At 70.0% G+C, this 54,779-nt stretch carries 57 protein-coding genes and 1 pseudogene (2 of these 58 only partly in view); 25 read left to right on the forward strand and 33 right to left on the reverse strand.

The features are described 5' to 3' along the window. Positions 1–1,665, reverse strand: partial view of a bifunctional proline dehydrogenase/L-glutamate gamma-semialdehyde dehydrogenase gene (locus ASF68_RS10630; RefSeq protein ID WP_157580304.1) — the beginning only. Its footprint begins 1,809 nt before the window's first position; the window shows 1,665 of its 3,474 coding nt (coding positions 1–1,665); its start codon is at positions 1,663–1,665; the stop codon falls past the left edge of the window. Between the two features lie 88 nt (positions 1,666–1,753). On the opposite strand from ASF68_RS10630, the gene ASF68_RS10635 reads away from it, so the two are divergent. Together ASF68_RS10635 and ASF68_RS10640 are read left to right on the forward strand one after the other, a co-directional pair. Continuing rightward, positions 1,754–2,647 (forward strand): LysR substrate-binding domain-containing protein, encoded by an 894-nt coding sequence (locus ASF68_RS10635; RefSeq protein WP_056011797.1) that lies wholly within the window; start codon positions 1,754–1,756, stop codon positions 2,645–2,647. A 121-nt stretch (positions 2,648–2,768) separates the two neighbouring features. After that, on the forward strand, positions 2,769–3,638 hold the full coding sequence (locus ASF68_RS10640; RefSeq protein WP_056010009.1) for an aldo/keto reductase: 870 nt from the start codon (positions 2,769–2,771) through the stop codon (positions 3,636–3,638). Between the two features lie 37 nt (positions 3,639–3,675). Here the strand turns inward: ASF68_RS10640 and ASF68_RS10645 are convergent, their stop codons facing one another. Beyond that, a complete protein-coding gene (locus ASF68_RS10645) occupies positions 3,676–4,425 on the reverse strand; it encodes an IclR family transcriptional regulator (RefSeq protein ID WP_056010012.1) in 750 nt (249 codons plus the stop codon). A 196-nt stretch (positions 4,426–4,621) separates the two neighbouring features. On the opposite strand from ASF68_RS10645, the gene ASF68_RS10650 reads away from it, so the two are divergent. The 3 genes from ASF68_RS10650 to ASF68_RS10660 are packed head-to-tail and all read left to right on the forward strand — an operon-like array spanning position 4,622 to position 7,214. Beyond that, complete coding sequence (locus ASF68_RS10650) at positions 4,622–5,347, forward strand: CoA transferase subunit A (protein WP_056010014.1); 726 nt, start codon at positions 4,622–4,624, stop codon at positions 5,345–5,347. Positions 5,348–5,352: 5 nt separating this feature from the next. Further along, entirely contained in the window at positions 5,353–6,045 is a 693-nt protein-coding gene (locus ASF68_RS10655; protein WP_056010016.1) for a CoA transferase subunit B, read from the forward strand. Then, positions 6,042–7,214: an acetyl-CoA C-acyltransferase gene (locus tag ASF68_RS10660; protein ID WP_056010017.1), complete on the forward strand. Its 1,173-nt coding sequence runs from the start codon at positions 6,042–6,044 to the stop codon at positions 7,212–7,214. Before ASF68_RS10655 ends, ASF68_RS10660 begins: the two co-directional genes overlap by 4 nt. Before the next feature lie 27 nt (positions 7,215–7,241). On the opposite strand, the gene ASF68_RS10665 is transcribed toward ASF68_RS10660, so the two are convergent. Next, on the reverse strand, positions 7,242–7,811 hold the full coding sequence (locus ASF68_RS10665) for a dihydrofolate reductase family protein (protein ID WP_056010019.1): 570 nt from the start codon (positions 7,809–7,811) through the stop codon (positions 7,242–7,244). A 152-nt stretch (positions 7,812–7,963) separates the two neighbouring features. On the opposite strand from ASF68_RS10665, the gene ASF68_RS10670 reads away from it, so the two are divergent. Together ASF68_RS10670 and ASF68_RS10675 are read left to right on the forward strand one after the other, a co-directional pair. Further along, positions 7,964–8,305, forward strand: a complete 342-nt coding sequence (locus ASF68_RS10670; protein ID WP_056010021.1) for a helix-turn-helix transcriptional regulator — start codon at positions 7,964–7,966, stop codon at positions 8,303–8,305. Next, the gene (locus ASF68_RS10675; protein ID WP_056010023.1) at positions 8,295–9,515 is read left to right on the forward strand and encodes a type II toxin-antitoxin system HipA family toxin; all 1,221 of its coding nucleotides are present in this window, start codon (positions 8,295–8,297) and stop codon (positions 9,513–9,515) included. The genes ASF68_RS10670 and ASF68_RS10675 overlap by 11 nt, the downstream gene beginning before the upstream one ends. 26 nt (positions 9,516–9,541) lie before the next feature. Here the strand turns inward: ASF68_RS10675 and ASF68_RS10680 are convergent, their stop codons facing one another. Continuing rightward, positions 9,542–10,957, reverse strand: a complete 1,416-nt coding sequence (locus ASF68_RS10680; protein ID WP_056010025.1) for a glycoside hydrolase family 30 beta sandwich domain-containing protein — start codon at positions 10,955–10,957, stop codon at positions 9,542–9,544. A gap of 168 nt (positions 10,958–11,125) precedes the next feature. On the opposite strand from ASF68_RS10680, the gene ASF68_RS10685 reads away from it, so the two are divergent. Then, entirely contained in the window at positions 11,126–11,827 is a 702-nt protein-coding gene (locus tag ASF68_RS10685; RefSeq protein ID WP_056010027.1) for an NUDIX domain-containing protein, read from the forward strand. 33 nt (positions 11,828–11,860) lie between these two features. On the opposite strand, the gene ASF68_RS10690 is transcribed toward ASF68_RS10685, so the two are convergent. From ASF68_RS10690 to ASF68_RS10700, 3 genes are read right to left on the reverse strand one after another with little or no spacing between them, the layout of a single operon-like run. Beyond that, a complete protein-coding gene (locus ASF68_RS10690; protein ID WP_056010029.1) occupies positions 11,861–13,189 on the reverse strand; it encodes a M20/M25/M40 family metallo-hydrolase in 1,329 nt (442 codons plus the stop codon). Further along, the gene (locus ASF68_RS10695; protein ID WP_056010031.1) at positions 13,186–13,986 is read right to left on the reverse strand and encodes a carbon-nitrogen hydrolase family protein; all 801 of its coding nucleotides are present in this window, start codon (positions 13,984–13,986) and stop codon (positions 13,186–13,188) included. The genes ASF68_RS10690 and ASF68_RS10695 overlap by 4 nt, the downstream gene beginning before the upstream one ends. A 58-nt stretch (positions 13,987–14,044) precedes the next feature. Next, a complete protein-coding gene (locus ASF68_RS10700) occupies positions 14,045–15,010 on the reverse strand; it encodes a DMT family transporter (protein ID WP_082498575.1) in 966 nt (321 codons plus the stop codon). Positions 15,011–15,080: 70 nt separating this feature from the next. Here ASF68_RS10700 and ASF68_RS10705 point away from each other — a divergent pair, with 70 nt between their 5' ends. The 3 genes from ASF68_RS10705 to ASF68_RS10715 all read left to right on the forward strand — a co-directional run bounded on the left by ASF68_RS10705 (position 15,081) and on the right by ASF68_RS10715 (position 18,343). Then, positions 15,081–16,145 carry a phosphotransferase family protein gene (locus tag ASF68_RS10705; RefSeq protein WP_056010033.1) on the forward strand — a complete coding sequence of 355 codons (1,065 nt, stop codon included), beginning with the start codon at positions 15,081–15,083 and terminating at the stop codon, positions 16,143–16,145. 119 nt (positions 16,146–16,264) lie between these two features. Further along, positions 16,265–17,953: an ABC-F family ATP-binding cassette domain-containing protein gene (locus tag ASF68_RS10710; RefSeq protein ID WP_056010035.1), complete on the forward strand. Its 1,689-nt coding sequence runs from the start codon at positions 16,265–16,267 to the stop codon at positions 17,951–17,953. 27 nt (positions 17,954–17,980) lie between these two features. Then, positions 17,981–18,343, forward strand: a complete 363-nt coding sequence (locus tag ASF68_RS10715) for a hypothetical protein (protein ID WP_157580306.1) — start codon at positions 17,981–17,983, stop codon at positions 18,341–18,343. Between the two features lie 18 nt (positions 18,344–18,361). On the opposite strand, the gene ASF68_RS10720 is transcribed toward ASF68_RS10715, so the two are convergent. From ASF68_RS10720 to ASF68_RS10735, 4 genes are all read right to left on the reverse strand, one after another. Further along, entirely contained in the window at positions 18,362–19,315 is a 954-nt protein-coding gene (locus tag ASF68_RS10720) for a helix-turn-helix transcriptional regulator (RefSeq protein WP_056010038.1), read from the reverse strand. Between the two features lie 76 nt (positions 19,316–19,391). Next, complete coding sequence (locus tag ASF68_RS10725; protein WP_056010040.1) at positions 19,392–19,763, reverse strand: hypothetical protein; 372 nt, start codon at positions 19,761–19,763, stop codon at positions 19,392–19,394. 88 nt (positions 19,764–19,851) lie between these two features. Next, on the reverse strand, positions 19,852–20,184 hold the full coding sequence (locus tag ASF68_RS10730; RefSeq protein WP_056010042.1) for a hypothetical protein: 333 nt from the start codon (positions 20,182–20,184) through the stop codon (positions 19,852–19,854). Positions 20,185–20,325: 141 nt separating this feature from the next. Further along, positions 20,326–21,876, reverse strand: a complete 1,551-nt coding sequence (locus tag ASF68_RS10735; protein ID WP_056010044.1) for a deoxyguanosinetriphosphate triphosphohydrolase family protein — start codon at positions 21,874–21,876, stop codon at positions 20,326–20,328. Positions 21,877–21,915: 39 nt separating this feature from the next. Between ASF68_RS10735 and ASF68_RS10740 the strand changes: the two genes are divergently transcribed. The 3 genes from ASF68_RS10740 to ASF68_RS10750 are packed head-to-tail and all read left to right on the forward strand — an operon-like array spanning position 21,916 to position 24,754. Further along, positions 21,916–22,497: a uracil-DNA glycosylase family protein gene (locus ASF68_RS10740; protein ID WP_056010046.1), complete on the forward strand. Its 582-nt coding sequence runs from the start codon at positions 21,916–21,918 to the stop codon at positions 22,495–22,497. Between the two features lie 59 nt (positions 22,498–22,556). Further along, positions 22,557–23,021, forward strand: coding sequence for a hypothetical protein (locus ASF68_RS10745; protein ID WP_056010048.1), 465 nt, complete (start codon positions 22,557–22,559; stop codon positions 23,019–23,021). Positions 23,022–23,056: 35 nt separating this feature from the next. After that, positions 23,057–24,754: an endo-1,4-beta-xylanase gene (locus ASF68_RS10750; RefSeq protein WP_056010050.1), complete on the forward strand. Its 1,698-nt coding sequence runs from the start codon at positions 23,057–23,059 to the stop codon at positions 24,752–24,754. A gap of 70 nt (positions 24,755–24,824) precedes the next feature. On the opposite strand, the gene ASF68_RS10755 is transcribed toward ASF68_RS10750, so the two are convergent. Then, the gene (locus ASF68_RS10755; protein WP_056010052.1) at positions 24,825–25,184 is read right to left on the reverse strand and encodes a VOC family protein; all 360 of its coding nucleotides are present in this window, start codon (positions 25,182–25,184) and stop codon (positions 24,825–24,827) included. Between the two features lie 44 nt (positions 25,185–25,228). Between ASF68_RS10755 and ASF68_RS10760 the strand changes: the two genes are divergently transcribed. Further along, positions 25,229–25,441 carry a hypothetical protein gene (locus ASF68_RS10760; protein ID WP_056010053.1) on the forward strand — a complete coding sequence of 71 codons (213 nt, stop codon included), beginning with the start codon at positions 25,229–25,231 and terminating at the stop codon, positions 25,439–25,441. Here the strand turns inward: ASF68_RS10760 and ASF68_RS10765 are convergent. Beyond that, the gene (locus ASF68_RS10765) at positions 25,438–26,310 is read right to left on the reverse strand and encodes an alpha/beta fold hydrolase (RefSeq protein ID WP_056010055.1); all 873 of its coding nucleotides are present in this window, start codon (positions 26,308–26,310) and stop codon (positions 25,438–25,440) included. The two genes, ASF68_RS10760 and ASF68_RS10765, sit on opposite strands and share 4 nt — an antisense overlap. Before the next feature lie 83 nt (positions 26,311–26,393). Between ASF68_RS10765 and ASF68_RS10770 the strand changes: the two genes are divergently transcribed. The 3 genes and pseudogenes from ASF68_RS10770 (at position 26,394) to ASF68_RS19210 (ending at position 27,745) form a co-directional block, all read left to right on the forward strand. Next, positions 26,394–26,891, forward strand: coding sequence for a CGNR zinc finger domain-containing protein (locus ASF68_RS10770; protein ID WP_056010057.1), 498 nt, complete (start codon positions 26,394–26,396; stop codon positions 26,889–26,891). 89 nt (positions 26,892–26,980) lie between these two features. Continuing rightward, positions 26,981–27,085 (forward strand): annotated as a pseudogene (locus tag ASF68_RS19205) (MerR family transcriptional regulator); the annotation flags it as partial. A gap of 192 nt (positions 27,086–27,277) precedes the next feature. Next, positions 27,278–27,745, forward strand: a complete 468-nt coding sequence (locus ASF68_RS19210; protein WP_235526827.1) for a GyrI-like domain-containing protein — start codon at positions 27,278–27,280, stop codon at positions 27,743–27,745. On the opposite strand, the gene ASF68_RS10780 is transcribed toward ASF68_RS19210, so the two are convergent. From ASF68_RS10780 to ASF68_RS10790, 3 genes are all read right to left on the reverse strand, one after another. Continuing rightward, positions 27,688–28,002 (reverse strand): hypothetical protein, encoded by a 315-nt coding sequence (locus tag ASF68_RS10780; protein WP_056010061.1) that lies wholly within the window; start codon positions 28,000–28,002, stop codon positions 27,688–27,690. The genes ASF68_RS19210 and ASF68_RS10780 overlap by 58 nt on opposite strands. Positions 28,003–28,064: 62 nt before the next feature. Then, positions 28,065–28,517 (reverse strand): NUDIX domain-containing protein, encoded by a 453-nt coding sequence (locus tag ASF68_RS10785; RefSeq protein WP_056010063.1) that lies wholly within the window; start codon positions 28,515–28,517, stop codon positions 28,065–28,067. 132 nt (positions 28,518–28,649) lie between these two features. Beyond that, positions 28,650–29,285 (reverse strand): TetR/AcrR family transcriptional regulator, encoded by a 636-nt coding sequence (locus tag ASF68_RS10790; RefSeq protein ID WP_082498576.1) that lies wholly within the window; start codon positions 29,283–29,285, stop codon positions 28,650–28,652. Positions 29,286–29,351: 66 nt separating this feature from the next. Between ASF68_RS10790 and ASF68_RS10795 the strand changes: the two genes are divergently transcribed. Next, the gene (locus ASF68_RS10795; RefSeq protein ID WP_056010065.1) at positions 29,352–30,059 is read left to right on the forward strand and encodes an NAD(P)H-binding protein; all 708 of its coding nucleotides are present in this window, start codon (positions 29,352–29,354) and stop codon (positions 30,057–30,059) included. Here ASF68_RS10795 and ASF68_RS10800 read toward each other — a convergent pair. Next, complete coding sequence (locus ASF68_RS10800) at positions 30,047–31,036, reverse strand: aldo/keto reductase (protein ID WP_056010067.1); 990 nt, start codon at positions 31,034–31,036, stop codon at positions 30,047–30,049. The genes ASF68_RS10795 and ASF68_RS10800 overlap by 13 nt on opposite strands. A 145-nt stretch (positions 31,037–31,181) precedes the next feature. Between ASF68_RS10800 and ASF68_RS10805 the strand changes: the two genes are divergently transcribed. Together ASF68_RS10805 and ASF68_RS10810 are read left to right on the forward strand one after the other, a co-directional pair. Further along, on the forward strand, positions 31,182–31,835 hold the full coding sequence (locus tag ASF68_RS10805) for a GNAT family N-acetyltransferase (RefSeq protein WP_056010069.1): 654 nt from the start codon (positions 31,182–31,184) through the stop codon (positions 31,833–31,835). A 128-nt stretch (positions 31,836–31,963) separates the two neighbouring features. Beyond that, positions 31,964–32,746: a glucose 1-dehydrogenase gene (locus ASF68_RS10810; RefSeq protein ID WP_056010071.1), complete on the forward strand. Its 783-nt coding sequence runs from the start codon at positions 31,964–31,966 to the stop codon at positions 32,744–32,746. A 10-nt stretch (positions 32,747–32,756) separates the two neighbouring features. On the opposite strand, the gene ctlX is transcribed toward ASF68_RS10810, so the two are convergent. Together ctlX and ASF68_RS10820 are read right to left on the reverse strand one after the other, a co-directional pair. Continuing rightward, on the reverse strand, positions 32,757–33,734 hold the full coding sequence (gene ctlX / locus ASF68_RS10815; protein WP_056010073.1) for a citrulline utilization hydrolase CtlX: 978 nt from the start codon (positions 33,732–33,734) through the stop codon (positions 32,757–32,759). Between the two features lie 7 nt (positions 33,735–33,741). Continuing rightward, entirely contained in the window at positions 33,742–34,770 is a 1,029-nt protein-coding gene (locus ASF68_RS10820; protein WP_056010075.1) for an ornithine cyclodeaminase, read from the reverse strand. Between the two features lie 162 nt (positions 34,771–34,932). On the opposite strand from ASF68_RS10820, the gene ASF68_RS10825 reads away from it, so the two are divergent. Further along, on the forward strand, positions 34,933–35,364 hold the full coding sequence (locus tag ASF68_RS10825; protein ID WP_056010076.1) for an Lrp/AsnC family transcriptional regulator: 432 nt from the start codon (positions 34,933–34,935) through the stop codon (positions 35,362–35,364). A 2-nt stretch (positions 35,365–35,366) separates the two neighbouring features. Here the strand turns inward: ASF68_RS10825 and ASF68_RS10830 are convergent, their stop codons facing one another. The 9 genes from ASF68_RS10830 to ASF68_RS10870 all read right to left on the reverse strand — a co-directional run bounded on the left by ASF68_RS10830 (position 35,367) and on the right by ASF68_RS10870 (position 47,860). Then, entirely contained in the window at positions 35,367–37,931 is a 2,565-nt protein-coding gene (locus ASF68_RS10830; RefSeq protein ID WP_056010078.1) for a polynucleotide kinase-phosphatase, read from the reverse strand. After that, positions 37,928–39,331, reverse strand: a complete 1,404-nt coding sequence (locus tag ASF68_RS10835; RefSeq protein WP_056010080.1) for a 3' terminal RNA ribose 2'-O-methyltransferase Hen1 — start codon at positions 39,329–39,331, stop codon at positions 37,928–37,930. Before ASF68_RS10835 ends, ASF68_RS10830 begins: the two co-directional genes overlap by 4 nt. An 82-nt stretch (positions 39,332–39,413) precedes the next feature. Then, positions 39,414–40,025, reverse strand: coding sequence for a DUF624 domain-containing protein (locus tag ASF68_RS10840; RefSeq protein ID WP_056010081.1), 612 nt, complete (start codon positions 40,023–40,025; stop codon positions 39,414–39,416). Positions 40,026–40,030: 5 nt separating this feature from the next. Continuing rightward, a complete protein-coding gene (locus ASF68_RS10845; protein WP_056010083.1) occupies positions 40,031–41,998 on the reverse strand; it encodes a heparinase II/III family protein in 1,968 nt (655 codons plus the stop codon). Then, complete coding sequence (locus tag ASF68_RS10850; protein ID WP_056010085.1) at positions 41,995–43,809, reverse strand: heparinase II/III family protein; 1,815 nt, start codon at positions 43,807–43,809, stop codon at positions 41,995–41,997. Before ASF68_RS10850 ends, ASF68_RS10845 begins: the two co-directional genes overlap by 4 nt. Further along, positions 43,806–44,570 (reverse strand): 3-oxoacyl-ACP reductase FabG, encoded by a 765-nt coding sequence (gene fabG / locus ASF68_RS10855; protein ID WP_056010087.1) that lies wholly within the window; start codon positions 44,568–44,570, stop codon positions 43,806–43,808. The genes ASF68_RS10850 and fabG overlap by 4 nt, the downstream gene beginning before the upstream one ends. Positions 44,571–44,628: 58 nt before the next feature. Beyond that, entirely contained in the window at positions 44,629–45,573 is a 945-nt protein-coding gene (locus tag ASF68_RS10860) for a carbohydrate ABC transporter permease (RefSeq protein ID WP_082455997.1), read from the reverse strand. Next, positions 45,570–46,520, reverse strand: a complete 951-nt coding sequence (locus ASF68_RS10865) for a carbohydrate ABC transporter permease (protein ID WP_079706135.1) — start codon at positions 46,518–46,520, stop codon at positions 45,570–45,572. Before ASF68_RS10865 ends, ASF68_RS10860 begins: the two co-directional genes overlap by 4 nt. A 2-nt stretch (positions 46,521–46,522) precedes the next feature. After that, positions 46,523–47,860, reverse strand: coding sequence for an extracellular solute-binding protein (locus ASF68_RS10870; RefSeq protein WP_056010088.1), 1,338 nt, complete (start codon positions 47,858–47,860; stop codon positions 46,523–46,525). A 286-nt stretch (positions 47,861–48,146) separates the two neighbouring features. Here ASF68_RS10870 and ASF68_RS10875 point away from each other — a divergent pair, with 286 nt between their 5' ends. Continuing rightward, positions 48,147–49,211 (forward strand): LacI family DNA-binding transcriptional regulator, encoded by a 1,065-nt coding sequence (locus ASF68_RS10875; protein WP_056010090.1) that lies wholly within the window; start codon positions 48,147–48,149, stop codon positions 49,209–49,211. Here ASF68_RS10875 and ASF68_RS10880 read toward each other — a convergent pair whose 3' ends face one another. Continuing rightward, positions 49,212–49,691: a hypothetical protein gene (locus tag ASF68_RS10880; protein WP_056010092.1), complete on the reverse strand. Its 480-nt coding sequence runs from the start codon at positions 49,689–49,691 to the stop codon at positions 49,212–49,214. It lies immediately after the preceding gene. A 77-nt stretch (positions 49,692–49,768) separates the two neighbouring features. Between ASF68_RS10880 and ASF68_RS10885 the strand changes: the two genes are divergently transcribed. Together ASF68_RS10885 and ASF68_RS10890 are read left to right on the forward strand one after the other, a co-directional pair. Then, positions 49,769–50,650, forward strand: a complete 882-nt coding sequence (locus ASF68_RS10885) for an endonuclease/exonuclease/phosphatase family protein (protein ID WP_056010094.1) — start codon at positions 49,769–49,771, stop codon at positions 50,648–50,650. 37 nt (positions 50,651–50,687) lie between these two features. Continuing rightward, a complete protein-coding gene (locus tag ASF68_RS10890) occupies positions 50,688–51,089 on the forward strand; it encodes a RidA family protein (RefSeq protein ID WP_056010096.1) in 402 nt (133 codons plus the stop codon). 24 nt (positions 51,090–51,113) lie between these two features. Here the strand turns inward: ASF68_RS10890 and ASF68_RS10895 are convergent, their stop codons facing one another. The 4 genes in view from ASF68_RS10895 to ASF68_RS10910 are tightly spaced (at most 54 nt apart) and all read right to left on the reverse strand, a layout consistent with a single transcriptional unit that may run on beyond the window. Then, positions 51,114–51,845, reverse strand: coding sequence for a YoaK family protein (locus ASF68_RS10895; RefSeq protein ID WP_056010099.1), 732 nt, complete (start codon positions 51,843–51,845; stop codon positions 51,114–51,116). 47 nt (positions 51,846–51,892) lie between these two features. Then, positions 51,893–52,861 carry an acetylxylan esterase gene (locus ASF68_RS10900; RefSeq protein WP_056010102.1) on the reverse strand — a complete coding sequence of 323 codons (969 nt, stop codon included), beginning with the start codon at positions 52,859–52,861 and terminating at the stop codon, positions 51,893–51,895. A gap of 42 nt (positions 52,862–52,903) precedes the next feature. Next, on the reverse strand, positions 52,904–53,686 hold the full coding sequence (locus ASF68_RS10905; protein WP_056010105.1) for an IclR family transcriptional regulator: 783 nt from the start codon (positions 53,684–53,686) through the stop codon (positions 52,904–52,906). A 54-nt stretch (positions 53,687–53,740) separates the two neighbouring features. After that, positions 53,741–54,779: the 3' portion of an FAD-dependent oxidoreductase gene (locus tag ASF68_RS10910; protein WP_369796447.1), read on the reverse strand. 1,319 nt of this gene lie beyond the right edge of the window; only the last 1,039 of its 2,358 coding nucleotides appear in the window; its start codon lies beyond the right edge, outside the window; the stop codon is at positions 53,741–53,743.

Below are 54,779 nucleotides of genomic sequence, written 5' to 3' on the forward strand. Positions count from 1 at the left end.
GAGCACGTCGCCGGCGCGGTGGAGGATGACCGCGCGCTCGGCTCCGGAGAGCGATCCCCACGCGTCGCCGGCGGCCGTCGCACCGTCGATGACGGCGTCGAGGGCCTCAGTGCTGTCGAGGATGGAGGCTGCGACGGTGTCGTTGCCGAGCCGCGAGTCGGCGACGCGAGTGAGGATGTCGCGTCCCCACACCCGGTTGGCGGGGAGCGAGGGGTCGGTGTCGGGGGTGTTCTCGAACGCGTCGACAGGCGACGATGCGGCGGGCTTCGTGCGGTCCTGCTGGCGGTTGGGCGCGGGGACGGTGGTGTCGAGCTCGGCGAGGGAGGCGAGGAAGCGCTCCTGCTCGCGGGCGAAGAGGGTCTCGTTCTCGCTCAGCTCGAACACGGCGGACATGAAGTTGTCCTGGCTCGCGCCCTCCTCCAGGCGGCGGATCAGGTAGGCGATCGCGACGTCGAACTCCTGCGGGTGCACGACGGGCGTGTAGAGCAGCAGTTCGCCGACGTCGCGCTTCACGGCCTCGGCCTGGCCCTGCGCCATGCCGAGGAGCATCTCGAACTCGACCCCGCGCTCGACGCCACGCTGCTTCGCGAGCAACCAGGCGAACGCGATGTCGAACAGGTTGTGGCCGGCGACACCGATGCGCACGTTGTCGATGCGGTCGGGGTGCAGGGCGTACTCGACGACGCGCTTGTAGTTGGTGTCGGAGTCCTGCTTCGTCGACCAGGTGGCGAGCGGCCAGTCGTGGAGGGAGGCCTCGACCTGCTCCATCGGCAGGTTGGCGCCCTTGACGATGCGCACCTTGATGCCCGCGCCGCCCGCGGCCCGGCGACCGGCCGACCACTCCTGCAGGCGGATCATCGCCGACAGGGCGTCGGGCAGGTAGGCCTGGAGCACGATGCCGGCCTCGAGGTCGTGGAACTGCGGGAGGTCGAGGAGCTTCGTGAAGACCGCGATGGTGAGGTCGAGGTCCTTGTACTCCTCCATGTCGAGGTTGATGAACTTGTTCGGGCTGGCCTTGGCGGCACGCTCGAAGAGGGGTGTGAGGCTCGTGACGACGTGGTCGACGGCTTCGTCGAACGCCCACACCGAGTGGGGGCTGACCGTGGAGGAGACCTTGATGGACACGTAGTCGACGTCGGGGCGGGCGAGGAGCTTGTGGGTGCCCTCGAGGCGACGCGCCGCCTCACCGGTGCCGAGGACGGCCTCGCCGAGCAGGTTGACGTTCAGGCGGGTGCCGGGGGTCTTGATCTTCGCGATCGCCGGGCCGAGCTTCTTGTCCGTCGCGTCGACGACGAGGTGGCCGACCATGTTGCGGAGCACCTTGCGGGAGATGGGGATGACGACGCCCGGGAGGATCGGGGCGAACGCGCCACCGCACCGGACGGCCGCCTTGAGGTACCAGGGCAGGAACGCGGGCACCTTCGGCGCGATGGTCTGCAGGGTGCGGGCGGCGACGCGGAGGTCCTCGGGGCGGACGACGCCGTCGACGAACCCGACGGTGAACTCGAGACCGGTCGGGTCCTTCAGCACACCGGCGAGCTGCTGGGCGGACGCGTCGGCGGGGATCGTCGAGGCGGTCTGGAGCCAGCGGCGGACGAGGGCGATGGCCTCGGTTGCGAGGGCGTCGCGGTCGAGCTGCTGCGTCGATGCAAGAGTGTCGGTCATGGTGCCAGTATCAGTGGCAGGACGCATAAGATACAGCGAAGGTTCTCGAACGATACACATCGGCTGAGCCGATGGATTGGAGTCCGCCGTGCTGGACGTCCGCCGCCTCCGACTCCTCCGCGAACTGCGGATCCGAGGCACCATCGCCGAAGTGGCCGCAGCCCTGAACTTCAGCCCGTCGTCGGTGTCGCAGCAGTTGTCCGTCCTGGAGCAGGAGACGGGCGTCGAACTGCTCCGCAAGGTCGGTCGCCGCGTGCAGCTCACGCCCCAGGCCGAGATCCTCGTCGGACACACCGACGCCCTCCTCGACACCCTCGAGCGGGCGGAGGCCGACCTCGGCGCGTCGCTCACGACCGTGTCGGGCACCATCCGCGTGGCCGTGTTCCAATCGGCGGCGCTCGCCCTCATGCCGGTGGCCCTCAGCTCGATGCGGCGGGACCACCCACAGGTGCGGGTCGAGATGGTGCAGCACGAACCCGAGACGGCTCTCGCGGAGACCTGGGCGCGCGACTTCGACGTGGTCGTCGCGGAACAGTACCCCGCGCACGCCGCCCCGCGACACCCCGGACTCGACCGCCGGCAGCTCGCGACCGACCCGATCCGCCTCGCCTGCCCACCGGTCGCGAACGAGATCCACCCGGTGCTGCGCATCGAGGACGCCGCCGACCTGCCCTGGGTGATGGAGCCGCACGGTGCCGCCTCGCGCCACTTCGCGGAGCAGTTGTGCCGTCGCGCCGGGTTCGAGCCCGACGTCCGCTACCAGACCGCCGACCTGCAGGCGCAGATCCGGCTCATCGAGTCGGGCAACGCCGTCGCCCTGATCCCCGACCTCCAATGGGCCGGGCGCGACGCGAGCTGCCGCCTCGTCGACCTGCCCGACCTCCCCGAGCGCACCATCTTCACCTCGGCGCGCGAATCGGGCGTCGCGAGGCCGGCGATCGTCGCCTTCCGCGAGGCCCTCGAGGCTGCGGCGAGGAGCTGAGCCCTTCGACAGGCTCGGGGACCGGACAGAGACCGCGGAGGAACCCGGCACGCAAGGGGGGTGCAACTCCCAGCGTGCAGTGCTTCGCTGGAACTCCCGCATTCTCCGAAGGAGCACACGCATGACCGACACCACCGCTCGTCCCGCAACCGCCGCCGGCACCTTCGACCTGGGCGGCGACCTCACGGTCAACCGCCTCGGCTACGGCACGATGCAGCTCACCGGCGAGGGCGTCTGGGGCGAACCCGACGACCGCGACGGCGCCATCCGCCTCATCAAGCGAGCCGCCGAGCTCGGCGTGAACTTCTTCGACAGCGCCGACGCGTACGGCCCGGACGTCACCGACACCCTCCTCCGCGAGGCGCTGCACCCCTACGACGACATCGTCATCGCCACGAAGGTCGGCCAGACGCGCCAGGGGCCCGGCGAGTGGACGCCCACCGGCGTCCCCGCGTACCTCCGCCAGCAGGTCGAGCTCGGCCTCCGTCGCCTCGCCGTCGACCGCATCGACCTGCTGCAGCTGCACCGCATCGACCCGACCGTGCCGTTCGAGGACCAGATCGGCGAACTCCGCAAGCTCCAGGACGAGGGCAAGATCCGCCACATCGGGCTCAGCCAGGTGAGCGTGGCCGAGGTCGAGGCCGCACAAAAGATCGCCCCGATCGCGTCCGTCCAGAACCTCTACAACCTGACGGACCGCTCCTCTGAGGACCTCCTCGACTGGTCGACCGAGCACGGCGTGGCCTTCATCCCGTGGTTCCCGCTGGCCACCGGCGCCCTGAGCAAGCAGGACGGCCCGCTCACGCAGCTCGCCGAGCGTCATGACGCGACGCCTTCGCAGCTCGCGCTGGCCTGGCTGCTGAAGCGTTCGCCTGTGATGCTCCCGATCCCCGGCACCTCCAGTGTCGAGCACCTGGAGGACAACCTGCAGGGCGCGACCATCGAGCTGACCGACGACGAGTTCGAGGAGCTCTCCGCCGTCTCGGAGTAGCGCTCCCACCACCCTTCGACAGGCTCAGGGACCGGGGTCAGCGGAGCCGCTTCGACAGCTCGTGCGCCTGTTCGAGGAGCAGCCCGCCGAGGAACGCCTGGCGCTCAGGCCGGAACCGGGATTCGATCCCGGTGAGACTGAGCGCCCAGGCGGGCTTCCCGGCGGCGTCGAAGACCGCGGCGCCCATGCCCCAACTCCCCTCGAGGATGAGTGCCGGGTTCACCGCGTACCCGCGCTCCCGCGTCTCCTGGATGCGCTCCCGGACCCGCTCGGCGGCATGGGCTTCGCCCCACCGCTCGACGAGGTCGGCGCGCGCGAGGTAGTCGTCGATCTCCGCGACAGTCGAGAACGCGAGGATCGCGAGCCCCGCCGAGGCAACGCCCAGCGGGAACCGGACCCCCTCCGTGAGCACGAAGGAGCGGACCGGGAAGCTGCCCTCCTCGCGCAGCAGGCACACGGTCTCGAAGCCGCGGCGCACCGACAGGAACGCACTCTCCCCGCTCTCGTGGGCGAGGATGCGGACGCTCTCGCGGGCGAGTTCGGCCACGTCGTAGCGTTCCGCGGCGAGCGAGCCGAGGAGGAACAGTTCGGGTCCGAGGTGCCAGCGGGCCGCCCGGGCGTCGTGGTCGAGGAACCCTTCGGCCGCGAGCGAGGCGAGCAGGCGGTGCGCCGTCGGCCTCGTCAGGCCGGCGGCCGCAGCCACGGCCGAGGACGACGCCCCGCCGGGATGCTCGGACACGATCTTCAGGATGCGGCTCACGCGCGAAACGACCTGCGCACCGCGCATCGCCTCAGCCACCTCGCACCACCGGATTGTCCACATGGTGAGCCTACGCCGCAGTCGGGACCACGTCATGAGCGAATGCGGGATCGGGCCCCACGCCACCTTTGACAGCGTAGGACGGCTGTGAGTGACTACCAGAGAGACGAACGGCCACCACCACCATGTGGGCAGGCCGGTCCGCCATCCACGAAGGAGTGACATGACGAAACGTTGGTCGAGCGCCGCCGAAGCGCTGCACGAGGTCGTCCAGGACGGCGCCACCATCGCCGTCGGCGGGTTCGGCCTGAGCGGCAACCCGAGCGACCTCATCGAAGCGCTCCGGGACACCGGCGCCACCGACCTCACGATCGTCTCCAACAACATGGGCGTCGACGGCAAGGGCCTCGGCATCCTGCTGGAGAACCGTCAGGTGCGGAAGGTCGTCGCCTCGTACGTCGGCGAGAACAAGCTCTTCGCCAAGCAGTTCCTCGACGGCGAGCTGGAGGTCGAGTTCACCCCGCAGGGCACCCTCGCCGAACGGCTGCGCGCGGGCGGCGCGGGGATCGCCGGGTTCTACACGAAGACCGGTGTCGGCACCCCCGTCGCGGAGGGCAAGCCGACGGAGGTGTTCGACGGTGAGACCTACGTGCTCGAACGGGGCATCGTCGCCGACGTGGCACTCGTGCACGCCTTCCGGGCCGATCGCGAGGGCAACCTCGTCTTCCGGCACACGGCGCGGAACTTCAACCCCATCGTCGCGACCGCCGGCCGCCTGACGATCGCGGAGGCGGAGGAGGTGCTCGAGGACGGCTACCTCGACCCGAACACCGTCGTCACCCCCGGCATCTACATCCAGCGCCTCGTGACGGCGACCCCACGGGTGAAGGACATCGAACAACGGACCGTGCGACCCGCCGTCGCGGCGAACGAAGCAGCGAGGAGCTGATCATCATGTGGACGAGAGACGACATGGCCGCGATCGCGGCGACCGAACTCCACGACGGCGAGTACGTCAACCTCGGCATCGGCATCCCGACGCTCGTCGCGAACCACGTCCCGCCCGGGGTGCACGTCACCCTGCAGAGCGAGAACGGCCTGCTCGGCATGGGTCCGTTCCCGATCGAGGGCGAGGAGGACGCCGACCTCATCAACGCCGGGAAGCAGACCGTCACACTCCTGGACGGCGGCAGCTACTTCGACTCGGCGACCTCGTTCGGCATGATCCGCGGCGGACACGTGCAGCTGGCGATCCTCGGAGCGCTGCAGGTCTCCGGCGCCGGCGACCTCGCGAACTGGACCATCCCGGGCAAGCTCGTCAAGGGCATGGGCGGCGCGATGGACCTCGTCGCCGGGACGCCGCGGGTCGTCGTCGTGACCGAGCACGTCGCGAAGGACGGCAGTCCGAAGATCGTCGCGGCGTGCGACCTGCCCCTGACCGGCGTCGGCGTCGTCGACCGGATCATCAGCGACCGTGCCGTGTTCGATATCGTCGAGGGGGCGCTCGTGCTGCGAGCGTTCGCCCCCGACACGAGCGTCGACGAACTGCGCTCGCTGACGGGTGCGGAGTTCACCGTCGAGCTCGATCCGACCACCACCGGCGGCGTGCCGACCGCACCCGCCACGCCTCAGGAGGCACACGCATGAGCACCGTCATCGTCGGGTACGCCCGCACCCCGTTCGTGAAGTTCAACGGGGCGTTCGCCTCCGTCCCCGCGACCGAGCTCGGCGCCCACGCCATCCGTGCCGCGCTGTCCCGTGCGGGTGTCGACGCCGCCGAGGTGCAGCAGGTCATCGGCGGGCAGGTCCTCCAGGGCGCCGCGGGCCAGAACCCCGCACGGCAGTCCGCCGTCGGTGCGGACATCCCCTTCACCGTTCCCGCCATCACCGTCAACGCCGTGTGCCTCTCCGGCATGGAGGCGATCGTCACGGGCACGCGCCTCATCGACGCCGGCGAGGTCGACGTCGTCGTCGCCCTCGGCCAGGAGTCCATGAGCCTCGCCCCACACGCCTGGTCGGGGTCGCGCGCCGGCAAGCGGTACGGCGCCATCGAGCTCATCGATACCCTCGACCACGACGGGTTGACCGACGCCTTCGAGCACCGCTCCATGGGGTCGTCGACGGAGGAGCGCAACGGCTCGCTCGGCATCGCGCGCGCCGAGCAGGACGCGTGGGCGGCGGGGTCGCACCAGCGCTTGGCGGCCGCCGCGGACATCCAGGCCGAGGAGATCGAACCGTTCTCCGTGCCTGGCCGGAAGGGTCCGACGGTCGTGAGCGCCGATGACGGACTCCGTGCCGACACCACCGCCGAATCGCTCGCTGGACTCCGGCCGGCGTTCGGTGGTGAAGGCACCATCACCGCGGGCAACTCCTCGCAGATCACCGACGGTGCCGCCGCGGTCGTCCTCATGAGCGAGGAGGCGGCCGCCGCCCGCGGGCTCACCCCGATCGCCCGGGTCGTCGCGCACGCGCTCGTCGCCGGTCCCGACGTGGGGCTGCACGCCCAGCCGTCCAACGCGATCCTCGCGGCCCTCGCCAAGACCTCGCTCACAGCGAAGGACCTCGCCGCGGTGGAGATCAACGAGGCGTTCGCCGCGGTGTCGGTGCACTCCACGTCGGAGCTCGGCGTGGACCCGGCGATCGTGAACGCGAACGGCGGCGCGATCGCCCTCGGTCACCCGATCGGGGCGTCCGGCACGCGGATCGTCGGTCACCTCGCCCGCCGTCTCGCGGCCGTCGGGCCGGGTGCCGTGGGTGCGGCCGGCATCTGCGGCGGTGGCGGCCAGGGTTCCGCGATCGTCCTCGAGGCCGTCTAGCCGGAGCGTGCGGCCGGCTCGGTCTCCTCAGACGGGTTCGCCGGTGACGGTGTAGCGGAGGTGGACGACACCGGCCGCGAACCGGCGCTCGTCGACGAGCTCCAGACGCCGCCGGAGGTTGGCCGGCAGCGCATGCAGGCCGCCGCCGACGATCACCGGCGTGAGGAAGAGCTGCACCTCGTCGACGAGCCCGGCGGCCATCGCCTCCGCCGCGAGGTTGGGGCCGCCGACGCTGAGGTCGCGGTCCGACTCCGCCTTCCAGCGACGCACGGCCTCGGGGTCGAACGACCGCTCGAGGCGGGTCCTGCTCGTGGAGACCGCGTCGAGCGTCGTCGAGTAGACGACCTTGTCCGCGGCCAGCCACATCGCGGCGAAGTCGGTGATCTCCGGCGGTTCGTCCGGGAGCTCGTCCGCGGTCTCCCAGAACGTCATGATCTCGTACATGCGGCGACCGAAGAGGTAGGTGCCGATGGGCCGCGAGAGGTCGTTGACGAAGGCGTGCACCTCGGCGTCGGGCGCGCTCCAGTCGAAGCGACCCTCCTCATCGGCGAGGTAACCGTCGAGCGAGGTGATCGCCGAGTAGATGAGCCTGCCCATGAGTCCTCCGTCGCCGATGCCGGTACGCCAGAGGCTAGGCCGCCGTCACGACCGAGCACAAGGGACGGCCCGAGAGGCCCTCGCGTGTACAGCAGAGAAAGGGTACGATAAAACGTGTTTTAGATCTCTAAAACCTCATAAATGGAGTTCCGATGCCGAAACGTGTCATACCCCCGCGGCCGGTGGTCCGCGATGGGCTCATCATTTTGGGGCAGCTCGTCAAGGAGGGTCGTCTCGGGCGGAGATGGACCCGCAACGAACTCGCCCAACGCGCCGGCATCTCCGTCGCGACGATCGCCAACATCGAGAACGGTGCATCGAGCACCGCTGTCGGCACCGTGTTCGACGTGGCCGATCTCGTCGGTGTCCCCATCTTCGGAATCGACGACCGCGTCGAACTCGCCCGCCTGCGCAGACGGGGGGAGGATCGGCTGGAGCTGCTCCCCGCCCGCGTGCGCCACGGTCGGCAGGAAGAACTGAGCGATGACTTCTGAACGCGTGTTCGTGTGGACCTGGCTACCCGGCTCCGAGGTGCCCATCGTCGCGGGCGCGGTCGAGATCAGGGGCGACACGATGCCCTTCGTCTACGCAGCGACGTATCGGAATCGTCCCGAGGCGATCAGTCTCTACGCACCGGAACTTCCCTTACGGTCCGGAACGATCGAACCGCGCCCAGGCCTCACGATCGCAGGTGCTCTGCGTGATGGCAGCCCGGACGCGTGGGGGCGAGCCGTCGTCGACGACCGTCAGGCGCCTGGTGACCGCGAGCTCACCGAGATCGACTACATGTTGGCGTCAGGAAGCAACCGGTTCGGCGCGATCGACTTCCAGCAGAGTCCGACCGAGTACGTGCCTCGCGAGAGCACGGCGACGTTGGCCGAACTTCAGGAGGCGTCCGCGACGCTCCAGGCTGGCCGGAAGCTCCCTCCATCACTCGAGGACGTGCTCATCAGGGGCACCAGCATCGGCGGGGCCAGACCGAAGGCGACCATCGTCGACGACGGCGTGGCGTACATCGCGAAGTTCTCCTCCAGTTCGGACCGCGTCTTCAGCGTCGTCAACGCCGAAGGGACGGCGATGGAACTCGCTCGCCGCGCGGGCATCAGAACCTCGATGACCGAGGTCATCACGGTGGATTCCAAGGAAGTACTGCTCGTTCGAAGGTTCGACCGTGACGGCCTGAAGCGGAAGCATGTCGTGTCGGCCCTGACGATGAGTGCACGCGACGAGTGGTCGGGGACTCGCGCGAACTACCCCGAACTCCTCGACTCACTCCGCAAGCACGGGTCGGCGACCTTCGAACCGGGTCGGGAACTGTTCGAGCGCATCGCCTTCAACATGGCGATCTCGAATTCCGACGACCATGCGCGGAATCACGCCGCGTTCTGGGACGGCGCTCATCTCACCCTCACGCCCGCGTACGATCTGGCTCCGAATGCGCGATCCGGAGACACCGCGACGCAGGCCATGGCCTACGGGCGATCAGGGGAGAAACGCTCGAACTTCGCCGAGCTCGTGAAGGCGTCGGCGATCTACGGCCTCTCCCCCGAAGATGCGCGCGCGATCATCGACCACATCATCGAGACCATCCGGGATCAGTTCGATGACGCGGCGGACCTCGCGCGGGTGCCGCTCCGAGACATCGAACTCCTCAAGAAGCACCTCTTCCTCAACCCAGGTGTTCTCCACGACTACGCACCATGAGTCGGCGAGCCACCCACCCCGACCGATCAGGCCGGCGGCATGACGAGGGTCGCGAAGGAGTCGGCCGGCAGCGTCGGGGTGATGACGTCGCCGTCGATCACGATCTGGACGGGCAGCGGCTCGCCGAGGTCGTTCTGCATCACGAGTACGACCCCGCCGTCCGGGTTGCGGAACGCGAGCAGGTTCTCGTGCCCGGTCCAACTCATCGTCGCGAGACGCTGCGCGCCCGGCTGCAGGAAGTGCCCCAGGTGCCGCATGAGGAAATACTCGTGCGTGTACCGGAACGTGCGCCGCTCGGGATCGACGACGACGAGTGAGTTCTGCGCCCACCCCCATCGGCTGACGCCTCCCTCGGTCAGCGCGAGGTTCCAGTAGGTGTACGCCTCCGCTCCGTGCGTGAAGAAGTGACGCATGAGCCCCCAGCTGTACCGGGCGAACCGCCAGTCGTTGCGACCATCGCCGCACTCCTGCTCGGTCTGGTACAGCGCCAACTCGGGATGGGCGTGGTGCACGGCGGCGATCGCCCCCTTGCCGGCCCATTGGAATCCGACCCCCTGCACCCACGGGCCTGCCGCGGGGTCGGCGAGCACGGTCTCGATCTGCGCGTCGTGCGGTCGCTCCTCGGTGCCGAGGAACACGCGCACCCCCAGCCGGTCCATCTCCGGCCCGAGCACGGCGATGAAGCGGGCGAGTCCCTCGGCCGTCCAGACGCAGCTCGGGAACACCTGTGCCGAGTTGAACTCGTTCTGGGGCATCACCATCTCCACCCGGATGCCCTCCTCCCCGTAGGCCTCGACGAAGCGGGCGAAGTAGCGGGCGTAGGCCTCGAGGTATCGGTCCTCGAGGATGAACAGGTCGGTCCCCTCGGCGCCCAGCTGGTCGTCGCGGATGCCGTTGTCGACGTCGGACCCGTCCCAGGGGCGCGCGGCGGCGTAGTGACCGTTGGTCTTCATCCACGTGGGCGGGCTCCACGGCGACGCCCAGAGCCGGAGATCGCCGCGGTACCGCTGTGCCGCCTGGATGAACGGCACGAGCGTCGCCCGGTCGTGGTCGATGCTGAAGTGCTCGAGCCCGAAGTCGCCGTCGACCTCGTCGTAGGAGTACCAGTCGGTGGAGAAGTCGTTGGCGCCGACGGGCATGCGGCAGAGCGAGAGGTTGAGCCCGGCGCCAGGGGTGAAGAGGTCCGACAGGATGCCTTCGCGGTCCTCCTCGGACAGCAGCCCGAGCGCCGTCCAGCCGAGCTCGTTGAAGCATCCGCCGATGCCGTCGATCGTCTGCTGGGGCGAGGCGGTGTCGACGATGACGTTCGGCATGCCCGTCACCCGGCCGAAGGCGAGCGGCGGCTGCTCCTGCCAGGGCGCGTCCTGGGTGGTGACGACCCACGAGACCGCCCGCGCGTCAGTGGCCGCGGTTCCAGGGTTGGCGGGGCTGCTGCTCGTCATCGAGTGCCTTTCGACGGGGGTCCTCCGTGGACCACGACCGGTGCTCCCACCAGTATGTTGCAGAACCCGCGAAAACCGAAGAGTGTTCATCATTGGCTTGCCGTAGGCGCAGCACACTCGGGCCGAGCGCCCGTGGAACGGCTCGCGGAACCGCCCTAGGCTCGGATCATGCCCGACTCCTCCGCGCCCCGCCCGCCGCAACCCGGAGCCGAGCTCCCCGACGCCCGCGGGCGCACCGGCCTGCACCGCACCGGCCTCGACCTCACCGGCAACCCGCGGGTCCAGGTGACCGATGTCGAGCTGCTCGCCACCGCCTGGCACGTGCTCCGCCGGACCACCCTCCGGGTGCAGGACCGCTCAGGCGCCTGGTCCGTCCAACAGCGGGAGACCTATGACCGCGGCAACGGCGCCACCATCCTGCTCTACCACGGCGACTCACGGAAGGTCCTCCTCACCAGGCAGTTCCGGTACCCGGCGTACGTCAACGGCCACCCGACCGGCGAACTCATCGAGACCGCAGCCGGCCTCCTCGACGACGACGACCCCGAGACCGCCGTCGCCCGCGAGGCACTGGAGGAGACCGGGTTCGCCGTCGAGGCCGTCGAGCACGTGTTCGACGCCTTCATGAGCCCGGGCTCCGTCACCGAACGACTCCACTTCTACGCCGCGGAGTACGACCCGGCCGCCCGCTCAGGTGACTGGGGTGGGCTCGCGGAGGAGGGAGAGGAGATCGAACTCCTCGAACTCGACATCGACGATGCCGTCGCGCGGATCGGGGTCGACATCATCGACGCCAAGACGATCATGCTGCTCCAGTGGGCGAGGCTGACCGGGCCCTTCGCCGGGCCGGCCCCGCGCGTCGAAGACTGAACGGCGGCACCCGACCTCAGGGGCCGCGAGCCGTCAGGCCGAGCGGATGATGTCCGTGAGCACCGCGCAGCCGAAGTCCAGCGCGTCGAGCGGCACGCGCTCGTCGACCCCGTGGAACATCCCGGGGAAGTCGAAGTCCGCGGGCAGCCGGAGTGGGATGAACCCGTATCCGATGATGCCGAGGCGACTGAGCGCCTTCGCGTCGGTGCCGCCGGGGATGAGGTGCGGGAGCACGGTCGCGCCGGGGTCGTGGCGTTCGATGGCGGCCTCGATGACGGACACGAGCTCCCCGTCGTTTGGCGACTCCATCGCGATGAGTTCCAACTCGACCTCGATCTCGACCTCGGCCCCGGCGGCCTCCCGGAGACGCGCGAGGACCTCGTCGCGTTGCCCGGGCAGGAACCGTGCGTCGACCGTCGCCGTCGCGGACTCGGGGATCACGTTCTCCTTGTAGCCGCCGGAGATCATCGTGACGTTCGCCACGTTCTGCAGGCCGGCCCGGAGCCGGGAAGCGCTGGGGCCGACGAGCGCGGCGAGGTCGAACGGCGACAGCTCTGGGGCGGCACCGGTCAGTTCTCGGAGTCGCTGGAACAGGTGCGACGTCGTCTCGGTGAAGGACACCGGCCAGTCGAGCGCACCGATGCGTCCGACCGCGGCGGCGAGCTTCACGATCGCGGAGTCGCGGCTCGCGAGGGACGCGTGACCGGCAGCGCCGTGCGCCGTCAACCGCAGCCACAACACGCCCTTCTCGCCGGTGTTCAGGAGGTAGGCGCGACTGTCGGCCCGTGCTCCGAGCGCGACGCTGTACCCGCCGCCTTCGCTGATCGCGTGACCGACCCCCGCGAACTGCTCGGGGTGCTGCTCGACCATCCACTGCGAGCCGAGCACGCATCCGGCCTCCTCGTCGGCGAAGAACGCGAGGACGACGTCCCGTTCGGGTTGTTCGCCGGCGGTGACCATGCGTCGCACCGCGGCGACGATCATCGCCACCATGTTTTTCATGTCGACGGCGCCTCGGCCCCAGAGCATGCCGTCGGCGATCTCGCCGCCGAACGGGTCGACGGTCCACGCCGCAGCGTCAACGGGCACGACGTCGAGGTGTCCGTGGAGCAGCAGGCCGGGGAGGCTGCGGTCCCGGCCGGGCCAGCGGGCGATGAGGTTGGTCCGGCCCGGTTCCGCCTCGAAGCGTTCGCAGACGATCCCGACCTCACCGAGCAGGCGTTCGACGAGGTCGGCGGCGCGGGACTCGCCGACCGCGCGCCCGCCACCGTAGTTGGAGGTGTCGATCCTGATGAGGTCGCGGGTGATCGACACGACCTCCGACAGGGCGGCAGGGTCGGCGACGCGCACGTCCGGGCTCATTCCGCGGTCCGCGGGACCACGGTGAACCGGCGGTTGGCGAGCGAGGGCACTCGCGCCCGGACGTCGTCGAGTCTGGCCGGGTCGAGCTCGGCGAAGATCACGCCGGGTGCCTCGCCGGCTGACGCGATGACGACGCCCGCAGGATCGACGACGATCGAGTTGCCCGTCGCGAGCGGCCCCGTCTGGTTGGCGCTGACGACGTAGGCGGTGTTCTCGATCGCCCGGGCACGGATGAGCGTGGTCCACGTGTCCTCCTTGCCCGGGCCGACGATCCACATGGCGGGCAGGAGGATGACGTCGGCCCCCGCGTCGACCAGACGTCTGGCGCTCTCGGGGAAGCGGAGGTCGTAGCAGGTGAAGGCGCCGAAGCGGAGGCCGCCCAGCTCGAGGACGAAGGGCTCGGTGATCTCGCCGGCGGCGATGCCGTCGCTCTCGGCGTACCCGAAGGCGTCGTAGAGGTGCACCTTGCGGTACGTCGCGACGATCTCGCCCTCGGCGTCGATGGCGACGAGCGTGTTGTAGGGCAGGCCGTCCGGGTTCGCCTCGATGGTGCCGACGACGGTCGGGAGCGAGCGCGCGGCGGCTGCCGCGGCGACGCCCGTGATGAACGGCCCGTCGAGGGGTTGGGCGATCGCGGCGAGCGCGCTCGGCGGCTCGGAGGTCGCGTACCCGCTCATCTCCGGGAGCACGAGCAGCTCGGCTCCACCGGCGGCGGCTTCGCCGAGGAGTGCGACCACGCTGACGAGGTTCTCGTCGGTGTCCGTTCCGGCGGAGAACTGCCCGGATGCGATGCGCATGTGAATCCTCGTTCCGTGGTGGGGACGCCGACCGGCGGGGTGGGGCCGTCCAGCCACCCTATGCCGAGATCGGTGCGGGACGCCGCCTGAACCGGAGCCTGCCCTGGCTCACGAGGATGCCGAGGACGACGATCACGCCACCGACGGGTTCGTTCCAGTGGAGGACCTCCCCGAGCACGAGGATGCCGAGCACGACGCCGACGAGCGGCGTGAGGTAGGTGACGGTCGACGCCGCGGTCGCGCCCCAGGAGTCGACGATCATCGTCATCCAGATGTACGCGACACCGGTGCCGAGGGCGCCCAGCGCGACCATGCTGGCGACGACCGGGAGGTCGAGCGACACGGGCTGCATCGCGATGAACGGCGAGAGGACGAGCATGATGACGGCGGCGAGCGAGATCTCCATCGCCGAGATGACGACGGCGTCGTAGCTGTGGGTGCCGAGGACGAACTTGCGCAGGTAGACGAAGGCGGTGCCGTAGCAGAGGGTCGCCCCGAGGCAGGCGAGCTGCGCGGGCACGGACTCCAGGATCGCCGGGTCGCCGAGCACCCGCCAGGGGCCGACGACCATGGCGACGCCGAGCGCTCCGACGAAGATCCCGAACACCTGCAAGCCGTTCAGCCGCTCCTTCGGGAGGAACAGTGCGCCGACGGCGAGCGTCATGATGGGCGTCGTCGCGTTGAGGATGCTCGAGAGCCCCGACGGCAGGAACTGCCCGGCCCAGGAGAACAGGAGGAAGGGGGCGACGCAGAGGAACACCGAGACGACCGCGAGGTGCGCCCACAGTCGTCGCTCGCGCGGCCAGCGCCGACGGGTGACGGTCATGATGATGCAGAGCGTGATGGCGCCGAGCAGCACCCGCGACAACGCGACCTGCGAGGGCGAGAGGCCGGTCAGCCCCGTCTTCATGAAGAGGAAGCTGGACCCCCAGATGAGCGCGGCGCCGAGGTAGGCGAACAGCACCCTCCGGGATCCCGGTGCGACGAGCGCGGTGACGCGGGTGGTCGGTGCTGCGGCGCTCATCGTGCTCCCTCGGGTCGGACGCCCCAGCTTGGCACGAGCCGCCGACGCCCTGTGGCGCTAGCGTGGGCGGATGAGCCGTTCCCCCTCCCCCAGTTCCACCCTGGTCGCCCTCGCAGAGCACTGGGCGGCCGAGCGGCCGGCCATGCAGCCGGGCAGCCCCACCATCACGATGCTCGGGGAGGGCACCGCGAACGAGGTGGCCGCCGTGGAACTCGACGGCGGCGAGCGCGCCATCGTGAAGCTCTCGCCAGCGGCGGCCGAGGGCCTCACCTACGAGCGGAAGCTCATGCACACGGAGGCCCTCGCGCTCCGCATCCTCGGCCGCGCTGATGTCCCGCAACCGGAGATCGTCCTCGCAACCGACCTCGACGGCCGCGACGCCCTCATCATGACCGAGCTCACCGGCCGCCCGGCGAACAGCACCGAGACCGTCCCACTCGCGCGCGACGTGATGGGACGGACACTCGCCCGCCTCCACGCCGCCGGTCGCACGCCGTTCCACGTGGAACCAGGCGACGACGAGGACGCCGCGCTCTCCCCCGCCACCGGGCTCGACGACGGGAACCGGTTCGGGTATCCGTTCCGCCCTGAGCTGCAGGCGACCACGGCGGGCGCGGCGTACCGGGTCCTCCTCGACGCGGTCCTCGCTGATGCCTCGCGCTTCGAGGTGGATCTGCCGGTCGACGCCGCTCGGCTCATCGGGCTCGTCGACGAGGCACTCCCGGCGTTCGATGCCGTGACCGAGGCGACCCTCGTGCACTTCGACCTCTGGGACGGCAACCTCCTGATCATGCCCGAGCACGGCGCTGAGGCCGCCCAGCTCACCGGCGTCATCGACCACGAGCGTGCGCACTGGGCCGACCCGACCGCCGACCTCGTCTCGCTCGCCCTGTTCACCGACGTCCCCGCGACGATCGCCGACGACGCCGAGCTGCTCCGCACCTACCGGGAGGAGTCCGGCCACGAACTCCTCCCAGACGAGTCGGCGTGGACCCGCGCCCGCCTCTGGTCGCTGTACCTCGCGTTGATCATGGTGGTGGAGGGCGTTCCCCGCGGCTACGAGGGCGACTGGTTCGTCGAGCACGACGCGACCATCCGCACCTGGATCACCGACATCGCCGCTGCGCTCGCTTGAACCACTCGACCGCCGGACGGGCGTCCGGCTAGACTGGTCGGCTCGCCAGGCGGTGGGCGGCTCCGCGCATCGACGCGGGGTCCGTTCGGGAGCGACCGGCTCCCCGGGGAGTGCACACCATGGGCTACATCGACGTCAGCGATCTCAGCCATACGCTGAGCGACGGACGGACGCTACTGGACGAGGTGTCGTTCCGCGTCGGCGAAGGCGCGATCGCCGCGCTCATCGGGGCGAACGGTGCCGGCAAGACGACGCTCCTCCGGATCATCCGCGGCGAGCTGCAGCCCGATTCCGGCGTCGTGTCCATCGACGGCGGGCTTGGGGTCATGGACCAGTTCGTCGGGCGGGGCGACGACGATCGCACGGTGCGCGACCTCCTCGTGCAGGTCGCACCGCCGCGGGTCCGGGCGGCGGCCGAGGCGGTGGACCGCGCCGAGCTCGCGCTCATGGAGGACGACGTCGAGGCCACGCAGATGGCGTACGCCGCGACGCTCGCCGAGTACGCCGACGCCGGCGGCTACGACCAGGAGGTGCTCTGGGACAGCTGCAGCGAGGCCGCGCTCGGCGTCCCGTACGACCGCGCGCAGTGGCGGACGCTCGGCACGCTCTCGGGAGGCGAGCAGAAACGGCTCGTCCTCGAGGCGCTGTTCCGCGGTCCGGAACAGGTGCTGCTCCTCGACGAGCCCGACAACTCCCTCGACGTCCCGACGAAGCGCTGGTTGGAGGGCATGCTCGCCGAGACCCGCAAGACCGTCCTCCTCGTCTCCCACGACCGCGAACTCCTGGCGCAGGCCGCGACCCGGATCATCACGCTCGAGGTCGGAGCGGCCGGGAGCACGACGTGGACGCACGGCGCGAGCTTCCGCAGCTATCACGAGGCCCGCGAGGCACGGCTCGACCGGCTGGACGAGCTCCGCCGACGCTGGGACGAGGACCGCGTGAAGCTGCGCGCACTCGTCCTGCGGCTCCGCGAGCAGGCCAAGTTCAACGACTCGATGGCCTCCCGCTACCGGGCCGCGCAGACCCGACTCGCGAAGTTCGAGGAGGCCGGTCCGCCGGAGGAGCGCCCGAAGGACCAGCAGGTCACGATGCGACTGCGCGGCGCCCGCACCGGCCGACGTGCGCTCGTGTGCTCCTCGCTCGAACTCACCGGGCTCATGCAGCCCTTCGATGCGGAGATCTGGTTCGGCGAGCGCATCGGCGTGCTGGGGTCGAACGGTTCGGGCAAGTCCCATTTCCTCCGGCTGCTCGCCGGTGGTGGGACCGATCCGGATCCGGGCGCGGGTCATCTGGCGGCGGCCGGTGGCACCCTCGAGCCGGTGCTGCACGACGGTGTCGCGAAGCTGGGCGCCCGCGTGCAGCCGGGGTGGTTCGCGCAGTCGCATCGGCATCCGGAACTCCTCGGCCGGACGCTGCTCGACATCCTGCATCGGGGTGACGAGCACCGGACTGGCCTGCCGCGGGAGGCCGCGAGCCGGGTGCTCGACCGCTACGGCCTCGCCGCCGCCGCGGAGCAGTCGTTCGAGTCACTCTCCGGTGGCCAGCAGGCACGACTGCAGATCCTGCTCCTCGAGCTGTCGGGTGCGACGCTGCTCCTCCTCGACGAACCGACCGACAACCTCGACCTCGTCTCGGCGGAGGCGCTCGAGCAGGGGTTGGAAGGGTTCGAGGGCACCGTGATCGCCGTGACCCACGATCGCTGGTTCGCGAGGGGCTTCGACCGGTTCCTCGTCTTCGGCTCCGACGGTCGCGTCCAGACCTCCGACGAGCCCGTCTGGGAGGAGACGCGGGTCGACCGCGCCCGGTAGACAGCGACTCGTGCAGGACCCCCCTGCATGAGTCGCGGGGTTGGTCAACCCACCGTCGTCCCAGGGTGCGTTGCCTACGCTTACCAGGACGAACCGATCCCGGAGGTGATGGTCCTGCAGTACAGCATCGCCATCGGGCGCGCTTCATACGACATCGATCCTGCCGTCGACGTGCAGGAGCTCATGACCGAGATCGAATCCGCCGTCCAGGCGGGCGGCCGCTTCGTGCGGGTTCCGCTCACCTCCGATCGCGCGGTCAACGTCCTCGTCAGCCCGGGCCTCCTCATCAGCGTCGAGTCGTTCGCGCATCGGGCGCTCGAGATCGTGCCGTCCCTCGAAGCCGAGCCGCTATCGGGTCTCGACGAATACGACGAGTTCGACGAGTTCTGAGTCGGCGCGAGCCGGCGGTCAGGACCCGAGCGTCGTGCTCGGATACTCGCCGAAGCGGTTCGTGTACGAGGCGGAGAACCGTCCGAGGTGGGCGAAGCCCCACCGCTGCGCGATCTCGGCGACGGTGGCACGACCGGGATCGGACCTGCGGAGTTCCTCCTGCACGCGGTCGAGCCGCACCCGTCGCAGGTAGTCGATCGCGGTGATGTCGTGTTCGCGGCGGAACGCCGCCTGCAGGCTCCGTTGGCTCATCCCGACCGCCTCGGCCACGTCCTCGGTGCGGATGGGCAGGTGCGCGTTGGCGATCATGTACTCGACGGCGGCGCGGGTCTTCCCGCCCGACGGCAGCCCGATCTCGACCGGTGCGTGCAGCGCGGTGTGCGGGAACGTCTCCAAGAGGGCGATCGCGGCAGCACGGTTCGCCTCCGCGCGGAGGAGCGCCGGGCTGGCGTCGTCGTACACGACGCTCGCGACGGTGGTGACCGAGGCCGCCCAGCGTCGGAGCTGCTCGCCGCTCGGTCGCGCCGTCGTGTCGAACAGGATCGGGCCGCTCGTGCCCTCGACCTCTCCCGCGACCCGTTCCAGGAACGACCCGTCGAAGTGCATGAGGTTCTGGCGGTAGTCGGTGAAGTCGAACTCGGCGAGCCGATCGTTCGCGAACATCGCCGGCCGACCGTACTCGAGCTTGACCGGTGCGCCGGCGAGATCGGTCGCCCCCTGCCCGGCCGTCAGCCACGACACGATGTACTCGCCCTGCGTGAGCACCGTCCCGGTGACGCGACCGGCGAACTGGGTGGCGCGCAGCGTCAGCTCGTCATCGCCGATCGCCGTGTACCGGAAGGTGAAGGCGGATGCCGTGGGTTCGATGACCATCTCGCCGGCGTTGTACGCGTCGGAGAACAGGTCTCGAGCCTCATCGACATCTCGACCTGCGACCTCGGACCGCTCAGCGGGCCCACCGTGTTCGCTCATCGTTCATAGAATCTCACGCCGTTCCCGAACTGTCACCTTCAACGGGACGTTCGGGGGCGGAGCAGTCCACCGCTTGTCAGGCGGTCCCTTGCAGGAAGCCGTGTTCGGCCCCGAGGACACCGGTCAGTGCGGACGACGCCATCGGCGCGAAGCGTGGCAGCATCGTCGTCTCGTGCACGGCCGTCGGGCGCTCCGACCAGATCGTCAGCACCGTCAACCCACCCTCGGCGCGGAGTGACCAGGCGACGATGTATCTCGTCAGGACGCGGACGGTGTCGCCGCCGACATCGAGTGCGATGGCGGACCGGCTGAGGGACAGACCACCAGCGACGTCGGCGCCGGAGTGGGAGGTCTCGAAGACGACGTCGGTGCGGTCGAGCAGTCGCCCGACGGTGCGCGCATCGTCCAACTCGAAGAAGTCGGGCGCGCCAGGGATCGAGATCGGCATGGTCCCACCCCCAACTGGTGTGTCATGGACGCCCGACGGCCGGAGCTCGTCGTGGCGGTGTTCGATCCGCGGTCGCGGAGCCGCGTGCCTAGGCTGCGGACTCGACGCGCTTGGTGGCGCCGGCGGCCGGCTCGGGTACGACGCGCATGCCCTTCGCGCTGTTGGCCTGCTCGAGGAGCGCGGCGAGCCATTCCCGGTTGAGCTCCGGTGCACGGCTGCCGTAGAAGGAGAACTGGAGGGGGATCATCGGGTTCAGCCACAGCGACTGACGACCCGTCCCACGACCGGGGACGGCTTCGAGGTGGAAGGCGAAGCTCTCGTTGCGGCGGAACTTCGTGAAGATCACCGTCTGCAGGTGCGCGAGGAGCCGGTCTTCGATCTCGTGCGGAGTCGGAGGGGTTCCGTAGAGGAGGTTTCCCATGAGCGCGCCATCCCTTCTGTTTCGGGACCGAGGTGATTCCCGGTGCCGGGGATAACGCTAGATGTTCTAGTAATCCCGCGCTCGGAACTATCCGAATTGCGCCAGGGGCATTCGGATAGCCGTCCGCCGCTCAGCCGACACCTAGCTGCCGAAGGCCCAGGCCTCGCGGTCTCCCCGCAGTCTGGCGGCGAGCGCCGTCGCCTGTTCATCGGTGAGTGAGGCGACGTAGTCGAGGATGCCACGGGCCCGGCCGAGGCGTCCGAGGGCGCTCGGGTCGGCCAGTGGGCGTCCGGTCTCCGGGTCGTCGGGCAGCCAGTCCGGGTTGTCGGCTCGCAGGCGGAAGTAGCCGTCGGTGGCCAGTTCGACGAAGTCGAGGAGCTTCTGCGGGGCACGCGGGCCGTCGCGGGGATCGTCGAGCCAGCGGTCGAGTTCACTGACGAGGACGTCGAGGACGCGCGACTGTCCTCGCTGATAGGTGGCGAAGTCGGGTCGGTCGATGACGAAGCGCGTGTGGACGAACTTGAGCACGGTGACGTCGTGCCAGGCCTCGGGGAGGAGCGACACGTGACCGGAGCGCACGTTGGGCTCCTCGACGACGAGGACGGACCGTTGCAGGCGGCCGATCCAGGAGGAGACGAACGACTCGATGGCGCGCTCGGTGCGGCTCGATCCGTCGAAAGGGACGGCGAGGAGCCCTTCGACGAGTTCGGTCGCGACCCGCTGCACGGAGGCGCGGAAGTGCTCGTCGCTCGCGATCCACGGGTCGCGGGAGACGATCCGCCGTCGCAGCAGTTCGAGCGAGTGGCCGGGTGCCCGGTTCCACAGCTCGTCGGCGTCGAGGGCTGCGAGGGCGCGCTGATCCCGGAGGAAGGTGCGGAACTCGACGGCGACGGCCGCCTGCTGGAGCACGCCGGCCCGGTAGAAGTCGTCGAGGTCGTGCAGGGAGTAGGCGATGTCGTCGGCCACGTCCATCACGGAGCATTCGACGGTCTGCTGCCAGGGCGCGATAGCCGTGAACGCGCCGCGGGCGTCGAGCATGTCGTCGAGGTCGAGTGTGTACGCGGAGAACTTCGGTGGCGCCGTCTCCCAGCGACTCGCGGTCGAGCCGCGCGGCATGCGCGTGGGGTCCGCCGGGTCGAGGTCGGGGCGGTGGACGGTGCGGCCCCACGGGTACTTGAGCACGGCGGCGCGGGAGGCGGCGGTGAGGTTGAGGCCCTCCTTCACCGTCTCGCACACGTCGAGCGCGGAGAGGATGCGGAACGACTGCGCGTTGCCCTCGAAGCCCTCGGCGAGCCCGAGGCGCTCCCGTGCGAGGCGGTCGAGGACCTGCTCGCCGAGGTGGCCGAACGGCGGGTGGCCGAGGTCGTGGGCGCTGGCGGCTGCCTGCACGACGACGGGGTCGCAACCGCCGAGGCGCTCGACGATCGCGGCCTGCGCCGGGTCCGTCGTCGTCAGTTGCATCGCGATGGCCCGGGCGACGGCGGTGACCTTGATCGAGTGCGTGAGCCGGTTGTGCACCACCTGGCCGACCCCGGACGGCGACACGACCTGCGTCACGGCCGACAGCCGGGCGAAGTACGGGGAGAAGCGGATCCGTTCGAGGTCGACCCGGTACTCCGGGTACTCCTCGCCGGTCGCGAACCGGTCCACGGGCTCGGGGATGAGGCGCCGTCGCCGCTGGTCGTCGTCCATCCCCTCACCCTATTGCGCACTCGATGGAAGACTGCAGGGATGCATCCGATCGATCGTCTCCGTGCCGAGGTCGCCGCCCACGAGTCGAACGCTTGGGCGAGGGAGCTCGGGTGGGAGCCGCTCGTCGTCGCGTCCCCCGAGGCTCGGGTGCTCATCATCAGTCAGGCGCCGGGGCGGTTGGCGCAGGAGTCCGGCATCCCCTGGAACGACCCGAGCGGCGTCCTGCTCCGCTCATGGATGGGGGTGACGCCCGAGGAATTCTACGACCCGGCGAACGTGGCGATCGTCCCGATGGACTTCTACTTCCCGGGCAAGGGCACGAGTGGCGACCTGCCGCCGCGCCGCGATTTCGCCGCTCGCTGGCATCCGCGCGTCCTCGAGCAGCTGACCGAGGTGCGCCTCACGATCCTCATCGGCGCCTACGCGCAGCGCGCCTACCTCGGTCCGCGGGCCGGGCGCACCCTCACGGAGAACGTCCGGGCTGCGGAGTCGCACCTCCCGTTCTTCCCGATCGTGCACCCGTCGCCGCTCGCGCGCGGCTGGCGCACGAAGAACCCCTGGTTCCAGGAGGAGACGGTGCCGCTGCTCTCCGCGCAGGTGCGGAAGGCGCTCGCGCGGTGAGGCGGCATAGGCTGACGAGGATGCCGGGACGCCGTCGTCCGACTGACGAGGGGTGAGCCGTGAGTGATGAGCAGCGTGCGGGCGACGACGTGCGGCCGACCGTACAACCACCGTCGGGGTCGAGCTCCGGCGAGACGCCTGCCGGGCTGGATGACGCATCCTGGCTCACCGAGCAGGAGGGACCGGTCACCGGTCGGGCGGCCGGCATCGGGATCACCCTGCTCCTGTTCGCGCTGCTGGTGGTGAGCTGGTTCGTCCAACTGTCGTTCGCCCTGCAGGGCGAGTTCGGGCCGTCCGAGGACCGACTGAGCGGTGGCGGGATGCTCGGCGGGTTCATCCTCGGCGCGGTGATCGCGATCGCTCCGCCCGTCGTCACGCTCGTCCTCCAGGCGAAGGTCCACAAGCGGACGCCTCGATACTCGATCATCGCCGCCATCGGGGCGATCTCCGTGCTCGTCATCGCCGTGCCGGTCAACGCCGTGGTCGTGGGCCTCCAAGCCGTCAGCCTCGCGAGCGGCCGGTAGCCGGCACGCGCCCCACCGTCGCTTACGCTCCTCACATGTCGATCGCCAGCAGACGGAGCCTCGCGAGCGGAGCGGCGGTCGCCCTCGTCCTCGCCCTGGTCGCCTGCACGCCGACCGGGTCGCCCTCCGAGCGGGAGACGGTCATCGACCTCCTGGAGCACGATTGGCAGCACGTGCCCGGCGTCGTCGCAGACGGCGATGAGCTGCGGGTGACCGCGACGGGACGGACCATCGTCGAACAGGACGGCGGTGGAGGCCAACCGAACCCGCCGGTCAATCTCGCGGGCGTGCACCTCGATGCCCCGGACGACTTCACCCTCAGGACGTCGTTCACGGACGTGACCGCGGACGCCACCCTGGCCGTCCTCGCCCGCCCGCCCATCGTCGCCGACGAGTTCCTGATCCAGCCCGCGGGGCTCACGCTCACGCTCCGCGGCGACGATCTCCGCATCGCGGTCTTCGACGGCTCCGCACCGGAGGACGTGACCGACCCTGCGCCGGTGGAGGACGAGGAGGTGACGCTCGCCGACCCCGGGGCGGAACTCTCCGTACATCGTTCCGGCGACCGACTCGAGATCGCGAGCGACGGTGAGACGCTGTCGTCGTTCCCCCTCGGCGGGGTCTTCGACTCCGGCGGACTCTGGTTGGGGTTCTCGAGCGAGGAGGGGTCCTTCACGGTCGGTTCGCTGACCGCCACGGCACCGGCCGGTGCCGCACTGGTCGCCGCAGGTCCTGCCGTGGGCGAGGCGGAACGATCTCCGGAGGGGCTGCAGGCGCTCGCCTCCCGCGCTCGACCGGGCTTCCTGATCGGCGCGGCGGCGGCACTCGGTCCGCTCGTCTCGGACGCGGCGTACGCGGAGAACCTCGTGGGGAACGTCGGCCTCATCACCCCGGAGAACGCGATGAAGCCGCAAGCACTCTCCCCCAGGCAGGGTGAGTACCACTTCGAGGAGGCCGACGCGCTCCTCGACCTCGCAGCGAAGTCCGGGATCGCGGTGCACGGCCACACCATCGCGTTCACCGAGGCGATGCCCGGCTGGATGCGCGACCTGCCCGCCGACTCCGAGTCGCAGCGTCAGGCGAGCGCCGCGGTCCTGCTCGACTACGTGCACACCGTGGTCTCGCACTTCCGCGGCCGGCTCGATTCGCTCGACGTCGTGAACGAACCGTTCGACGTCGATCAGGGCACGAGCTTGCAGGAGAACGTCTGGTACCGCGTCTTCGGGCCGTCGTATCCGGTGGTGGTCTCGACCGCGGTCTACGACGCGGACCCGGACGTCGAGCAGTTCATCAACGAGAACGGCGCCGATGTGCCGGGTCCCCGGCAGGACGCTCTGCTGCAGCTCGCCCTCGACACGAACGCGCAGGGTGGCCATATTGACGGCGTCGGCCTGCAAGCCCACGTCTACGACCTCGACACCGATGCACTCTCAGCGGAGGACCTCGCGACGACGTTCGACACCTTCGCGGATGCGGGGCTCGTCGTCCGCATCTCCGAGAACGACGTCCCGGACGACGAGGGCGAGGACGTCCAGGCGGAGCAGTACGCCACCGTCCTCGCGGCGTGCCTCGGCTCGGACGCCTGCGTGTCGTACACGAGCTGGGGCGTGGACGACGCCTACGACTGGTTCATCGACGACGACGGCGCTCTGCAGCAGGGCCACGACCTCCTGTTCGACGACGGCGAGCCGACGCCAGCCTACGACGCGCTACGGCGCTTCCTCGCGGGCTGAGGAGCGAACCGCGATCGGGCAGTATGACGGAAAGCGGCCCGACTCGGGGCAATGAACGCCGCGACGCGTGCTACTCGCCGAGCTCCCAGAGTTCGATGGGGAGCCCCTCCGGGTCGTGTAGACGGACGAACCGGCCGTAGTCCGACTCCCATTCGGTCCGACGCTCGACGTCGATCCCGGCGCCTTCCAGTTGCGCAATCAGAGCGTCCAAGCCTGTGACGCGGAGGTTGAGCATGAACGGCTGGTCGTCATCGAAGTACTCGCTCGTTGTCGAGAACGGAGCAAAGACGGTCGCGCCGGCCTCCTGCATCCAGACGGCACCTTCGCCCTCGGCGCCGGCTTCGATGCCGAGATGCTCTCGGTACCACGCCGCGCGCGCTGATGGATCACGACTGCGGAAGAACAACCCGCCGATGCCGACCACTCCCATGCAGTGAGTGTATCGATGCGCCCGCTCCACGAAGGAGTCATCAGGTGGCAGAACACACACCGTCCCGGGCTCAGAGCTCGGAGCTCATCGGGTTGGCGCTCCTCGTCCCGTTCGGCTTGTGGCTCGGGTATCGAGGCGTGAAGGGGCTGCGTCGCTCAGCCTCCCGAGCCGACGGCCAGGCGGCCGACCGCTCGTGCGGACGGCCGCCCGATCCCGCCGGGGTGGTCGGAGACGGATCGACCGATCCGTCGGGCTAGGCGCTGCGGTCGTTCGTCGCGAGCCAGCTCGTGATGGCGTCGGCGACGAGGTCGAGGTCGGATTCGAGGAGGAAGTGTCCGCCGTCGACGAGTTCGATGCGAGCGTGCGGGGCGTCGCGCGTGAACGCCGTGGCGCCGGCGGCGGCGAAGATCTCGTCGTTCCGCCCCCAGATCGCGAGCACCGGCACCTGCGAGGTGCGGAGCCACTCGTGCACCGCCGGGTACAGCTCGCGGTTGGTCGTGTAGTCGCGGAACAGCGCCAGCTGCACGTCGTCCTGGCCCGGTCGGGCGAGGAGCGCGAGGTCATGCTCCCAGGCGTCGGGGTCGACGGTCGTCGGATCCGGCACGCCGTGCGTGTACTGCCATTCGACGGCTTCCCGGCCGAGGGCGGGACGGAGTGCGTCGCGCGTCTCGGTGGTGCGTTCGGCGGCGTCGGCCCAGATCGGGTCCCAGAAGCCGGGCACGAAGCCCTCTTCGTAGGCGTTGCCGTTCTGGGAGATGACGCCGACGACGGCAGCGGGGTCGGCGAGCGCCAGACGCCAGCCGACCGGCGCGCCGTAGTCCTGGACGTAGATCGTGTACTGCGTCACGCCGATGGTCGAGAGGAACCGGCCGGTCACGCCGGCGAGGGCCGCGAAGGTGTACTCGAACTCGTCGACCGAGGGGGCGGCGGAGCGACCGAAGCCGATGTGGTCCGGAGCGATGACACGGTAGCGGTCGGCCAGTGCCGGGATGAGGTGGCGGAACATGTGGGAGCTGCTCGGGTACCCGTGCAGGAGCAGGAGCACGGGGGCGTCGGCCGGGCCGGCTTCGCGGTAGAAGACGTCGAGCCCATCGACGGAGACGGTGCGGTGGTGGACGGTGACCATTGCTAACCCCTTTAGATTGTTTTACTGGTTAGCCAGACGGTAGCATGGATTGATGGCGCCACACGGCGCGAGAACGGAGAACGATGCTTCGCGACGAGGAGCTGCTGCTGAACGTGTTGAACAGCGCGCCGGTCATCGAGGGTGCCCCGACGGACCGTCTCGAGGGGACGGCCGGTCGAGACCTCGCGCGCAGCTGGGGTGGCACCGGGTCCGCGGACGAGGTGGCCCGCCTTCGGCGTGCGAGGCAGGCGCTCCAGGCTGTCGTCCGCGGCGAGGACGGCGGGGCGACCCGAGAGCTCGCGGGCATCCTCGGGGATGCGGTTCGGACGCCGCGCGTCACCCCCGACGGCGTGGTCTGGGAGCTGCAGGTGCCTGAAGACGATCGCCTCGTGGCGGGCGTCGTGTTGGCGTGGTCGAGCGTGATCGCGGAGTTCCCCGGGCGCCTTCGCCCGTGCGCGAACGACGAATGCAGCCTGTTCCTCGTCGACCACAGTCGCCCCGGAACCGCGAAGTGGTGCTCGATGGCGGTGTGCGGCAACCGGATGAAGGCGCGCACGCACGCTCGACGCGCTCAGAACTAAATGCTTGACTCTGACACCGTGTGAGGAGGGAGAACTGAGACATGTTGTCCATCGGAGCGTTCGCGCAGATCGGCCAGGTGACCCACCGGATGCTCCGGCACTGGGACACCGCCGGTCTGCTCGTGCCTGCCCATGTGGATGAGTCCAGCGGCTACCGCTCGTACGATCCTTCGCAGTTTGAACGGCTGCACCGGATCGTGGCGCTTCGCCATCTCGGTTTCGGTCTTGAAGACATCGCCCTGATCCTCGACCAAGGGGTTGATGCCGCGCGCATCGCCCGGTTGTTGCAGGTGCGTCGAGCCGAGGTCGAACGCGAGCATCGCATCGCGGCCGCACGACTCATCGATGTGGAACGGCGGCTCCACCTCATCGAAAGAGAGCATCACATGTCGGAGATCGAGATCATCGAGAAGCCCCTGCCCGCCGTTCGCCTGGCCGCCCGCCGTGGCGTCGTCCCCTCACAGCCGGACATCGCGGACTTCGTCGGCCCCTCGTTCGACGCGGTCGCGTCCATCATCGGCGACGAGAGCGGTTCGCTGACCACACCGATCGCGCAGTACCACGCGAGCGAGGACGGCACCGAGGTCGTCGTCGGCTACGCCTACAACGGCGCGCCCCGCGAGGGCTTCGAGATCGTCACGTTGCCGGCCGAGCGCCTGGCGATCTGTGGCATCCACCTCGGGTCGATGGACCGCATCGCCGAGAGCTGGCAGTCCATCCACGCTGAGATCCTCGCCCGGGGCTTCGTGCCGGCGGGGCCGTGCCGCGAGCTCTACGTGCGGGCGGTGTCGGAGGATCAGTCCGACTGGGTCACCGAACTGCAGCAGCCGATCGCTGCGGCACCCGCGTCCTGACCTCGAGCGGAAGGCGGCGGGATGAGGTCGATCCCGGCACCCTCCGCTCCGTCGGTGTGGAGCTGGACGAGTCCGACCGCGTCGTCGTCGACCAGGACGAGGAAGCACTCGACATCGGGAAGTCGTGCGCCAAGGTACTTGGCACGGATGAGCTCGTCGGACAGCCGTCCCGGTCCTCCCCAACCATGGAAGGAAGGATCATCGAACAGATGACGCAGCGCGTCGAAATCGTCCTCGGATGTGGGTTGCAGCCTCATCGAAGACAGTCTGCCCGGGTGGACGGCGGGCGTCCATGACAGCGATCGATGAGGGCAGCTGGTCAGAAGCCGAACGTGAGGACCGCTGACCGGCGACCCTCTCGCAGGGCGTCCAATGCAAGCCGCTCATGAGCGGTCAGGTCGACCGGCAGATCGTCGAGGCGGAACCACGCCAGTTCTGCGCACTTGATCGGTTCTCGGATCAGTGGTTCGCCACCCCAGACATCGCAGACGAAGAACCAGTCGACGCGCTGTTCCATCGGGTTCTCCGTACCATCGGTGCGCTGCATGACAGCCACGGCCGAGAGCGCCTCGACTGCCACCTCGACGCCGAGTTCTTCCCTCGCCTCACGGATCGCGGCAGACGCCGCAGTTTCACCGAGCTCGACATGACCGGCGGCACCCGCTGACCAACAATCGTCCATGTAACCGGTGTTCTGCCGTCGCTGCAGCAGGACTGATCGATCGCGGCGCAGGAAGACATACGACGCGGGAACAATGGAGAAGTGGCTCATGAGTAGTCACACCATATGCCGCTGACCGGAGCACGAACCGTTCAGGAAGATGCCGAAGGTGTCCGAAGCCATGACCCAACGCTAGGCGCCGATGCGCGCCGACGCACCCGGCAGCATCGTCGGAGCGGTCGCTCAGGTTGCGCGACCACCCGGCCAAGCGCCCGGAACGGCCGAGGCCAGGGCGACCGCTCGGACGACCACGGCGAGGGTCTCGCCGGCCCGATCCATCGTCATCGATCCGGACACGGCGTTCCGGGCGAGGGCATCGCCCGCGCCGATGATCGCGCTCAACGGCGCCGGGTCGAGGGGGCCGGTGAAGGGCTCCAGCGCCTCACGACAGATCTCGAGGTACGCCTGCTCCGCCTCCGACCGGAGCGCACTCAACGTCGCCGAGCCGCTGAGCGCGGACACCACGGCCGCGAGCTCGATCCCCTCGGCGATGCAGCAGCCGATGTAGGCCTCTGCGACCAGGGACGACACCGCGGCGAGGTCGCTCGGCGCCTGGGCGAGCGCCTGCAGCAGGGCGTCCCGCTGGTGGGCCTCGAATGCCCGGTACGCCTCCGACAGCAGACCCGACCGGTCGCCGAAGTGATCGTAGGCCACCGGCTTCGTCACCCCCGCGTGCGCGGCCACCCGCGCCAGCGTCACGTCGTCCATGTCGTGCGTGCGGACGAGATCGCGGAAGGCATCGAGCAACTGGGCATGACGGTTGTCCCAGGAGAGCCGGCGCCTCGTCGTCGCTGCGCCGTCGGTCGTGGTGGATCCCATCCCTCGATACTACCTACCTACAGTAGGTTACTAATGGTAGGTTGATCGGCAACGGAAGGACCACCCATGACGTCACCGACCACCTCAGCCACCGCCGCGAGCGAAGAACCGCTGCCGGGGGTCTTCATCTTCGGGATCTCGGGCCGTGTCGGCCGGCTCCTCGCGAGCCGCCTCCGCACGCGAGGGATGACCGTGTCGGGCCTCACGAGATCGTCGCAGCAAGCCGCCGCCCTCCAAGCCGACGGCGTGACGACGGTCTCGGGCGAGCTCGCTCTCGCTACCACCCAGGAGATCGCGTCGATGGTCTCGGGCTTCGACGTCGTCGTCTTCACTGCCGGCTCGAACGCCGGGCACCCGGACGTGACGGACGCCATCGACGATGCCGCCCTCGCCCGCGTGTCGGAGGCGCTCAGCGGCACGCAGACGCGCCTGATCCTGCTCTCCGTCCTGCCCGAAGCGTGGCGCGAGCGATCACTGAGCGACGAGGAGGAGCACTATTTCGCGGTCAAGAAGCGCGCCGAGGTGGCGCTCACCCGCGAACCGATCGACTGGGTCATCCTGCGACCGTCCCTGCTGACCGACGACCCGGGTCGAGGGACGGTCGCCCTCGGGCCGGCCGAACTCCACGACGAGATCACCCGCGACGACGTGGCGGCCGTCCTCGAAGCGCTCGTCCTCGAGCCGACCATCAGCCGACGGATCCTCGAACTGAACGAAGGGCCGACCGCCGTCACCGAGGCGGTCGGCCGCGTCGCACGCTCCTACCAGGCGTAGGCCTCCGGCGCCTGGCCGCCCGGGCCGGGGAACAGCTCGTCGAGGGCGGTGAGGTCGTCCGCGCTGAGCTCGATGTCGACCGCTGCGACGGCGGACTCCAGCTGCTCGACCGTGCGCGGTCCGATGATCGGGCCGGTGACGCCAGGCTGGTGCAGAAGCCACGCGAGACCGAGCGACGCCGAGGTCCAACCACGCTCGGCCGCGAAGCGGTCGTAGGCCTCGAGCTGGTCCTGCTGCTTGGCTCGGGCCTCGGTGATGCGGGACTCGCCGGATCGTGCGCCCTTGTCGGACGAGCCACCGCTCAGCAGGCCACCGGACAGCGGCGACCAGGGCAGGATGCCGAGGCCGTAGTGCTGCGCCGCGGGGATGACCTCGAGTTCGATGGAGCGCTGCGCGAGGTTGTAGAGCGACTGCTCGCTGACGAGACCGAGGAAGTGCCGCTGCTGCGCGACCTCGTTCGCCTGCGCGATGTTCCAGGCGGCGAAGTTCGAGCTGCCCGTGTAGACGACCTCGCCGCGCGCGACGAGCACCTCCATCGCCTGCCACAGCTCCTGCCAGGAGATGTGCCGGTCGATGTGGTGGAACTGGTAGAGGTCGATCCGGTCGGTCTGCAGGCGCTCGAGGGAACCGATGGCCTCCCGGCGCACCTGCCACGCCGAAGCACCGTGGGCGTTCACGACGTCCGAGCCGTCGTCGTTCGGCGCGACCATCGGCGAGTGGACCTTCGTGGCGAGGACGATGTCGTCGCGCACGCCCGGCCGGGCCGCGAACCACCGACCGATGATCTCCTCCGTCGCCCCACGGCCCGCGCTGCCGCCGTAGGCGTTGGCGGTGTCGAAGAAGTTGACGCCGAGCTCGAGCGCCCGGTCCATGATCGCGAACGAGTCCTCCTCGCTCGTGCGGTCACCGAAGTTCATGGTGCCGAGCACGATCCGGGAGACCGACGTCCCCGTGCGTCCGAGGTGCGTGTACTTCATGGGTGAGCCCTTCTCGTCGTCGAACGGGGCCGCTGACCGGCACCGCGACGAGTGTCGCACCGACGCCGCGCGCCGTACACCGGCTCGACAGCCCGACCCGGACCGGCTACAGCGCTATCCGGTGTCCGACGGGTAGCGTGGGCGGATGCTCAGCCTCACCGACGTCTGGCCGCTGTTCGGCCTCGAGATCCGCACGCCCCGCCTCGTGCTGCGCCAGGTCCGCGACGAGGACCTCCCCGGCCTCGTGGACGCCGCCCTCGCCGGCATCCACGACCCGGACGTCATGCCGTTCTCCACGCCCTGGACCGACCAGCCGCGCGAGCAGCTCATGCGTGAGACCGCCAAGCACCTCTGGACGCAGCGGGCCGGCGTGACCCCGGCGTCCTGGACGCTCAACCTCGCGATCCTCCTCGACGGCGTGCCGATCGGCCTGCAGGACGTCGGTGCCCGCGACTTCGCCGTCACCCGCTCGGTCGGCAGTGGTTCCTGGCTGACGCAGTCGCAGCAGGGCAAGGGACTCGGCGTCGAGATGCGGGCGGGCATGCTCCAGTTCGCGTTCGACCACCTCGGCGCGCACGTCGCAGTGTCCGACGCGGCCGTCTGGAACGGCGCCTCGCTCGGCGTCTCGCGTCGACTCGGCTACCGCGACAACGGTGTGCTCCGCTTCGTCGGGCGTCCGGGCGAGCTCGTCGAGTCGCAGGGCTTGCGGGTGACCCGCGAGGAGTTCGTGCGCCCCGATTGGACCGCGACGGTCACCGGTCTGGAGGCGGCACGGCCGATGCTCCTCGGCGAGGACTGATCGCCCTCCGCGAACGTCGGGGCCCTGCGGCGGGTGCATCTATCCAACAGATGTACGTTTGAAGGACTGTCGCTGATGCGACGGGCACGGTGTCCGCCGGAGCGACAGGCTCCTGGAAAGGTCACACCATGAATCGCTTCTCCGACCGCGTCGTCCTCATCACCGGCGGTGGCTCCGGCCTCGGACGCGCAGCAGCCGTCCGACTCGCAGCAGAAGGCGCCAAGCTCTCCCTCGTCGACATCTCCGAGGCCGGCCTCGCCGCGACCGTCGAGGCGGTCACCCAGGCGACCCCCGACGCCGAGATCATCACGACGATCGCCGACGTCTCGAAGGAGGAGGACGTCGACCGCTACGTCACCGAGACGACGTCGCGCTTCGGCCGCATCGACGGCTTCTTCAACAACGCCGGCATCGAGGGCAAGCAGAACCTCACCGAGGACTTCACCGCCGCCGAGTTCGACAAGGTCGTGTCCATCAACCTGCGCGGCGTCTTCCTCGGACTCGAGAAGGTGTTGAAGGTCATGCGCGAGCAGGGTTCCGGCATGGTCGTCAACACGGCGAGCGTCGGCGGCATCCGCGGCATCGGCAACCAGTCCGGCTATGCGGCTGCAAAGCACGGCGTCGTCGGTCTCACGCGCAACTCCGCGATCGAGTACGGCCAGTACGGCATCCGCATCAACGCCATCGCCCCCGGCGCGATCTGGACGCCGATGGTCGAGAACTCGATGAAGCAGCTCAACGCCGACGACCCGCGCGGCGCTGCCGAGGAGTTCATCCAGACGAACCCGACCAAGCGGTACGGCGAAGCCCCCGAGATCGCCTCGGTCGTCGCCTTCCTGCTGAGCGACGACGCGAGCTACGTCAACGCCACCGTGGTCCCGATCGACGGCGGCCAGTCCTACAAGTACTGACCGACAGCGCTCACGATCGGGCGAGCTGCGAGCCCGACGCCGGTTCGGACACCGTCGCTGCTGGTCGCCGGTCCAGATGGACCCCGGCGATCATGCAGCGGACGGAACCGCCCGCGAGTTCGATCGTCGGCACGTCCAGCGGGAGGATCCGGCAGCTGCGCTCGATGACCGCCAGCTGGTCCGCGCGGAGGCTCTGGACGGCCCGGCTCGAGATCGCCAGGAGCCGCTCCCCCGACGCCGACCGCAACTCGATCGCATTACCCGCGAAATCGCAGACCTGCCCGTAGTCGAGGTCCACGATCGTGCGCCCGTGGGCGGTCAGCCGTTCGACGACCTGCTCCCGACGCGCGGGCGAGGCGATGAGGTCGAGTCCCACGAGCGCGAACTCGGTCGCCACGCCCATCATGACGTTGGTGTGGTAGATCGGGACCCCGTGCGGGTCGACGGCGTCGAAGACGAGCGGTTCGTAGCCGAAGTTGGTGCAGAAGCGCTCGAGCGCGATCGGGTCGGCCCGGTGCGAGCGGGCGACGAACGCCACCCGGGCCGCGTGGTCGAGCACCATCGCCCCGGTGCCCTCCAGGAACACCTCGTCGAGTTCGAGGCCCGAGTAGTCGATGACGTCCTGCACCCGGTACTCGCGCTTCAACATCTCGACGATGTCCCAGCGACGCTCACGACGACGATTGACCGCGTACATCGGGTAGACGGCGAGGTGCCCGCCGGCGTGCGTCGACAGCCAGTTGTTGGGGAACACGCTGTCGGGTCGGTCGGGGTCGTCGTCGTCGAAGAGGTGCACCCGCACACCCGCGGCGTCGAGCGCATGCGCGACCCGGGTGACCTCGTCGAACGCGGCGTGCGCCACCCCGACGGCCGCAGCCGAGGGGACGCCCTCCGCGACCTGGAACACGTTGTCGGCCGCGGTCAGCGGGTTCGGCGTGAAGCGATGCGGCCTGATGAGGACGACCGCCGACGGCGCCTGCACGGACATGTCGGACTCAGCCGACCGGTGAGAGCGCGCCGACGAGGCCGAACAGGTCCTTCGGGTCGTCGGGGGCTGCGACGAGGTCGATCTCCTCGAAGTACTCGCTGCCGTCGACGGCGTCGTTCAGGAACCGCAGCGCCGTGAAGTCCTCGATCGCGAAGCCGACGGAGTCGAACAGGGTGATCTGCTCCCGCGAGGTGCGGCCGGGGACGGCGCCCGTGAGCACCTGCCAGAACTCGATCACCGGGAAGTCGGGCGCCATCTGCTGGATCTCGCCCTCGATGCGGGTCTGCGGCGGGAACTCGACGAACACGTCGGCACGATCGAGGATCGACGCCTCGAGCTCCGTCTTGCCGGGGCAGTCTCCGCCGATGGCGTTGAGGTGCACACCGGGCTCGACCAGGTCGTTCGTGAGCACCGTCGCGAGGGCCTTGTCGGCCGTGCAGGTCGTGATGATGTCCGCCCCGGCCACGGCGTCTGCGGCGCTCGTCCCGATGACGACCTCGAAGCCGAGCGGCTCCAGGTTGCGCGCGAACTTGTCCATCGCGAGCGGGTCGACGTCCCAGATGCGCACGGTGCTGATGCCCAGCGCGGCCCGCATGCCGAGGGCCTGGAACTCGGCCTGGCTGCCGGCGCCGATGAGCGCGTGGACGGTGGAGTCCGGTCGGGCGAGGTGCTTGGCGACCATGCCGGACGTCGCGGCGGTGCGGAGGGCCGTGAGGAGCGTCATCTCAGCGAGGAAGGTCGGGTAGCCGTTGTGCACGTCCGCGAGCACGCCGAACGCGGTCACCGTCTGGTAGCCGCGCGCCGGGTTCGAGGGGTGGCCGTTCACGTACTTGAACGCGTAGGTCTCGTGGTCGCTCGTCGGCATGAGCTCGATGACGCCGAACGGCGTGTGGCTCGCGACGCGAGGGCTCTTGTCGAACGAGGGCCAGCGACGGAAGTCGGCCTCGAGGTAGCCGATCATGCCGGCGATGATGCGCTCGGGGCCTCGGTCGGCGGTCCAGCGGACCATGTTGCGGACATCGACGAAACGCGTCATGACGTTCCCTTCCAGACGGAGTCGGGCTCGGAGCCGGCCGGAGCGGAGTGCTCCCGACTGCTTCGAGCCTAGGTTTCGTCGATCTGCACTCTCTACGCCACCTCTGCGCGATTTGTGCACAGGTTATGCACAATGTGAGTAACGTCGTTGTACATTGTGTGCATGGCCGCACTCGACGATCTGGACCGACGACTGTTGGCCGCGCTCCGAGCCGACGGCCGCGCATCGGTCGCGAGTCTGGCCAGATCGCTCGATGTCGCCAGGGCGACCGTGAACAGCCGCCTGGAGCGACTCGTCTCCTCGGGCACGGTCGTCGGGTTCTCCGTCCGGGTGCGCGACGAACTCGACCCGGGCACCATCCGCGCGATCGCGTTCATCGAGGTCGAGGGCCGCACCACCGATCACGTCATCCGACAGTTGCGCGGCTTCCCCGAGATCAGCGCGCTCCACACGACCAACGGCGGCTGGGACCTCGTCGCGGAACTCCGCACCGAGACGCTGACCGACTTCGACCGCGTGCTCGGCGGGATCCGCCGCATCGAGGGCGTCGTCAACAGCGAGACGAGCCTCCTGCTGAGTTCCGTCCTGCGCTGACCCTAGAGGCGGGGGTCGATCGGCTCGGACTCCATGGCGAGGACGCCGAAGACCGCCTGGTGCACCCGCCAGGTCGGCTCACCGGCGACGAACCGCTCCACCGCCTCCACGCCGAGGGCGTACTCGCGGAGCGCCATCGAACGCTTGTGTCCGATGTCCCGGTCCCGGAGCCGCGAGAGGTTCTCGGGCTCGGTGTAGTCGGGCCCGTAGATGATCCGCAGGTACTCGCGCCCGCGCACCTTGATACCGGGCTGCGCGAGCGACTTCCCGCCCCGGAGCAGGCCGGCCGTCGGCTTCACGACCATGCCCTCGCCACCCGCGCCGGTGAGCTCCTCCCACCAGGTGGTCGCAGCCTCCTCCGACGCCGGCGACGTGAGGTCGACCTCGATCGACCGCGTCCGGCGGATGAGCTCGGCATCGGCGTCAGCCAGCCGGTCGGCGAGCGAGAGGTGCCAGGTGTGGTCGCGACCGAGGTGACTCGTCCCCGTGGACGCGAGGAGCTGGAACGGCGCGAGCTGCACACCGTTCAGTCCGTCCGATGGCGCGGTGTACGGCCGGTAGGCCGCGACGTACGCCTCGGCGTTCTCCGCCCGTCGACGCGTCCGGTCGAGCAGTCCGGTGACGTCGACGCCGGTCGCCGCAGCCTGCTCCAGCACGCGGACGGCCGCCGGGACCGCCGCGGTCGCCGCTGCACCGACCGAGGCGTACTGCTCGCGGATCATGCGCTCCGCCTTGATCGACCATGGCAGCAGCTCGCTGTCGAAGAGCAGCCACGAGGCGTCGAGTTCCTCCCACAGCCCGGCGCGCTCGACGGCGGCGTCCAAGCGGGACAACAGCTGCTGTGTGGTCGCCTCGTCGAAGAACGGCCGACCGGTGCGCGTGTGGACGGTGCCGCGCCAACCGGCGGGCGCTCCGAAGGGAGCCGGGTCGCGGGTGAGCAGGACGACCGCGCGGGATCCCATGTGCTTCTCCTCGCACACCACCCGGTCGAGCCCCTCCCGGCGGTACGCCTCGAACGCCTCGGCGGGGTGCTCCAGGAGGTCCTTCCGCTGCGAGGTGCTCGGTGGGCTCATCGTCGGCGGCAGGTAGACGAGGCGCCGCGGATCGATCGCATAGCGGCTCATCACCTCGAGCGCACCGGCCGCCGCGTCCTCGCGGATGCCGACCCGACCCGAGACCCGCGTCTCGATGACCTGCTTACCGAGGACGTCGTCGATGCGCAGCAGCCCCGGGTCCCGCTGCTCGCCGGCGGGTCCGGTGGGCCGGCCGAGCGGCACGACGGGTTCGTACCAGACCTGCTCGGCGGGAACGTCGACGACCTCGCGCTCCGGCCACCGCAACGCGCTCAGCTTGCCGCCGAAGACGACGCCGGTGTCGAGGCACATCGTGTTGTTGACCCATTCGGCCTCGAGGGTCGGCACGTGCCCGTAGAGGACGGTCGCCTTGCCCCGGTACTCCTCCGCCCACGGCAGCCGCACGGGCAGACCGTACTCGTCGGTCTCCCCCGTGGTGTCGCCGTAGAGCGCGAACGACCGCACGCGCCCCGAGGCGCGTCCGTGATACTGCTCGATCAGTCCGGCGTGCGCGACGACGAGCTTCCCGTCGTCGAGGACGAGGTGGGCGACGAGCTCTCGGCAGAACCGCTCGACCTTGTCGCGGAAGGCGGCCGGCTCCTCGGCCAGTTGCGCGAGCGACTCGGCGAGCCCGTGCGTGGTCTGCACCCGCTTGCCCTGCAGGGCGCGGACGAGCTTCGACTCGTGGTTCCCCGGCACCGCCAGCGCGTGTCCGGCGCCCACCATCCCCATCGCGAGGCGCAGCACGCCGGGGGTGTCGGGCCCGCGGTCGACGAGGTCGCCGAGGAAGATCGCCCGTCGTCCCTCGGGGTGCGCCGCGTCGACCGGACGCCCTTCGGCGTCGCGCTCGATGACGTACCCGAGCTTCGTGAGCAGCGTCTCGAGTTCACTCCGGCAGCCGTGGACGTCGCCGATCGCGTCGAACGGGCCGCGCTCCTGACGGCGGTCGTTGAGGAGCGGTTCGCGGACGAACGACGCCTCGGCGATCGCGTCGACCCCGGACAGGACGTGGACCTTCCGGAACCCCTCCTTGCCGAGGTGCCGCAGCGATCGCCGCAACTGGTCCTGCTGGCGGGTGATGACGGCCGACCCGAACGACCGGTCCTGACGAGCCGCGTTGCGCTCGATGCACACCCGCTCCGGGACGTCGAGGACGACGGCGACGGGCAGGACGTCGTGACTGCGCGCCAGGTCGATCAGCGACTTCCGGGAGGCCGGTTGGACGTTGGTCGCGTCGATGACGGTCAACAGTCCGGCGTCGAGACGGCGGGCTGCGACGTCGCGGAGGGCGGCGAACGCGTCGGCGCTGGCGGCCTGGTTGTTCTCGTCGTTGGACACGAGCCCGCGGAAGAAGTCGCTCGAGAGGGTCTCGAACCGACCGAAGTGCTCGGCGGCGAAGGTCGACTTGCCGGAACCGCTCACACCGATGAGGACCACGAGCGACAGCTCGGGGATCGGGAGCGCCGCCGTCCGGGGCGGTTCGAGGTCGCTCATGAGATGCCCTTCCGGAAGATCGCGAGCTGCGTGGGCGAACCGAGCTGCGGGTCGACGTCGCCGACCGTGCGGTACTCGACGTCGTAGCCGTGGCGTGCGGCGAGCGCCGTGCACCAGCTCGCGAACTCCTGGCGGTCCCATTCGAAGCGGTGGTCGGGGTGCCGGAACCCGCCCGCCGGCAGCGACGGGTAGAGGGCGTTGTACTCGCGGTTCGGGGTCGTGACGATCACCGTCTCGGGAGCCGCTGCGCCGAAGATCGAGGCTTCGAGTGCGTCGAGGCGCTCGGCGTCGATGTGTTCGACGACCTCCATGAGGACGATCGCGTCGAGCCCGTGCAGCCGGGAGTCGGCGTAGGTCGCCGAGGACTGCAGCAGCTGGATGCGTTCGCGGACGCGGTCGCTCGCATCGCGGAGCCCGAGGCGTTCCGAGGCGGTCGTGAGGGCGCGGACGGAAACATCGGTGCCGATCACGGCGGTGAACTGCGGATCCGCGATCAGGCGGGTGAGGAGGGAGCCCTCGCCGCAGCCGACGTCGGCGACCGAGCGCGCTCGGACGTCGGCGAGCGCCTGGAGCACCGCTTCGGCGCGGAGGCCGGCCAGCGCGGGGGAGCGTGTCGCGCGCGCAGCCGCGGCACCCTCCTCGCCCTCGGCTCCGTCCGCTGATGCTCCCGGGTCGAGGAGCGCCTGCGCGTCGCTGACCATCCGCGACTGGTGCGCGAGGTACCGCTTCGTGATCAGATCCCGATCGGGGTGGTCGGCCAACCATCCTTCGCCCGCGCGGAGCAGCTTGCCGACCTCGTCGTCGGACACCCAGTAGTGCTTGGCGTCGTCGAGGACGGGCAGCAGCACGTAGAGCTGGCGGAGTGCGTCCGAGAGCCGCAGGTGTCCGGTCAGTTCGAGGTCGACGTATCGCGAGTCGCCCCAGGCGGGGACCGTCGGGTCGAGTGGGATCGCCCGTTCGGTGACGTCCCAGCCGAGCGGGGTGAAGAGCCTGGTCGCCAGCTGGTCCAGGCCGCGCGAGGGCACCGCCGCGACCGTGATCGTCAGCGGGAGGGCTGCTGCGGCGAGCTCGGGGTGGGAGTCGCTGCGGCCGGTCATGGCGCTGCGGAACACCTGCCCGATCGCGACGGCGACCATGGACGACGACGCGTACGGTCGGTCGTTCACGTACTGCGAGAGCGACGCGATGTCGCCGCCGCCGAAGCGCTTCTGCCGGACGAGCGCGATCGCGTCGACCTCGAGGAGCAGCGCGATGGTGCACCGTTCGTCCGTCGCCTCCGGGTAGAACACGTGGGCGCGCCCGACGCTGAGGTCGAAGCTCTGCGCCCGCGCCGGGTGTTTGCGGACGAGATGACCGAGGTCGGCGGCCGACGGCGCGGTCGAGGTGATGGTGACGAGCACAGGTCCATCCGTCCGGTCGGCGTCGGGGTTCTGGAAAGCCTAGCGTCGGTCGTCGTGAGCGCCTCTGCCGCACCGGCCAGGGTCAGCGGGGCAGACCGGACCGCCCCCAGACGAGGAGGGCAAGGTACGCCGGGAGGGAGAGACCGAAGAACGGCAGGAGCGTCGGGAACAGGTAGCAGAGCAGGGCGAACGTCGCCACGCCGAGGAGGAGCAGCAGGGCCGTGAACGGCCGACGCGCGACGAGGGCGCCGGCCCCGACGAGCCACGCCCGGGCCGAGGCGTCGGGTTGCAGGGCCGCCGACGCGGGGAGCGCGAGCAGCAGCAGCCCGAGGGCGAGCGCCACGGGTACGGTGGCGGCGAGCAGGGCGATCGCGATCGCCGATCCCTGTTCGAGTTGTGCGGTCAGGAAGGCGACGTCGACGACGAGCATCGCGACGACGACGACGACCCCGACACCGAGTGGGAGCGACCGCCGCCAGCTCGCCGCGAACTCCCGGAAGACGCCGGTGAAGACCGCATCGTCCTCCCCGGCCAGCCAACGACGCATCGAACGACCGGCAGCGATGACGGCGGGGACGGCGGTCACCACACCGAGCGACAGGACGGCGGCGGCCAGGCCCGCGGCGGCGATGTTCATCGGGTGGACGAGTGCTCCCAGCAGCCGACCCTCCCAGCCGGTGCGCTTCACTGCCATGCCGCTCATCCTTCCAGCCTCCGTCCCGCGAAACCGTTGCCGACCGCGTCCATCCCTGGCAGCCGCGGCCGCGAGCCGTCGAGCCGCACGATCACCTGTTCCACGTCCACGAGTCCAGGCACCGTCACGACCAGCGCCCCGTCGTCCTCGGCCATCGTCGCGGCCCGCGGCACCGGCAGGCCGAAGGGGACGGGTTGCAGGACGGACACGAACCGCAGCGAGCTGGATGGCGCCGAGGTTCGACGCAGCGTGTGCTGGACCCGCTCGATCTCGAGCCCCGGTGTCGACGAGGTCGGGTTCGCCTGGACCGCCGTCGGATGCACGACGTCGACCGAATCGACGTCGTCGAGCACGGTCACAAGGAGCCCCGCGGCGCCGGCGGGCGCGAGCCGTCGGCCGTCGTCCAACAGCGCCACCGGGTTCGTGGTCTGCAGCAACCAGGTCCACGTCCGCTCGGTGTCGGCTTCGACGTCGTCGACGAGGATGAGCGCACCGTTCGGTGTCCGCACGAGGTGACGCCGGAGCCGGCGGATCCCGAGGTCCGGCGCGTACAGGGCGCCGATCTCACTGACGGTGTGCACCCAGTCATCGGCGAGCGTGACCTCGAGCATCTCGCCGACGCGGTCCTCGGCGAGCCCGGCGTGGACGTCGTAGTGCCCCTCACGTCCGTACCCGACCCCGTCGACGAGCACCCCGTTGTGGTGCTCGGTCCGCTTCCGGGAGGAGTAGCCCTCGTCGATCGCGAGGTACTCGCCGCCGCCGAGGAGGACGAACGCGCCAGCGTCGGGGTGGTGATGACCGGTGTTCAGCGTCGTCCAGCCCCGCTCGCGCCGCAGTCGGTGCGACTCCCGCCACGCCCGCCAGCCACCGCCGGGTGACGCTTTGACCGAGACGAGCGTCGCATCCGCGTCCCACGACGTCCGGCCGGCCACGAGGCCGAGATCGGGGAAGTACCTCGACGTGGGGAGCTCCTCCGGGCCGACCGACTCGACCGTGGGGTCGAACCAGAGCAGCTCCTGATAGGCCTCTGGCAGCACGCCCGGACGCACACCGCTCTGCGACGCCTCCCGCCAGAGGAGGTCGGTGGACACACGATCGGCCAACCACTGGGCCTGCGGGATCCGATACTCGGCGGCCAGCTTCCGGTACAGCGCGACCGAGTGTCCACTGCGGTGGTCGTGGCAGTCGCCGTGGTCGACGATGCGCTCGAGGTCCGGAGCGGACTGGTGAAGGCGGAACCAGAAGGTCTCCCGGAGGTGCTCGCTCCGCGGGAACCAGTCGATCCCCTCGGCGGCCCGCAGCACGTCGAGATAACTCGCCAGCCACGGCTCGCCGTAGCGCCAGTACACGACGCCCTCGTGGTTCGAGCCGTCAGCGGGCAGGAGGTCGAGGACCTCGTCGAAGTTGGCCTTCGCGCGCTCGGTCCACGCCAGCGCGTCGGGATGCTCATCGGCCAGCACGTACCCGGCGGTGGCGAGACCGGTGAAGCAGATCCAATTGTGGTTCTGCCAGTACGAGGACGACCACCAGTCGCCCTCGGTCTCCACGGCGAAGTCGAACAGGCGGGTCCCCTGCAGGATCAGGCGATCGCGGAGTCGGGTCCGCTCCCCCTCGTCGAGCGCATCGCCCGCCCAGGCGAAGGCCAGCGACAGGCCGTGGAGCAGCCAGCCGGCATCGAGGTCGTGGTCCGGCAGGTGGGCGCGACCCCAGTGCTCGAACGCCAGCGGCGGTGCGAGCCAGCGTCGCAGCTCCTCGAGGTACTGCGGCTGCCCGGTCAGCCGGTGGGCGAGCGCGAGGTTCGCGGCGGCCGGGCCGAAGAAGGTGATCGAGGCCAGCGGGTGCTCCGAGGGAAGTTCGATCCCCCGCAGCCGTTCGCACTCGTCGAGCAGGCGACGGAACTCGCGACGCCGCACGCCCGTCAGCTCGGCGCGGAGGCGGTCCTCCCGGCCATCGAGGAGCAGTGCCGGGATCACGGCAGCAGCTCCCGCTCGAGCGTCCGCCCGTCGGCCAGAGCGATGACCAGACGCCCGGCGTTGAGCCCGATCGACGCGATCGGCGACTCATCCGCCTCGGCGAAGACCGACACGAAGGTGACGCTCGGGGCCGTCGCCGTCCAGTCACCGACGGCGAGGGGCACGGTCGGGTCGTCCGACGGCCCTCTGCCCGGGGCGTCCACGAGGACGGAGGCGACGTCCGCGACATGGTGCCCGTGCAGCCGTCGCCCTGCTGGGCCGGACCAGCCGGTGCGCCAACCGTCTCCGTGCTGCACGACCTCGAACGGCACGGCTGGCCGGAAGGCAGTGGTGAAGCTGCGGGCGGAGCCGTCGGTAGTCGTCGCGCGGACGACGTCCACGAGGATCCCCCCGATGGACTCGACCCGCCGTTCGAGCAGGACGCCGTCGATCGCCTCGTCGGAGGACGCCTGGACGAGCGTCGTGTCGGTGGCGGGGTCGACCTCCCAGCGCTCCACGCGGGCGGAGCTCTCGAGCTGGTCCGCGTCGTCCGCGCGGACGGTCGGGTGCGCGGTCGTCCTCGCGTAGTGGCCGCGCCGCAGCGCACTGCCGTAGGGCGGGACGCCGGGAGCGGGCTGCCATGCGACGCCGTCGCCGTAGAGGTACAGGGCGAGCGTGTCGAGATGCCCGTGCGAGCCGCCGTGCGGTCCGGCGTCGAGCACCGCCTGCAGGGAGCTCGCCTCGGAGCGGACGACCGCGTACCCGACGTCGGCGAAGAGCACCGAGCCGCGGTCGAGGACGTCGCCGGGGGCAGGGAGCGGTGTTCCGGAGAACCACCCGTCGAGGAGGTCCTCGAGTCCGTCGTGACGCTCGCCGATCCGCCGCCGGGCCCAGGCCTCGACGGTGTCGAGACCGGTCCCGTCCCAGAGCTGCCCGGCGAGGACGCAGATCTCCAACACTTCGAGGTGGACACCGAGTCGGTCGTAGGGGCCGTCGTGCAGCATCGGCAGTCGGCCGTCCGGTCCGGCGAAGCCGACGAGCACATCGACCATCCGGCGCAGCCGCCGGACGAGGGCGGGGTCGAGCGCCGCCTGGTCCGCTCCAGCGAAGGTGAGGAGATAGGCGCGGAGCACGAACAGGTGGTAGTAGGTGGACCCCTCCCACTCCCAGCCGTCCTGGCCGAGGGCGACGGCCGAGTGTTCGACGGCCTGCGCGATCCATCGCTCCTGATCGCCGTGCGGGGTGGGCGCGGCCAGGGCGGCGAGCGCGCGGGTGATCAGGGCACCGGCGGCGTCGAGCCAGGCGACGTAATTGCTCGTGAGGTCGTCGCGGTCGTCGACGAGCACCCGGCGGGACTCGACGATGGTGTCGAGGAGCGCGCCGAGCATCGTCGCGACGGGGGCACCCATCGTCTCCCTGGCCGCCGGCTCGTCGGCGAGCACGACGACCGCGTCGGCGATCTGCGTCGCCCAGATCGCCTCCGTCAGCGCCTGCTTGAAGAGCTTGCCCTGGAGCATCCAGCTCTCACTGTCGCGGTTCCACTCGGCCGTGATCTCGGCGCAGTAGTCGGCGAACTCGCGCACGACGGCGAGCGCCTGTGCCTGGTCGGCGGGGTCGCCGTGTCGTCGGAAGCGGCGCGCCGCCGTGCGCGCGAGTCGAGCCGCCGCCTGATGTTCGAGCACCAACCAGGCCGAGGCGTACGGCTCGCCGCGCAGTTCGCAGCCGTAGGTGCAGACGAAGGCGTCGCCGCGCGCTTCGAGCAGCTCGGTGCCGTGGGTGGGGCAGACGAAGTCGTGCCACCACCCGCCTCGCGCCCGGGTGACGGTGGTCATCGGAAGTTGGCCCCTCCGTTGATGTCGACGACCTGACCGGTCACGAAGGACGACAGCTCGGAGGCGAGGAACAGGGCGACCCCGGCGACGTCGTCGACGGTACCGGCGCGTCCGAGCGGGATGCCGGCGACGATCCCCTCCTGCGCCTTGGTGGGGGTGAAGGTGTTGTGGAACGCCGTGTCGCCGATGAACCCGGGGGCGACCGCGTTCACCGTCACGCCGGCGGGTGCGATCTCCTTGGCGAGCGCCCGGGTGAACCCGATGACGCCGGCCTTCGCCGCCGCGTACGGCACCGAGCCCGCTCCGCCGCCGTTCTCGCTGGCGAGGGACGACATGAGGATCACGCGGCCGGCACCGGAGGCGGTGAGCGCGGGGAGTGCGGCGCGGGTGACGGCGAAGCTGCTGGTGAGGTTCACATCGAGCACCTGGTGCCAGTGCTCGTCGGTCATCTCGGCGATCGTGGACCGCCCGACGAGGTGACCGGCGTTGTTGACGAGGATGTCGAGGCCGCCGAGCGCCTCGGTCGCCTGCCGCACCACCGCGTCCGCCTGGGCCGAGTCGGTCAGGTCGCCCTGGATCGCGACGGCCGTCCGACCGGCGGCGGTGAGCTCGTCCACGATCGCGGCGGCACCGTCGGCGCTCGACGCGTAGTGCACGGCGACGTCCGCTCCGCTGGCTCCGAGGGCCCGGGCGATCGCGGCTCCGATGCCGGCGCCTCCGCCGGTGACGAGGGCGCGGCGGCCGGTGAGGTCGATCTGCATGGTGATTCCTTTGCTGGTGTTCGGTCCGCTCGGGGTGAGCGGTGGGCGGGGTCGCCGACTACTTGATGCCGGCGTTCGTGAACCCCTGGATGAAGTACTTCTGGCAGAACAGGAAGAGGAGGACCATCGGGACGGTCGCCATCGTGGTGCCGGCCATCAGGTATTGCCACTGCGTCCCGTCGAGCTGCTGGAACACGGCGAGCCCGACCTGGATCACCCTGAGGTCGTCCCTCGTCGTGACGAGGAGCGGCCAGAGGAAGTTGTTCCAGCTCTCCTGGAAGGTCAGGAGCGCGACCGTCGCGATCGCCGGCTTGATGAGCGGCGTGTAGATCCGGGAGAAGATGCGGAACTCGCTGAGTCCGTCGATCCGCGCGGCCTCCGCGAGCTCCGTCGGGAGGGAGAGGTAGAACTGGCGGAACAGGAAGATCGCGGTCGCGCTCAGGCCTCCGGGGATGATGAGCGCCCACCAGGTGTTGAGCCACCCGGACCCGCCCTGGCCGAGGATGTCGTTCCCACCGAAGAGGGGCATGAACTTCACGAGCAGGAACTGCGGCACGATCTTCGTGTAGGTCGGGATCATGAGCATCGCGACGAAGCCGAGGAAGACGAGTTCGCGACCGCGGAACCGGATGCGGGCCAGCGAGTAGCCGGCCATCGCGGCGAAGATCAGCGTGATGATCGTGTGCGACGCCGAGATGATGAAGCTGTTCCGGAAGTAGGTGGCGAACGGAGCCGCCTGGAGGGCCTCGGGATAGTTGCTCCACTCCCAGACCTTGGGGAGGAACGTCGGCGGGAACTCGGCGAGTTCGGCCGGGGACTTCAACGACGTCGCGATCATCCAGATGAACGGCACCACCATGGTGAGCGCGCCGAGCGTGAGGGCCAGGTTGAGGACGAGCCGTCCGATCCATCGACGGTTCCGGCGACGTCCGGCAGGCTTCGGCACGAAGTCCTCGTGGACCCCGGTGACGAGCGACCTCGTCGTGAGCGGTTCGGCGGTCATCCCTCGTCACCCTTCGTCGCGCGACGGCCGATGACGGTCATCACGAGGAGCATCAGGAACAGCAGCACCGACTGCGCCGACGCCATGCCCATCTCGAAGTTCTGGAACGCGGAGCGGTAGACCTCGTAGGTCATCATCGTCGTGGAGTTGGCGGGTCCGCCGTCGGTCAGGACGTAGATCTGGTCGAACACTTGGAACGCTCCGATGATCGAGATGATGAGCACGAAGAAGGTGGCGGGCTTCAGCATCGGCACGGTGATCGCGAAGAACTTCCGGATCGGGCCCGCACCGTCGACCGCGGCGGCCTCGTACAGCGAGGGGTCGACGTTCTGGAGCGCCGCGATGTAGATGAGCATCTTGATGCCGATGCCCTGCCATGCGCCGACGAGGATGACGGAGGGCAGCGCCCACTCCGGGTCGGCCAGCCAGGCCTGACCCGGAATGCCGACCACCGAGAGGATCCCGTTCAGGAGACCCTGCTGCGGGTTGAAGATCCACAGCCAGACCATCGCGATGGCGACCGTGGCCGTCACCTGCGGCAGGAAGAACGCGGTCCGGAACCAGGTGCGGAGACGCAGGTTCTGGTTGAGCGCGACGGCGATGACCATCGCGATCGCCATCGAGGCGGGCACGGTCCAGAAGGTGTAGACGATCGTGTTCCACGTGGCCTGGCCGAACACCGGGTCCTGGAAGATCTCCACGTAGTTGTCGAGACCGATCCACGCGGGGGCGTCGAAGATGTCGTAGTCGGTGAAGCTCAGGGCGATCGTCGCGAGGACGGGGATCGCCGTCCAGAGGCCGATGTGGAACACGGCCGGAGCGACCATGAGCCAGCCGAACAGACCGCTCTTCCGAGCCGCACGCTTGCTGGCGGCCCGCCGCGGGATGGGTGGCGGTTGTCGGGGGTCGAGCGTCCTGGGGACGTCGGGGGTGCGTGTCGCGGTCATGATCACCGGTCCAACTTCTTCTGGAAGGCCGCGGCGAGGTCGGTGAGTGCCGCCTTCGCCGTCTTCTTGCGGAGGATCGCGTTCTCGATGGCCGGGGCGACGTCGCCGCGGAGCCCGAGCCACTTCGGAGGTCCGCCCTCACGCTTGGCGACCGAGAGGTTCTCCATCGCGAACTGCACGAGGCGGTCGTCCTGCACGTAGTCGCTCTCGAGGAGCTCGGTCAGGGCGGGCACGTTGCCGCGCTGCTGGTTGGCCGCCAGCGCCGGGCCGGGGCTCGCCAGGAACTCGACGAGTTTCTGCGCCGCCTGTTCATGAGCCGAGGTGGCGGAGACCGCCGCCATCGTCCCGCCGACGAACATGCTGGGCGAGTCGCCGGGGATGAGGAACGGTTCGAGGTCGTCCAGCACCTCCGGGTCGGCCGCCTCGGCCTGGGTCCAGACGTTGTTGTGGGCGATCGCCATCGCCGCACGGCCGTTGATGAGCGGGTTGACGGTCGCGTTGGGCGCGGAGAAGCCCGTGTCCTCGACCTTCTGGTCGTGGAAGAGGTCGACGATCCGTTGCAGCGCCTCGACTCCCTGCTCGGAGTCGAACGCCGGCGAGCTGTTGTCCTCGGAGAAGAGCGATCCGCCGTTCGAGAACAGCGCCGTCTCGAACATCTGGCGCGGTTCGATCGTCAACATGTCGAAGCCGGTGCGCGTCAGCTTGCCCTTCGCGTCGCGCTCGGTGAGCGCGTCGGCCATCTCGACGAGTTCATCCCAGGTCCGCGGGGTGTGGTCGTAGCCGGCCTCCCGGAGGAGGTCCATCCTGGCCACGCCGAAGCGGGCGTCGAGCATGATCGGGACGCCGTACACGTCGCCGTTCCAGAGCCCGGCCTCGACGATCTCCGGCGTCATGGTCTCCTCCAGCGACTCGGCGGTGAGGCCTCCGTCGCTCAGGTTGGCCAGGACGCCTCGATCGGCGAAGGCCTCGATCCAGCCGACGCCCATCATCATCACGTCCGGCACCAGGCCGGAGACGACGCCGGTGGTCAGCTTCTCGTTGAGGCGGGCGTAGTTGGTGTAGTCGACGGACACCGTCACGTCGGGGTACATCGCCGTGAACTGCGGCAGCAGCTCCTCCTCGAGCAGCTTCTGCCCCGCGGAGCCCTCGAAGATCGGGGTCAGCATGGTGAGGTCGCCGCTGATGGCGTTCGGATCGGCGTCCTGCTCGGCCTCCGGGGTCGAGCACGCGCCGAGCGCCAGGGTGAGCGCGCTCGCGGTGAGCAGTCCGGTGGCGAGACGGGCCGCCCTGGGGAGGCCGGTGGTCCGCCGGTGGCGTGGCCTCATGGTCCGGGTGGTCATGCGTTGGTTCCCTTCACGGGTATCGATTCGGGGCGACGATGCCGCGAGTCCGTGACGTCGTCGTCATCGGTATCCAGGATCGGCGATGATCTTGTGTATCGATTTACCGACCATAACCACCGATCATGGTGACGTCAACCGAGCCAGCAGTGCTCGCCCCTCGCGATCCCAGTGAACGCGCGGAAGAATCGATTTCAGCTTGGCGGCGTGAGTGCTGTATCGATACACTGGAGCAAGGCACCGCTGCCGGAATCCCGGTCGACGCGGAGGCACGAGAGGGGCGGTCATGGCCGACAAGGTGACGATCCAACAGGTCGCCGCAGCAGCGGGCGTCTCGACGAGCACCGTGTCGAACGTCCTCAACAGTCGTTCCGACCGCATGCAGCCCGAGACCCGCGATCGGGTCTTCGCGGCCATCCGAGCGCTCGACTACCGACCCAACCGGGCCGCGCGGCAACTGCGCACCGGCCAGACGAAGACGATCGGCCTCATCGTGCCGTCGGTCAGCAACCCGTTCTGGGGCGCCTTCGCCCGCGAGCTCGAACAGGCGGCACTCGGCCACGGCTACAACGTCCTCCTCGGCAACAGCGAGCGCGACCCCGGACGAGAGCTCGGCTACGTGGAGGAGCTGTGGGACAACGGCGTCCGCGACATCGTCCTCTGCACCTCACTGCCGTCGCTCGAGCACCTGGCGGCCTTCGTCGAGCGCGGCCTCAACCTCATCCTGTTCGACCGTCCCGTCCAGCCAGGCGATCCGCCCCTCGTCGCGAGCATCGGGATCGACAACCACCTCGGCGGCAGCGTCGCCGCATCCCACCTGACCGATCTCGGGCACCGGAGGATCGCGTTCGTCTCCGGGTCGCAGCGTTCGGTGAACCGGACCGTCCGGCACGCGGGGTTCCTCGCCGCGGTGCAGGCGGCGGGTCTCGACGCGTCGGAGTTGCCGGTGTGGGCGGGACTCCCGGCAGGCGCCGACGAGCTCGAGGCCCCCGAGGTCGGCCGACGAGCCGTGCACGAGCTGTTCAGCGCCGGTCCAGCGCCGACAGCGATCATCGCGATCAACGACATGACGGCCCTCGGGGTCTGCAAGGGCATCCGCGATCTGGGGCTCGGCATCGGCACGGACGTCTCCGTCGTCGGCTTCGACGACATCCCCCTCGCCGATCTCGTGTCGCCGTCGCTGACGACCGTCCGTCAGCCCATCGCCCGCATGGCCGCGCTGGCGGTCGAGCAGGTCGTCACGCGCGAACGGACCGACGACCGGGAATCGACCCCCGCCATCCTCCTGCGCCCGGAACTCGTCGTCCGCGACTCGACCGGTGCGGCACCCGCCGAGGTGGCTCGCGGCTGATCAGCCGCCGAAGAGCTTGCCGAAGAACCCCTTGCGCGGCTGCCAGCCGGCCGCGGTGAGGGCGTCGATGACGGGCTGCTTGACCTCGTCGGTGGTGAAGTCGTAGCCCATGAAGTGGCCGGTCGTCGTGCCGTCGCGGTCGGTGGACTGCGCGATCGGGGCAACGCTCCGCCCGAAGGTGAAGGTCTTCTGAGGCCCCGACTGCCAGGTGCGCTTCGTGGAGAGGCCGTCCAGCCCGAGCGTCGTCTTCGAGGAGGAGGACTCCTCGTGGAACTCCCACTCGCCGTCCTCCGGGTGCAACTCCACCCGCAGCTCGTACTCCGCGCTGAACATCCCCGCCCCGAGGAAACCGAGCCACCGCTGGTCGGCGTACCGCCAGTGGGCGACCACACCGTCGGGCGTCGGGTCGTAGATGAAGGGGAGGTCTTCGCTGTTGAGGGCGAGGATCCGGGCCTGAGCATCGCGGAGGTCGAAGGTCATGGGGTGAGTCTAGGCAGACCGACGCGCCCGCGACATGGGGACAGCTCCCCTTCATCCTCCTCCCCTACGCTGACCGGGTGAGCGAAACCATCCTGGCCCGGAGCCTCCTGACCGTCATGAGTTACAACATCCGCACCGCCGTCGCCCAACCCGGTCACGAATGGGTGGACCGGGCTCCGCTCGTCTCGCAGGTCATCGCCCGCACCGGGCCCGACCTCCTCGGCCTGCAGGAGGTCCGCGGGAACCAACTCAGCGACCTCCTCCCAGACCTCACCGAGTACGACTGGTTCGGGCAGGGTCGCGACGGCGGCACCGCCGGCGAGTACGGTCCGGTGTTCTTCCGTCGCTCACGGTTCGAGCGGCTCGACGCCGGCGACTTCTGGCTCTCCGACACCCCCGACGAACCCGGCTCGAACACCTGGCCGTCGCTCCACGCCCGGTTCGTCACCTGGGTGCGGCTCCGGGAGCGACAGACCGGGGACGAGCTGGTCTTCGCCAACACGCACCTCGACCACGAGGCCACACCCCACGGCGACGACGTCCGGACGAAGAGCGCCGAACTCATCGCGGACCGGTTCTCCGAGGTGGACACGCCGATCCTGCTCACGGGCGATTTCAACACCCCGCGCGGATCCGCAGCGCACGTCGCGTTCGAGCGAGCCGGGTTCGTCGACCTGTCGCCGGCGGCCGAGGGCACGGACGTCGGCACCTTCCACGGGTACGGCCCGCAACGTCCCGGGAACGCGCGCATCGACTGGGTGCTCGGCCGTTCGGGCGGACCCGGCCCCCACGCCGACTTGGAGCCGATCGACACCCTCGTCGACGATCAGCCGCCGACCTCCGAGGCGAGCGACCACTTCCCGGTGGTCATCCGAGCGCAGCTCACGCGCGACGCTCAGCTCCCCGAGCTGGCGTCGGCGTCGAACCCGGGCGGCGCCGTCGGGCACGATGGAGCATGAGTCGTCTCGCGACCGAGCCGAACCACGAGGAGGATCCATGTCCGTCGTCACGCTGATCCGAGCCGAACAGCTCTCCGATGCGGCCGAATACGCCTACGCCTCGTCCGTCCCGGCGAGCGCGAAGCTGCTGTTCCTGGCCGGGTCGTGCCCGCTGAACCTCGACGGCTCGACCGCAGCCGTGGGTGACGTCGCCGGGCAGGCGGCGAAGTGCGTCGAGAACCTCGTCATCGCCCTCGAGGCCGCCGGGGCGACCCTCGCCGACGTGGCGAGCACCAGGGTCCTCGTCGCCTCGACCAAGCAGTCCGACCTCGTGACGGCCTGGGAGGTCGTGCGCGCCGCCTTCGGCGATCACGACGTGCCGTCGACGCTGCTCGGTGTCACCGTCCTCGGCTACGACGACCAGCTCGTCGAGATCGAGGCGACCGCCGCGATCGCCTGACCGGTTCGGCGCCGACGCTCGTCGTCAGTGCGCCGATGCCGACGGCGCGAGCCGGAGGAGCACCAGCCCGACGATCGACGGGACGAGGGGCAGCGCCGCACCGAACACCGGGTCGACGCCCGTGAGGAGCGAGCCGCAGAGGGCACCCGCCACGAGTAGCACGATCGCACCGATGCGGATGAGGTGGTGGTCGTGGATGCCGTCGGCGAGGCTCTGCATGAGGCTGGTGAGGGTGCCGGTCACGAACGTGGTCGTCACGCCCGAGCGTTCGATGCGACGCGCGACGGCCGTCTGCCCGGCCATGGCGAGGGTGGAGAGCGCGATGAGGACGCAGACCACGGGCATGGTGCGGTGGTCGGAGGACACGATCCACCCGAGGAGGACGCACGACTGTGCGACCACCGCACCGCCGAGGACGAGGACCAGCCGGCGCTGCGGCGCCTCCGGCGTCGGTCGATCGGTGGTGGCGACGGGCCTCGTGAACCGGAAGGCCAGGAACGTCCCGACGGAGAACAGCAGCACCGCGACCGACGCCCCGAGGAGGACCTCGGCGAAGTCCGGGCGGCTCGTGAGGCCGGCCAGCACGAAGTTGCCGGTCATGTTGGCGGTGAAGACGCCGCCGAGCTGGAGGAACGCGAAAGCGTCGGTCGCCCCGGCCGCGAACGAAAGCACGAGCGCCATCGCCGCGATCATGCCGGCCCGCGTCCGACGTCGGGCGGCCTGCAGGGTCTGATCGGTGCCGTCGGTCTCGCTCACGTGCACATCGTCCCACGCCCGCTCACCCGGGGCGGGCGGGCGACGCGTCAGGCGAAGAGGTCGGCGAGGACCTCGAGCTGCCGCTGCTCCTGCACCGGTCCCCCACCCTCATGCCCGTTGTACGGGTACACGGCGATGTCCTTCTGTGCACCCGCGTAGTGGTTGAACGCCGCGTAGACCGTCGAAGGCGGGCACACCGCGTCGCACAGGGCGACGGAGAAGAGCGTCGGTGCCGTGGCCCTCGCCGCGAAGTTCGTCGCGTCGAAGTAGGAGAGGGTGCGGAACACCTGCTCCTCCTGGCCGCGGCGACTGATGAGGAACGTCTTCAGCTCGGCGAACGGGCTCGCGTCGGTGATCTGGAGGGCTCGACGGTAGTGCGACAGGAACGGGACGTCGACGAGCGCGCCGGCGAGGCCCTCGCTGAGCCCGGCCGCGGCGAGCGCGATACCGCCGCCCTGGCTGACCCCGGCGACGACGACGCGAGCCGGATCCACCTCGGGGAAGCTGCGGACCACGTCGACGGCTAGCGCGGCGTCCGTGAACACGCGGCGGTAATAGTACGTCTCCCGGCTGTCGAGCCCGGCGCTCATCTTGCCGGCGACCTGGGGTCCGCTGCCGACGGGGTCCGCGGTCGCGCCGGGCCGGTTCGCACTGCCCTGGCCGCGGGTGTCCATCACGAACACCGCGTACCCGGCGGAGGGGTGCATCGTCCACTGGTGGGCGAACCCGCGGCCGCCGCTGTAGCCGATGTAGTGCACGACGCACGGGAGCGGGCCGGTCGCGCCTGCAGGACGGATGAACCAGCCCTTGATCGGGTCGCCGCCGAAGCCGGAGAAGGTGACGTCCTCGACGATGAGACCGGTCAGCTCGGGGTTGGAGCGCTCACGCTGCGTCGGCTGGGCGAGCGCATGCGCTTCGGCGATCGTGTCCGACCAGAAGGCGTCGAAGTCGGCGGCCTCCTCGCGGTCGGGCAGGTACTGCTGGAGCTGGGCGAGGGGCAGGTCGAATTGCGCCACGGGTCACCTTCGGGTTCGTGAGATCGGATACGGGAGGACGGGTCAGGAGGACGGGATCGCGGAGATGAGGCCGAGTCCCACACTGATGCGGTCGGCCACCTCGATGAGGTCCTCGGTGAGCACGTCGAGGTCGCGCTCGCGCATGAGGCTCAGGCGGCCCGAGATGGAGATCGCCGCGACCACTCTGGCGTTCGCGTCGCGGATGGGTGCCGCGATCCCGAGACGCCCCAGCGCGAGCTCCTGGTCCTCGGTGCAGACGCCGCGTTCCCGAGCCGCCGCGAGCTCGGCGACGAGCGCCGCGTGCTCGGTGATCGTGTTGGCCGTGTAGCGGGCGAGCGGTTCCGCACCGAGCAGCGCGCGGAGGCCGTCCGCATCGAGGTCGAGCAGCAGGCACTTGCCGAGGGCCGACGCGTGCAGCGGCTGCCGGAGCCCGATCATGGAGTGCGACTTGGGGGCGAGCGCGCCCTCGAAGTGACAGAGGTAGATGAGGCTGGAGCCGTCGAGGACCCCGACGTTCACACTGAGGCCGATGCGCTGCGCGAGTTCCTGCGCCGGCGCCCGGGACTCCCGGTGGACCGGGTTCTGGTTGAGCCCCTCGCTCGCCAGCGCAAGGATCGTCGCGCCGATCGCGTACGACGGGCTGTCGGCCGACTTGGACACGTACCCGAGCTCCTCGAGGGTGCCGAGGAGCCGGGCGGTCGTCGAGGTGCCCAGACCGGTCGCGCGCGCGATGTCCGAGGCCCGCAACGGCCCGGTCGTCGAGGCGCCCAGGACGGCGAGCACCGATGCCGCACGACCGATGCCCTGCTGGATCTCGCCTGCCACGGGTCCTCCACGGTGTCGCTGTCGGTTCGGGTGTCCGGCCTCGGAAGGCCGTGTTCAGCGTAGCGGTCGGGCTCGGCGCGGCCGGGTGGTGCGCCCGCTCGGCTGCTCGAACACCTTCACACTCGCGACGCTGACGTATGGCGAGCCGTTCGTGGCCGTCACGACGAGTCGGAGCGCGTCGATCCGCACGGGTTCGACGTCGTGGATCCGGTGTCGGTGCCGGTTCCCCTCGGCCTCGGCCAAGACCGTCCACGTGCCCTCCGTCCCGTCCACGGGTCGCGCCTCGAGCCGGTACGCGGCGACGAGCTCCGGCACCGCCTCGAAGCCGGTGCGGTGGTGGTGCAGGTTGATGAGGTCCGCGTCGACGTCGTCGTTGAAGACGATCCGGACGGACGCGACGTCGACGGGCTCGTCCCACCGGAGGCTGAGCACCTCGGGTTCGGCGACCAGGTCGCGGCCCTCGTCGAGCCGCTCCGAGGACCACAGGTGCGGCCCACCGTACGGGCGCTGATAGCCGTCGAGCACGCGCTCGGGACGGTACGCCGTGGTGTCCCCGCCCACGGTCAGCGCGACGCTCCGGCCCCGGAGCTTCCGGGCGTTCCAGTCGAGGATCGCCTGGTCCTGCTCCTCGGGGATGTGGTCGTCGAACACCTCGTCCGAGGCGTGCCTGGCCGTGAGGACGAGGAGCCCGTAGGGGTGGCCGTCGGTGAGGAGCAGGCTCACATCGGGGTTCGCGCGGACGACGACCACGGCGTTCTGCTCCACGTCGGGCGTCCACCCGAACCGCACGGTCGCCGGGACACCGGTCCCCGCGGCGACCTCCACCGAGCCGTCGAGGAGGTGCTCGACCGGGACGGCGTTCTGGCGCTTGCCCGCGCTCCACAGTTCGACGTGGAGGGTCGTGTCGCGCGCGGCGTCGACCAGCAGGGTGATCTGATCGAGCGTCGGAGCGACGGGTACGAGGATCGCGACGTCGCGGTCGAGGGCGAACCGTTCACCGTCGCCGAGGTGCTCCAGCGTGGAGATCCCGGCGAGCGCGCTGGAGGCGGAGACGGTCGCGCGCGGAGCCAGGTCGTCGGAGTCGTCGACGGTG

The sequence above is a fragment of the Plantibacter sp. Leaf314 genome (genome assembly GCF_001423185.1).
In the GTDB taxonomy this organism is placed as follows: Bacteria; Actinomycetota; Actinomycetes; order Actinomycetales; family Microbacteriaceae; genus Plantibacter.

Bases quoted from the DNA above. Each gene is read 5' to 3' on its own strand.
- ASF68_RS10640 (WP_056010009.1), top strand. From the start codon at position 2,769: ATGACCGACACCACCGCTCGTCCCGCAACCGCCGCCGGCACCTTCGAC.
- ASF68_RS10645 (WP_056010012.1), bottom strand. From the start codon at position 4,425: ATGCGCGGTGCGCAGGTCGTTTCGCGCGTGAGCCGCATCCTGAAGATC.
- ASF68_RS10650 (WP_056010014.1), top strand. From the start codon at position 4,622: ATGACGAAACGTTGGTCGAGCGCCGCCGAAGCGCTGCACGAGGTCGTC.
- ASF68_RS10655 (WP_056010016.1), top strand. From the start codon at position 5,353: ATGTGGACGAGAGACGACATGGCCGCGATCGCGGCGACCGAACTCCAC.
- ASF68_RS10660 (WP_056010017.1), top strand. From the start codon at position 6,042: ATGAGCACCGTCATCGTCGGGTACGCCCGCACCCCGTTCGTGAAGTTC.
- ASF68_RS10665 (WP_056010019.1), bottom strand. From the start codon at position 7,811: ATGGGCAGGCTCATCTACTCGGCGATCACCTCGCTCGACGGTTACCTC.
- ASF68_RS10670 (WP_056010021.1), top strand. From the start codon at position 7,964: ATGCCGAAACGTGTCATACCCCCGCGGCCGGTGGTCCGCGATGGGCTC.
- ASF68_RS10675 (WP_056010023.1), top strand. From the start codon at position 8,295: ATGACTTCTGAACGCGTGTTCGTGTGGACCTGGCTACCCGGCTCCGAG.
- ASF68_RS10680 (WP_056010025.1), bottom strand. From the start codon at position 10,957: ATGACGAGCAGCAGCCCCGCCAACCCTGGAACCGCGGCCACTGACGCG.
- ASF68_RS10685 (WP_056010027.1), top strand. From the start codon at position 11,126: ATGCCCGACTCCTCCGCGCCCCGCCCGCCGCAACCCGGAGCCGAGCTC.
- ASF68_RS10690 (WP_056010029.1), bottom strand. From the start codon at position 13,189: ATGAGCCCGGACGTGCGCGTCGCCGACCCTGCCGCCCTGTCGGAGGTC.
- ASF68_RS10695 (WP_056010031.1), bottom strand. From the start codon at position 13,986: ATGCGCATCGCATCCGGGCAGTTCTCCGCCGGAACGGACACCGACGAG.
- ASF68_RS10700 (WP_082498575.1), bottom strand. From the start codon at position 15,010: ATGAGCGCCGCAGCACCGACCACCCGCGTCACCGCGCTCGTCGCACCG.
- ASF68_RS10705 (WP_056010033.1), top strand. From the start codon at position 15,081: ATGAGCCGTTCCCCCTCCCCCAGTTCCACCCTGGTCGCCCTCGCAGAG.
- ASF68_RS10710 (WP_056010035.1), top strand. From the start codon at position 16,265: ATGGGCTACATCGACGTCAGCGATCTCAGCCATACGCTGAGCGACGGA.
- ASF68_RS10715 (WP_157580306.1), top strand. From the start codon at position 17,981: ATGAGTCGCGGGGTTGGTCAACCCACCGTCGTCCCAGGGTGCGTTGCC.
- ASF68_RS10720 (WP_056010038.1), bottom strand. From the start codon at position 19,315: ATGAGCGAACACGGTGGGCCCGCTGAGCGGTCCGAGGTCGCAGGTCGA.
- ASF68_RS10725 (WP_056010040.1), bottom strand. From the start codon at position 19,763: ATGCCGATCTCGATCCCTGGCGCGCCCGACTTCTTCGAGTTGGACGAT.
- ASF68_RS10730 (WP_056010042.1), bottom strand. From the start codon at position 20,184: ATGGGAAACCTCCTCTACGGAACCCCTCCGACTCCGCACGAGATCGAA.
- ASF68_RS10735 (WP_056010044.1), bottom strand. From the start codon at position 21,876: ATGGACGACGACCAGCGGCGACGGCGCCTCATCCCCGAGCCCGTGGAC.
- ASF68_RS10740 (WP_056010046.1), top strand. From the start codon at position 21,916: ATGCATCCGATCGATCGTCTCCGTGCCGAGGTCGCCGCCCACGAGTCG.
- ASF68_RS10750 (WP_056010050.1), top strand. From the start codon at position 23,057: ATGTCGATCGCCAGCAGACGGAGCCTCGCGAGCGGAGCGGCGGTCGCC.
- ASF68_RS10755 (WP_056010052.1), bottom strand. From the start codon at position 25,184: ATGGGAGTGGTCGGCATCGGCGGGTTGTTCTTCCGCAGTCGTGATCCA.
- ASF68_RS10765 (WP_056010055.1), bottom strand. From the start codon at position 26,310: ATGGTCACCGTCCACCACCGCACCGTCTCCGTCGATGGGCTCGACGTC.
- ASF68_RS10770 (WP_056010057.1), top strand. From the start codon at position 26,394: ATGCTTCGCGACGAGGAGCTGCTGCTGAACGTGTTGAACAGCGCGCCG.
- ASF68_RS19210 (WP_235526827.1), top strand. From the start codon at position 27,278: ATGTCGGAGATCGAGATCATCGAGAAGCCCCTGCCCGCCGTTCGCCTG.
- ASF68_RS10780 (WP_056010061.1), bottom strand. From the start codon at position 28,002: ATGAGGCTGCAACCCACATCCGAGGACGATTTCGACGCGCTGCGTCAT.
- ASF68_RS10785 (WP_056010063.1), bottom strand. From the start codon at position 28,517: ATGAGCCACTTCTCCATTGTTCCCGCGTCGTATGTCTTCCTGCGCCGC.
- ASF68_RS10790 (WP_082498576.1), bottom strand. From the start codon at position 29,285: ATGGGATCCACCACGACCGACGGCGCAGCGACGACGAGGCGCCGGCTC.
- ASF68_RS10795 (WP_056010065.1), top strand. From the start codon at position 29,352: ATGACGTCACCGACCACCTCAGCCACCGCCGCGAGCGAAGAACCGCTG.
- ASF68_RS10800 (WP_056010067.1), bottom strand. From the start codon at position 31,036: ATGAAGTACACGCACCTCGGACGCACGGGGACGTCGGTCTCCCGGATC.
- ASF68_RS10805 (WP_056010069.1), top strand. From the start codon at position 31,182: ATGCTCAGCCTCACCGACGTCTGGCCGCTGTTCGGCCTCGAGATCCGC.
- ASF68_RS10810 (WP_056010071.1), top strand. From the start codon at position 31,964: ATGAATCGCTTCTCCGACCGCGTCGTCCTCATCACCGGCGGTGGCTCC.
- ctlX (WP_056010073.1), bottom strand. From the start codon at position 33,734: ATGTCCGTGCAGGCGCCGTCGGCGGTCGTCCTCATCAGGCCGCATCGC.
- ASF68_RS10820 (WP_056010075.1), bottom strand. From the start codon at position 34,770: ATGACGCGTTTCGTCGATGTCCGCAACATGGTCCGCTGGACCGCCGAC.
- ASF68_RS10825 (WP_056010076.1), top strand. From the start codon at position 34,933: ATGGCCGCACTCGACGATCTGGACCGACGACTGTTGGCCGCGCTCCGA.
- ASF68_RS10830 (WP_056010078.1), bottom strand. From the start codon at position 37,931: ATGAGCGACCTCGAACCGCCCCGGACGGCGGCGCTCCCGATCCCCGAG.
- ASF68_RS10840 (WP_056010081.1), bottom strand. From the start codon at position 40,025: ATGGCAGTGAAGCGCACCGGCTGGGAGGGTCGGCTGCTGGGAGCACTC.
- ASF68_RS10850 (WP_056010085.1), bottom strand. From the start codon at position 43,809: ATGACCACCGTCACCCGGGCGCGAGGCGGGTGGTGGCACGACTTCGTC.
- fabG (WP_056010087.1), bottom strand. From the start codon at position 44,570: ATGCAGATCGACCTCACCGGCCGCCGCGCCCTCGTCACCGGCGGAGGC.
- ASF68_RS10860 (WP_082455997.1), bottom strand. From the start codon at position 45,573: ATGACCGCCGAACCGCTCACGACGAGGTCGCTCGTCACCGGGGTCCAC.
- ASF68_RS10865 (WP_079706135.1), bottom strand. From the start codon at position 46,520: ATGACCGCGACACGCACCCCCGACGTCCCCAGGACGCTCGACCCCCGA.
- ASF68_RS10870 (WP_056010088.1), bottom strand. From the start codon at position 47,860: ATGACCACCCGGACCATGAGGCCACGCCACCGGCGGACCACCGGCCTC.
- ASF68_RS10875 (WP_056010090.1), top strand. From the start codon at position 48,147: ATGGCCGACAAGGTGACGATCCAACAGGTCGCCGCAGCAGCGGGCGTC.
- ASF68_RS10880 (WP_056010092.1), bottom strand. From the start codon at position 49,691: ATGACCTTCGACCTCCGCGATGCTCAGGCCCGGATCCTCGCCCTCAAC.
- ASF68_RS10890 (WP_056010096.1), top strand. From the start codon at position 50,688: ATGTCCGTCGTCACGCTGATCCGAGCCGAACAGCTCTCCGATGCGGCC.